The 56,972-nt window shown below is 63.9% G+C and carries 52 protein-coding genes and 1 tRNA gene (1 of these 53 running past the window's edge); 21 read left to right on the forward strand and 32 right to left on the reverse strand.

Annotated elements, in window-relative coordinates; all coding sequences use genetic code 11:
• The first annotated feature begins 66 nt into the window (after positions 1-66).
• Positions 67-576 (forward strand): pantetheine-phosphate adenylyltransferase, encoded by a 510-nt coding sequence (coaD, locus tag CI15_RS07980; protein ID WP_062125937.1) that lies wholly within the window; start codon positions 67-69, stop codon positions 574-576.
• A gap of 217 nt (positions 577-793) precedes the next feature.
• Here coaD and CI15_RS07985 read toward each other — a convergent pair whose 3' ends face one another.
• On the reverse strand, positions 794-1,141 hold the full coding sequence (locus CI15_RS07985; protein WP_062125939.1) for a hypothetical protein: 348 nt from the start codon (positions 1,139-1,141) through the stop codon (positions 794-796).
• A 1,179-nt stretch (positions 1,142-2,320) separates the two neighbouring features.
• Between CI15_RS07985 and CI15_RS07990 the strand changes: the two genes are divergently transcribed.
• Entirely contained in the window at positions 2,321-2,944 is a 624-nt protein-coding gene (locus tag CI15_RS07990; protein ID WP_062125942.1) for a hypothetical protein, read from the forward strand.
• Between the two features lie 113 nt (positions 2,945-3,057).
• Complete coding sequence (locus tag CI15_RS07995) at positions 3,058-3,315, forward strand: YfhL family 4Fe-4S dicluster ferredoxin (RefSeq protein ID WP_062125945.1); 258 nt, start codon at positions 3,058-3,060, stop codon at positions 3,313-3,315.
• A 76-nt stretch (positions 3,316-3,391) separates the two neighbouring features.
• Here CI15_RS07995 and hisC read toward each other — a convergent pair whose 3' ends face one another.
• The 8 genes from hisC to CI15_RS08035 form a co-directional block, all read right to left on the reverse strand.
• Complete coding sequence (gene hisC / locus CI15_RS08000; protein ID WP_062125948.1) at positions 3,392-4,471, reverse strand: histidinol-phosphate transaminase; 1,080 nt, start codon at positions 4,469-4,471, stop codon at positions 3,392-3,394.
• 50 nt (positions 4,472-4,521) lie between these two features.
• A complete protein-coding gene (pth, locus tag CI15_RS08005; RefSeq protein ID WP_062125952.1) occupies positions 4,522-5,127 on the reverse strand; it encodes an aminoacyl-tRNA hydrolase in 606 nt (201 codons plus the stop codon).
• A 150-nt stretch (positions 5,128-5,277) separates the two neighbouring features.
• The gene (locus CI15_RS08010) at positions 5,278-5,895 is read right to left on the reverse strand and encodes a 50S ribosomal protein L25/general stress protein Ctc (RefSeq protein ID WP_062125955.1); all 618 of its coding nucleotides are present in this window, start codon (positions 5,893-5,895) and stop codon (positions 5,278-5,280) included.
• A 163-nt stretch (positions 5,896-6,058) separates the two neighbouring features.
• Positions 6,059-7,015, reverse strand: coding sequence for a ribose-phosphate pyrophosphokinase (locus CI15_RS08015; RefSeq protein ID WP_062125957.1), 957 nt, complete (start codon positions 7,013-7,015; stop codon positions 6,059-6,061).
• A 63-nt stretch (positions 7,016-7,078) separates the two neighbouring features.
• Positions 7,079-7,155: transfer RNA gene (locus CI15_RS08020), tRNA-Gln, on the reverse strand.
• 52 nt (positions 7,156-7,207) lie between these two features.
• Positions 7,208-8,089, reverse strand: coding sequence for a 4-(cytidine 5'-diphospho)-2-C-methyl-D-erythritol kinase (gene ispE, locus CI15_RS08025; RefSeq protein ID WP_062125960.1), 882 nt, complete (start codon positions 8,087-8,089; stop codon positions 7,208-7,210).
• An 89-nt stretch (positions 8,090-8,178) separates the two neighbouring features.
• On the reverse strand, positions 8,179-8,811 hold the full coding sequence (gene lolB, locus CI15_RS08030; protein ID WP_062125963.1) for a lipoprotein insertase outer membrane protein LolB: 633 nt from the start codon (positions 8,809-8,811) through the stop codon (positions 8,179-8,181).
• Complete coding sequence (locus CI15_RS08035) at positions 8,811-10,652, reverse strand: tetratricopeptide repeat protein (protein WP_062125966.1); 1,842 nt, start codon at positions 10,650-10,652, stop codon at positions 8,811-8,813. The genes lolB and CI15_RS08035 overlap by 1 nt, the downstream gene beginning before the upstream one ends.
• Positions 10,653-10,739: 87 nt before the next feature.
• Between CI15_RS08035 and mutM the strand changes: the two genes are divergently transcribed.
• Together mutM and mutY are read left to right on the forward strand one after the other, a co-directional pair.
• Positions 10,740-11,570, forward strand: coding sequence for a bifunctional DNA-formamidopyrimidine glycosylase/DNA-(apurinic or apyrimidinic site) lyase (mutM, locus tag CI15_RS08040; protein WP_062125969.1), 831 nt, complete (start codon positions 10,740-10,742; stop codon positions 11,568-11,570).
• Between the two features lie 7 nt (positions 11,571-11,577).
• On the forward strand, positions 11,578-12,711 hold the full coding sequence (gene mutY / locus CI15_RS08045) for an A/G-specific adenine glycosylase (RefSeq protein ID WP_174543207.1): 1,134 nt from the start codon (positions 11,578-11,580) through the stop codon (positions 12,709-12,711).
• Between the two features lie 60 nt (positions 12,712-12,771).
• On the opposite strand, the gene CI15_RS08050 is transcribed toward mutY, so the two are convergent.
• The 11 genes from CI15_RS08050 to kdsD form a co-directional block, all read right to left on the reverse strand.
• Positions 12,772-13,407 carry an LON peptidase substrate-binding domain-containing protein gene (locus CI15_RS08050; protein ID WP_062125975.1) on the reverse strand — a complete coding sequence of 212 codons (636 nt, stop codon included), beginning with the start codon at positions 13,405-13,407 and terminating at the stop codon, positions 12,772-12,774.
• A gap of 39 nt (positions 13,408-13,446) precedes the next feature.
• Positions 13,447-14,340, reverse strand: coding sequence for an RNase adapter RapZ (gene rapZ, locus CI15_RS08055; RefSeq protein ID WP_062126188.1), 894 nt, complete (start codon positions 14,338-14,340; stop codon positions 13,447-13,449).
• A gap of 97 nt (positions 14,341-14,437) precedes the next feature.
• Positions 14,438-15,406 carry an HPr(Ser) kinase/phosphatase gene (hprK, locus tag CI15_RS08060; protein WP_008921706.1) on the reverse strand — a complete coding sequence of 323 codons (969 nt, stop codon included), beginning with the start codon at positions 15,404-15,406 and terminating at the stop codon, positions 14,438-14,440.
• An 80-nt stretch (positions 15,407-15,486) separates the two neighbouring features.
• Positions 15,487-16,002, reverse strand: a complete 516-nt coding sequence (locus CI15_RS08065; protein ID WP_075643673.1) for a PTS sugar transporter subunit IIA — start codon at positions 16,000-16,002, stop codon at positions 15,487-15,489.
• Between the two features lie 341 nt (positions 16,003-16,343).
• Positions 16,344-16,700, reverse strand: coding sequence for a ribosome hibernation-promoting factor, HPF/YfiA family (gene hpf, locus CI15_RS08070; RefSeq protein ID WP_027199628.1), 357 nt, complete (start codon positions 16,698-16,700; stop codon positions 16,344-16,346).
• Between the two features lie 170 nt (positions 16,701-16,870).
• Positions 16,871-18,388, reverse strand: a complete 1,518-nt coding sequence (locus CI15_RS08075; RefSeq protein WP_062125978.1) for an RNA polymerase factor sigma-54 — start codon at positions 18,386-18,388, stop codon at positions 16,871-16,873.
• A gap of 190 nt (positions 18,389-18,578) precedes the next feature.
• Positions 18,579-19,355, reverse strand: coding sequence for an LPS export ABC transporter ATP-binding protein (lptB, locus tag CI15_RS08080; RefSeq protein ID WP_153041085.1), 777 nt, complete (start codon positions 19,353-19,355; stop codon positions 18,579-18,581).
• A gap of 17 nt (positions 19,356-19,372) precedes the next feature.
• Positions 19,373-20,044, reverse strand: a complete 672-nt coding sequence (lptA, locus tag CI15_RS08085) for a lipopolysaccharide transport periplasmic protein LptA (RefSeq protein WP_062125984.1) — start codon at positions 20,042-20,044, stop codon at positions 19,373-19,375.
• Between the two features lie 39 nt (positions 20,045-20,083).
• On the reverse strand, positions 20,084-20,671 hold the full coding sequence (gene lptC / locus CI15_RS08090) for an LPS export ABC transporter periplasmic protein LptC (RefSeq protein ID WP_062125987.1): 588 nt from the start codon (positions 20,669-20,671) through the stop codon (positions 20,084-20,086).
• On the reverse strand, positions 20,668-21,228 hold the full coding sequence (locus CI15_RS08095) for a KdsC family phosphatase (protein ID WP_062125990.1): 561 nt from the start codon (positions 21,226-21,228) through the stop codon (positions 20,668-20,670). The genes lptC and CI15_RS08095 overlap by 4 nt, the downstream gene beginning before the upstream one ends.
• The gene (gene kdsD / locus CI15_RS08100; RefSeq protein ID WP_062125993.1) at positions 21,228-22,211 is read right to left on the reverse strand and encodes an arabinose 5-phosphate isomerase KdsD; all 984 of its coding nucleotides are present in this window, start codon (positions 22,209-22,211) and stop codon (positions 21,228-21,230) included. The genes CI15_RS08095 and kdsD overlap by 1 nt, the downstream gene beginning before the upstream one ends.
• A gap of 204 nt (positions 22,212-22,415) precedes the next feature.
• On the opposite strand from kdsD, the gene CI15_RS08105 reads away from it, so the two are divergent.
• The 5 genes from CI15_RS08105 (at position 22,416) to purU (ending at position 27,571) form a co-directional block, all read left to right on the forward strand.
• Positions 22,416-24,413, forward strand: coding sequence for a monovalent cation:proton antiporter family protein (locus tag CI15_RS08105; protein WP_062126191.1), 1,998 nt, complete (start codon positions 22,416-22,418; stop codon positions 24,411-24,413).
• A gap of 81 nt (positions 24,414-24,494) precedes the next feature.
• Positions 24,495-25,061 (forward strand): adenine phosphoribosyltransferase, encoded by a 567-nt coding sequence (locus tag CI15_RS08110; RefSeq protein WP_062125996.1) that lies wholly within the window; start codon positions 24,495-24,497, stop codon positions 25,059-25,061.
• 59 nt (positions 25,062-25,120) lie between these two features.
• Entirely contained in the window at positions 25,121-25,735 is a 615-nt protein-coding gene (locus tag CI15_RS08115; RefSeq protein ID WP_062126194.1) for a LysE family translocator, read from the forward strand.
• Positions 25,736-25,763: 28 nt separating this feature from the next.
• The gene (locus CI15_RS08120) at positions 25,764-26,630 is read left to right on the forward strand and encodes an NUDIX hydrolase (protein ID WP_062125999.1); all 867 of its coding nucleotides are present in this window, start codon (positions 25,764-25,766) and stop codon (positions 26,628-26,630) included.
• A 71-nt stretch (positions 26,631-26,701) separates the two neighbouring features.
• Positions 26,702-27,571, forward strand: a complete 870-nt coding sequence (purU, locus tag CI15_RS08125) for a formyltetrahydrofolate deformylase (RefSeq protein WP_062126002.1) — start codon at positions 26,702-26,704, stop codon at positions 27,569-27,571.
• Positions 27,572-27,630: 59 nt separating this feature from the next.
• Here purU and CI15_RS08130 read toward each other — a convergent pair whose 3' ends face one another.
• The 3 genes from CI15_RS08130 to uvrA form a co-directional block, all read right to left on the reverse strand.
• Positions 27,631-28,857 carry a PepSY-associated TM helix domain-containing protein gene (locus CI15_RS08130; protein WP_062126005.1) on the reverse strand — a complete coding sequence of 409 codons (1,227 nt, stop codon included), beginning with the start codon at positions 28,855-28,857 and terminating at the stop codon, positions 27,631-27,633.
• A gap of 296 nt (positions 28,858-29,153) precedes the next feature.
• On the reverse strand, positions 29,154-30,239 hold the full coding sequence (locus CI15_RS08135) for an AI-2E family transporter (RefSeq protein ID WP_062126008.1): 1,086 nt from the start codon (positions 30,237-30,239) through the stop codon (positions 29,154-29,156).
• 34 nt (positions 30,240-30,273) lie between these two features.
• Positions 30,274-33,147, reverse strand: a complete 2,874-nt coding sequence (gene uvrA / locus CI15_RS08140; RefSeq protein ID WP_062126012.1) for an excinuclease ABC subunit UvrA — start codon at positions 33,145-33,147, stop codon at positions 30,274-30,276.
• A 277-nt stretch (positions 33,148-33,424) separates the two neighbouring features.
• Between uvrA and CI15_RS08145 the strand changes: the two genes are divergently transcribed.
• Positions 33,425-34,612: an MFS transporter gene (locus CI15_RS08145; RefSeq protein WP_075643674.1), complete on the forward strand. Its 1,188-nt coding sequence runs from the start codon at positions 33,425-33,427 to the stop codon at positions 34,610-34,612.
• A 146-nt stretch (positions 34,613-34,758) separates the two neighbouring features.
• Positions 34,759-35,301: a single-stranded DNA-binding protein gene (locus CI15_RS08150; protein ID WP_062126017.1), complete on the forward strand. Its 543-nt coding sequence runs from the start codon at positions 34,759-34,761 to the stop codon at positions 35,299-35,301.
• A gap of 140 nt (positions 35,302-35,441) precedes the next feature.
• On the opposite strand, the gene CI15_RS08155 is transcribed toward CI15_RS08150, so the two are convergent.
• The gene (locus CI15_RS08155; protein ID WP_062126021.1) at positions 35,442-36,242 is read right to left on the reverse strand and encodes a bestrophin-like domain; all 801 of its coding nucleotides are present in this window, start codon (positions 36,240-36,242) and stop codon (positions 35,442-35,444) included.
• A 261-nt stretch (positions 36,243-36,503) separates the two neighbouring features.
• Here CI15_RS08155 and CI15_RS08160 point away from each other — a divergent pair, with 261 nt between their 5' ends.
• The gene (locus CI15_RS08160; RefSeq protein ID WP_062126024.1) at positions 36,504-38,135 is read left to right on the forward strand and encodes a methyl-accepting chemotaxis protein; all 1,632 of its coding nucleotides are present in this window, start codon (positions 36,504-36,506) and stop codon (positions 38,133-38,135) included.
• Positions 38,136-38,161: 26 nt separating this feature from the next.
• Here CI15_RS08160 and CI15_RS08165 read toward each other — a convergent pair whose 3' ends face one another.
• The 7 genes from CI15_RS08165 to CI15_RS08190 all read right to left on the reverse strand — a co-directional run bounded on the left by CI15_RS08165 (position 38,162) and on the right by CI15_RS08190 (position 44,850).
• Entirely contained in the window at positions 38,162-38,968 is an 807-nt protein-coding gene (locus tag CI15_RS08165) for a c-type cytochrome (protein ID WP_062126026.1), read from the reverse strand.
• Complete coding sequence (locus CI15_RS08170; RefSeq protein ID WP_062126029.1) at positions 38,965-40,590, reverse strand: b(o/a)3-type cytochrome-c oxidase subunit 1; 1,626 nt, start codon at positions 40,588-40,590, stop codon at positions 38,965-38,967. Before CI15_RS08170 ends, CI15_RS08165 begins: the two co-directional genes overlap by 4 nt.
• Positions 40,577-41,149, reverse strand: coding sequence for a cupredoxin domain-containing protein (locus CI15_RS08175; RefSeq protein ID WP_062126032.1), 573 nt, complete (start codon positions 41,147-41,149; stop codon positions 40,577-40,579). The genes CI15_RS08170 and CI15_RS08175 overlap by 14 nt, the downstream gene beginning before the upstream one ends.
• A 2-nt stretch (positions 41,150-41,151) precedes the next feature.
• Positions 41,152-41,328: a hypothetical protein gene (locus CI15_RS37245; RefSeq protein ID WP_162842042.1), complete on the reverse strand. Its 177-nt coding sequence runs from the start codon at positions 41,326-41,328 to the stop codon at positions 41,152-41,154.
• 38 nt (positions 41,329-41,366) lie between these two features.
• Entirely contained in the window at positions 41,367-42,689 is a 1,323-nt protein-coding gene (locus CI15_RS08180) for a c-type cytochrome (protein ID WP_062126035.1), read from the reverse strand.
• Positions 42,686-43,411, reverse strand: coding sequence for a c-type cytochrome (locus tag CI15_RS08185; RefSeq protein ID WP_062126038.1), 726 nt, complete (start codon positions 43,409-43,411; stop codon positions 42,686-42,688). Before CI15_RS08185 ends, CI15_RS08180 begins: the two co-directional genes overlap by 4 nt.
• A gap of 545 nt (positions 43,412-43,956) precedes the next feature.
• Entirely contained in the window at positions 43,957-44,850 is an 894-nt protein-coding gene (locus CI15_RS08190; RefSeq protein WP_062126041.1) for a LysR family transcriptional regulator, read from the reverse strand.
• Between the two features lie 95 nt (positions 44,851-44,945).
• On the opposite strand from CI15_RS08190, the gene CI15_RS08195 reads away from it, so the two are divergent.
• The 8 genes from CI15_RS08195 (at position 44,946) to CI15_RS08230 (ending at position 56,291) form a co-directional block, all read left to right on the forward strand.
• Positions 44,946-46,304, forward strand: coding sequence for an MFS transporter (locus tag CI15_RS08195; protein ID WP_062126044.1), 1,359 nt, complete (start codon positions 44,946-44,948; stop codon positions 46,302-46,304).
• A 209-nt stretch (positions 46,305-46,513) separates the two neighbouring features.
• Positions 46,514-47,182: a response regulator gene (locus CI15_RS08200; RefSeq protein ID WP_062126046.1), complete on the forward strand. Its 669-nt coding sequence runs from the start codon at positions 46,514-46,516 to the stop codon at positions 47,180-47,182.
• 116 nt (positions 47,183-47,298) lie between these two features.
• Complete coding sequence (locus CI15_RS08205; RefSeq protein WP_062126049.1) at positions 47,299-47,979, forward strand: response regulator; 681 nt, start codon at positions 47,299-47,301, stop codon at positions 47,977-47,979.
• Between the two features lie 117 nt (positions 47,980-48,096).
• Positions 48,097-48,741 carry a response regulator gene (locus tag CI15_RS08210; protein WP_062126051.1) on the forward strand — a complete coding sequence of 215 codons (645 nt, stop codon included), beginning with the start codon at positions 48,097-48,099 and terminating at the stop codon, positions 48,739-48,741.
• A gap of 211 nt (positions 48,742-48,952) precedes the next feature.
• Positions 48,953-49,699: an aquaporin Z gene (gene aqpZ, locus CI15_RS08215; protein WP_062126054.1), complete on the forward strand. Its 747-nt coding sequence runs from the start codon at positions 48,953-48,955 to the stop codon at positions 49,697-49,699.
• 56 nt (positions 49,700-49,755) lie between these two features.
• Complete coding sequence (locus tag CI15_RS08220; protein WP_241495812.1) at positions 49,756-54,336, forward strand: ATP-binding protein; 4,581 nt, start codon at positions 49,756-49,758, stop codon at positions 54,334-54,336.
• Between the two features lie 419 nt (positions 54,337-54,755).
• Positions 54,756-55,190 (forward strand): CHRD domain-containing protein, encoded by a 435-nt coding sequence (locus CI15_RS08225; RefSeq protein WP_062126199.1) that lies wholly within the window; start codon positions 54,756-54,758, stop codon positions 55,188-55,190.
• A gap of 132 nt (positions 55,191-55,322) precedes the next feature.
• On the forward strand, positions 55,323-56,291 hold the full coding sequence (locus tag CI15_RS08230) for an alpha/beta hydrolase (protein ID WP_062126057.1): 969 nt from the start codon (positions 55,323-55,325) through the stop codon (positions 56,289-56,291).
• Here the strand turns inward: CI15_RS08230 and CI15_RS08235 are convergent.
• Positions 56,258-56,972: the 3' portion of an EcsC family protein gene (locus CI15_RS08235; protein ID WP_062126059.1), read on the reverse strand. 125 nt of this gene lie beyond the right edge of the window; 715 of the gene's 840 nt are visible here — the last part of the coding sequence; its start codon lies off the right edge, out of view; it ends in the stop codon at positions 56,258-56,260. The genes CI15_RS08230 and CI15_RS08235 overlap by 34 nt on opposite strands.

Genomic DNA, 56,972 nt, shown 5'->3' on the forward strand with positions numbered 1-56,972 from the left:
TCCGGTGTCGATTGCGTCGCGTGGACGCTTTGATGTGCGCTTTTGTCTGAAGAGAGGAGAAGTCTCATGGTAGTCGCCGTGTACCCGGGCACGTTCGACCCGCTGACGCGCGGTCACGAAGACCTCGTTCGGCGCGCGTCGAGCATTTTCGACACGCTGGTGGTCGGTGTGGCCGACAGCCGCGCCAAGAAGCCATTTTTCACGCTCCAGGAGCGCCTCGCGATTGCGCATGAGGTGCTCGGCCACTACCCGAATGTTCAGGTGATGAGCTTCAAGGGGCTCCTCAAGGACTTCGTGCGGACCAACAACGCGCGGGTGATCGTCAGGGGCCTGCGCGCGGTGTCGGACTTCGAGTATGAGTTTCAGATGGCGGGCATGAACCGCTATCTGCTGCCCGACGTCGAGACGATGTTCATGACGCCGTCCGATCAGTATCAGTTCATCTCGGGCACGATCGTGCGCGAGATCGCGCAACTGGGCGGCGACGTCAGCAAGTTCGTATTCCCGTCGGTCGAAAAATGGCTGAAGGAGAAGGTCGCGTCGCTGGATCCGCAGGACGGCGCTCAGGGGACCTGAGCCTGAAACGCGCGAACGGCCGGTTTTGACGCATCAGAACCGGCCGCGTCGGGCAGCCGGCGGGATCGTACGACCTCGGTGACTTGCAACGAGTGTATCGGTTGGTCTGCGTCAATCAAGCGGCGCAATCTTCGGTCAACGAGAATGTGCGACGCGGCGAATGAGAGGCTTTTTCGAGCCAGCCAGCCGGTGCAGGCTCAATCGACGCAGAGTAATGTCAACTTCCCTTCGCCGCCTTGGCGAACGCCTCGGCAAGTTTGTCGAAGTGTCGGAGGGCGGCAGGCGTGAGTTCGACCTGTTTGCGACGAGCGTCCTCGGTGTCGTTGAGCAGAAGCCAACCCTTCTCGCGCATTGAAGTGATGCGGGCGTGCAAGGTCGCCGGCGACCCGAGCTCACTTTGGGCCATCATGTCTCGAACCGAGAGCCGTTCGTTTTTTTGCCGCATGCGAGCAACGAACTCCAGGATTTTTTCTTCGAGAGGATCGAGCGCGGGAAGTGAGGGGAGGCCTCGCAGTGCTTCGGTCAGTTGAAGAAATCGAAGATAGATATCAGCAGGGCGGGCCATGACCATCGCTCCAACGAGAACACCGCTCACCTGAGCGTGGAAAGCGGACTGTGATACTACCCAGCGACAATGGGTTATCTCTATTTTATCTTCACGTCTGGATTACGGTTGCATTTCCTCCAGGTCGCGGGCACGGCCATCGCGTTCGTGTTGTCGCTCCGGATCAATCAGGAAGTCTTCACGCACGCCGAGTTCGTCCGACGTGTGAACGGGTCTCGCCGCTCTCCGGTTTTCTGCTTGAGGTTGGGCGTGGGCCCTTGCTGCCCACGCCCACCATTTCTCTCAGGTTCTGGCTGTTACAAAAACTATAACGATAAGGCTGCAAATTGGCAAGTACTGCGCTTGAATAGCGTCACTATGGAATCCGTATGATAGGGCGATCGTCGGTCGGTATGCGGAGGCGGTAGCGCGCCACGTGCTCGTAGAGGATCGGCCAGTCGACCGCGAGTACCGGAATCGTTGGATCTCTGCGGTACCAGTACGCGACAAAGCGTGCCCATCCGCCGAGGAATATCCCTTTGCCGGAACTCAGCAGACAAGGGGGACGAGCGACGGGCGGAACCAACACCCGCGGCATTTCCGCCGCGAGAACTTCAAGCGCGTCCGTAGAGCCGCGTGACGCTGTCAGGGTGTCGTCGGTATTGGATAGGTATCGACGCACTTCTTCCGCTACACGCGTGCAACGAAGTTCTAGGTAAGAGGCGCGAACTTCATCGAGTACTGAACGGGGCACGGATGAATAATCGGGCCCACCTAATCTTTCTAACGCAGTACGCCTCACGAAATCAGGAAGCGCCCCCAACGTTGTCTCGCTGCCTAGCAATGCATCCCGAAAGTACGGATAGCACGCGAGCCACGGAGCAGACGCGGGTTCTGCCGGCCGACATGCTGATGCCCATCGATTCGTCCGGACAGTGCGTTCCATTCCAGCCTGTTCTCTCGAGTCAATCGCTATAAAAAATATATCGATATCGACGTGGCTCCGCCTTCTTGTCGAGGCCGACATAAAGCTATACGTGGATTGTCGGTCGCGTCGCGCAGAACTTTAGGATGCCGGTGGAACTATTTGCGTTAGCGCGGTCACGGTTTTGAGCGAAAGCCAGTCGCTTGTGCTCGCGGAACGGCATACGGTCACGCTATGATCCATTCGACAAAAGCAACAGAGGATGGCTTACCGCAATGTCTAGCTTACGTTTGCATGTCTGGTCGATCACCGGAACCCTGATCGCGTTTTTGGTGTCGCTGTGGATCAATCAGGAGGTGTTTGCGTACACGTCGTTCGTGCGGGGCGTCAACTGGATTTACCTGCCGTCTGGTGTTCGGCTTCTCGGTACGTTGCTGCTCGGGTTCGATGGTGCAATCGGCCTGCTGCTTGCCGGCCTGATTACCGACTTTCTTTACTGGTTTCCGCATGACCCGGTGCGTGCAATCGCAGGCGCTTTCCTTGGGTCTCTTGCACCGTATCTGGTCTACCGGCTTGCGCTCGAGTACTACGATCTGCGTGCATCACTGTCGAACCTGACGCCGAAACGGCTTCTTGTCCTGGCTGTCGCCTATTCGATCGCCAATCCGCTGTTTCATCACGTGTGGTTCGCGCTGACCGGTGCGACGAAGAACTGGTTCGATAGCTTCTTCACCATGTTCGTGGGCGATTTGACCGGCGCGCTGATCATGCTGTATGCGATGAAGGGGATCCTCGCGTTGTTGCCGAAACAGCCGGGCAAGTCCCGCCTTTCGAATCGCATGTTTAGCATTCAGGCGGCGTTGGACAGTGCCTACACCAACCAATTGGCGAAGGGATGACGATCGAGCGTGGAGGAGCGTCGGCACTGCGCATCCTCGGGCAAGTTCGCACGAGCGTGCGGGGAGCCGAAAAGCTATAATGTGTTGTTTTGTTTAGGAAAGTTGGTGGCAGCATGGCCCTGATGATTACCGACGAGTGCATCAATTGCGACGTCTGCGAGCCCGAGTGCCCGAACGACGCAATTTCGATGGGCACGGAGATCTATGTGATCGACCCGAAGAAGTGCACCGAGTGCGTCGGTCATTTCGACGAGCCGCAGTGCATTCAGGTGTGTCCGGTGGAGTGCATCCCGCGTGACCCGAACCACCTCGAAACGCCCGAAGGATTGATGGCGAAATATCACGCGTTGCAGGCCGCCAAGGGCGCCTGAATTCGCGGGTGGCGCGTAAAAGAAAACGGCGAAGGCTTGCGGGCCTTCGCCGTTTTTTCTTGCGGTGGCGCTTCGGTTAACCGACGTACGCGCTGAAAATGCCGCGCAGCGCGCTGAGCAAGATTTCGCATTCGGCGTCGGTGCCGATCGAGATCCGCAAATGCTGGTCGATACGCGGCGCGTTGAAATGACGCACGAAAATCTCCTTCTCTCGCAGCCGCGACGCGAGTGTCGCCGCGTCGTACCCTTCATGTCGCGCGAACAGCAGATTCGCGGCCGACGGCACCACGTCGAAGCCGAGCGCGGTCAATTCCGCCGCGAGCCGCTCGCGGCTCGCGATCACCTTCGCGCAGCATTCGCGAAACCACGCGTCGTCTTCATAGGCGGCGGTGGCCGCGGCTTGCGCGAGGCGGTCGAGCGGGTACGAATTGAAGCTGTCCTTCACACGATTGAGTGCATCGATCAGCGCAGGATCGCCGAACGCAAAGCCCACGCGCATGCCGGCGAGTGAACGCGACTTCGACACGGTCTGCACGACGAGCAGATTCGGATAGCGGCCGATCAGCGCGATCGCCGACTCGGCACCGAAATCGACATACGCTTCGTCGATCACCACGACGGAATCAGGCTGACTCGCGACGAGGCGTTCGATCTCCGCGAGCGGCAGCGGCCGACCGGTCGGCGCGTTCGGATTCGGAAACAGGATGCCGCCGTTGGGCACCGTGTAGTCGTCGACGTTGATCGCGAAGCTTTCGTCGAGCGGAATGGTCCGGTAGTCGACCTCGAAGAGCTTCGCGTAGGTCGGATAGAAGCTGTACGTGATGTCCGGGAACAGCAGCGGCTTGTCGTGCTTGAGCAAAGCCTGGAACGTCAGCGCGAGCACTTCGTCCGAGCCGTTGCCCGCGAACACCTGCTCGGCGCGGATACCGTGATACGCCGCGACCGTTTCGCGCAGCTTGCGCGCGCTTGGATCGGGATAACGGCGCAGTGCATCGGCCGTTTCGCCGAGCTCGCGGCGGATCGCGTCGAGCACGCGCGGCGACGGCGGGTACGGATTCTCGTTGGTGTTCAGCTTCACCGGATGCGCGAGCGCGGGCTGCTCGCCGGGCACATACGGCGTCAGACGGTGAACGATATCGCTCCAGTAGCGGCTCAAGCGATTCTCCTCGCGAGGTCGGTTGCGGGTGTCGGTGAGTGTGGCGCGCGTCAGCTGTTGTTGCGATGCAGTTGCATCATCGCGCGTTCGAGCTCGCCCTTGATGATTTGCGGCATCACCGCGAGCGCACGCTCGATCGACGCGTCGATGACCTCCTGCTCTTCGCGCCGCGGCGGCTTCAGCACATAGTTCGCGACGTCCGGCTTTGCGCCGGCACGCGCGCTTTCGGGAATCAGATCGCGCGGATGGCCGATGCCGATCCGTAGCCGCCAGTATTGCTGCGACGACAAATGCGCAGTGATGTCCTTCAGCCCATTATGCCCGCCGCTGCCGCCGCCGAGTTTCAGCTTGACGCTGCCGGGCGGCATGTCGAGTTCGTCGTGCGCAACGAGAATCTCGTCGGGCAGGATCTTGAAGAACTGGGCAACCGCGACGACCGATTGTCCCGAGCGGTTCATATAGGTCTGCGGCTCGAGCAGATGCACTTCTTCGCCGTGCAGCCGCGCCTTCGCGTAAAAGCCGTGGAAGCGCCGCTCGTCGCGCAGCGTCGTGCCAGCCTCTCGCGCGAGTTGATCGACCAGCCAGAAGCCGGCGTTGTGACGCGTCGCGGTGTATTCGGCGCCCGGATTGCCGAGCCCGACGATCAGCTTGATCATGATTGCGTGAGTCCACCAGGTCCGGAGGTGAAACGCAGCCGGACTAAAAAAAGCCGAAAAAAAACCCGCCAGGGCGAACCTCGGCGGGTCACATCGACCGTTTCATCGGAAACGGATCGAGAGGATTGCTTGCTTCGAACCGGAAGGCTCTTAGGCAGCCGGCGTTTCGCCGCCTTCAGCAGCAGCAGCGTCTTCAGCAACTGCGCCAGCCGGGATCGTTGCAGCAGCGACCACCGGGTTTTCCGCGTCGACGTGAGCGACGAGCGCGACACCTGCCGGCAGCGGGATGTCCTTCGCGTGAACCGATTGACCTGCTTCGATCTTCGCGAGGTCGACTTCGATGAACTCCGGCAGTGCCGACGGCAGGCACTCGATTTCGAGCTCATTGATGACGTGCGAGATCACCGCGCTCGACAGCTTCACTGCCGGGTTGGATTCCTGGTTCATGAAGTGCAGCGGCACCTTGGTGTGCAGCTTCTTCTTTGCGTCGACGCGCTGGAAGTCCACGTGCAGCACGATCTGACGGAACGGGTGATATTGCACGTCGCGCAGCAGAACCTGTTGCGACTTGCCTGCCACTTCCAGGTCGAGGATCGACGAGTGGAACACTTCTTTCTTCAGCGCGTGCCACAGGGCGTTGTGATCGAGTTCGATCAGTTGCGTGTCAGCATCCGCGCCATAAACGATACCCGGGGTCTTGCCCGAGTTACGCAGGCGGCGGCTCGCACCCGTACCTTGCTGTGAACGCTCGAAAGCGACTACTTTCATGTTGAATCTCCAATGCACTGCCCGCGACCAGGCAGTAAAAACAGGGCCTCGAAGCCGTAATGGCTGAGGCCCGGGATAGCGGCACGAACCTTCGTTCGTTCATGCCGATTGTGCAAAAACGCCGCGTGTCGCATCAAGCGCTACGCGGCGTCTTCGCAAATGCTTAGCTTTCAGCGAATAGCGACATCACCGAATCGCCGCGGCGGATGCGCGAGAACGTTTCGGCGAGCAGGCCAGCGCTGGTCAGCGAGCGGATCTTCGCACACGAACGGGCTTCTTCGCCGAGCGGGATCGTGTCAGTGACCACGAGTTCGTCGAGCGCGGAAGCGGCGATACGCTCGCCGGCGCCGCCCGACAGAACCGGGTGAGTGGCGTACGCGAACACCTGTTTCGCGCCGCGTTCCTTCAGAACCTGCGCGGCCTTGCACAGCGTGCCTGCCGTGTCGACCATGTCGTCCATGATCACGCAGGTGCGACCTTCAACTTCACCGATGATGTTCATCACTTCGGCGACGTTCGCCTTCGGGCGACGCTTGTCGATGATCGCGAGATCGCAATTGAGCTGCTTGGCCAATGCACGGGCGCGCACCACGCCGCCGACGTCCGGCGAAACGACAAGCAGGTTCTCGTAGTTCTGCTTGCGCAGATCGCCGAGCAACACGGGCGTTGCGTAGATGTTGTCGACCGGGATGTCGAAGAAGCCTTGAATCTGGTCGGCGTGCAGATCCATCGTGATGATCCGCTCGACGCCGGCGATTTCCAGCATGTTCGCCACGACCTTCGCCGAGATGGCGACCCGCGCCGAACGCGGGCGACGATCCTGACGGGCATAGCCGAAATAGGGGATGGCTGCGGTGATCCGGCCTGCGGATGCGCGCTTGAGCGCATCGACCATGATCATCAGTTCCATCAGATTGTCGTTCGTCGGTGCACACGTGGATTGCAGGACGAAGACATCCTTGCCGCGCACGTTTTCCTGAATCTCGACCTGGATTTCACCGTCCGAGAAACGGCTAACCATTGCTTTGCCGAGGGGAATACCGAGATTTTTGACGACTTCCTGAGCAAGCGCGGGATTTGCGTTGCCAGTAAATACCATCAGGCCGTCATGGCTGCTCATCGTGCACCTACTTCAGGCTGGGGCGGGAGAGAAATTTGAACTACAGCGAACTACGAGAATTTTTGGCAGGGGAGAAAGGATTCGAACCTTTGCATGCCGGAATCAAAATCCGGTGCCTTAACCAGCTTGGCGACTCCCCTACACTAACTTTGAGCTCCGCCGAACGTGGAGTTTCGTTCGACGATGCAAAACTTATGACGCGAAAGCAAAGAGTGGATGCTGATCCAGGCCCGCTGCTACTGCGCTGTTCCATTCGCTCGGCAGTTTGGCTTGCGCCGCTTCTGCTTCAGCTTTGCTACGGAACGCTGCAAAAACACTGGCACCCGATCCGGACATCCGCGCTGGCGCGACGTTTTCAAACCACCGCAACACTTGCGCTACTTCCGCGTACTTTCCTACGACAACCTGCTGCATGTCATTCCGGCCGAAACTTTCTGGCCATTCAGTGTTGCAGCTGTGTTCTGCAGGAAAGTCCGTAATTATGAGGGGCTTTGTATCTCTTGTCAACGCTTTTTCGGAAAAAATCGCTGCAGTTGGAACCTGCACCCTCGGCGTCACTACCAGGAAGTAACGCGGCGGCAATTGTACAACGTATAAAGCCTCTCCGACACCCTCTGCGAACGCATTTTTTCCAAAGACAAAGAAAGGCACGTCCGCACCGAGCTTCAACGCAAGATCCTGCAACTCTTGACGCGGCAGGTTGAGCTTCCATAGGCGATTGAGTGCGAGCAGCGTCGTCGCGGCGTCGGAGCTGCCGCCGCCGAGGCCGGCGCCCATCGGCAGGCGCTTGTCGATTTCGATATCGACGCCTTCGCGCGAGCCCGTATGGGCCTTCAGCAGCGTCGCGGCACGTACGGTCAGGTCGTGCTCGGGCGGCACGTTGGCGATTTCCGTGCGGCGCGTGATGAGACCGTCGGCGCGTCGCGTGAAGTGCAGCGTGTCGCCCCAATCGAGCAACTGGAAGACCGTTTGCAGCGTGTGATAACCATCCGGCCGACGGCCGGTGATGTGCAGGAAGAGATTGAGTTTCGCTGGCGCGAGGCAGTCGCGCAGCGAATCGGTTGTTTCGATCATGAGTAAAGGCTACATGCGCCACCGTGGCGCCAAACGGGTAGCAAGTTTAGGTGAGCGGATGCCGGGGCAGAAGCCCCAGCAAGGACGACTCACTGATCCAGGACGAGCTTGATGTCGAGCGGCGGCTCCGAGCGGCTCAGATTGAGCCGCTTGACGCCCGTGGCTGGCGCATCGGCATACGCGAGATAGTCGATCGTCCAGCCGTCCTGGGTGATCTGCTTCAGGTGCGAAGGCTGGTCCGGATCCTTCTCGGTCGTGGCACGCGACGTCGGCGCCGGCGACGGCTGCAACCAGTAGCGCAGCCCCTCGACCGGCAGCGCGAAGCCAAGCGCGTTCTGCATCAGCGTCGACACGTTATCGGCGGTGAGCGGCGGGCGATTCGGCAACTCGAGCGTGGCCGAGGCTGGTGACGAAGTCACGATGGCCAACGTCTGGCCGAGCGGATTGCGCAATTGCAGCGTGACGGTATCGCCTCTTTCCTGCCACGAGAAATTGCCGTAGGCGTTGCGCTGCTGACCGTTCTGGTCGTTGTACTGGACCGCGAAGCGGCCTTGATACGAGCGGCTCGTCTGCGCGGTGAGTTCGGTCGCGGCGTTCGACGTGGACGGCCCCTGAGGTTTCACCGAAGCACAGCCCGCCAGTGCGACAACCGCTGCCGCTGCGAAACCAAGCGCCATGCTGCGCGGCGCGCTGGGAAAAGAAATCAAACGGGAAAGACGCATCAAAGATCGTTTACCTGAAGACGTTGCAGCGTTTTGACGAGAGTCTCGTTGTCGGGTTCGAGCTTGCGCGCCTCGCGGAAGGCGGCGCGAGCCTGATCCTGCTCGCCTGCCTTCCACAGCACTTCGCCGAGATGCGCGCCGATCTCGGCGTTCGGCTGGAGGCTGTACGCCTTGCGCAGCAGCTTGATCGCATCGGCCGTATCGCCCATGCGGTACTTGACCCAGCCCACGCTATCCATGATGAACGCATCGTTCGGTGCAAGCGCCGATGCCTTCTCGACCAGCTTGTCCGCCTCCGGCAGGCGCTGGTTGCGATCGGCGAGCGAGTAGCCGAGCGCGTTGTACGCTTGTGGATTGTCCGGCTGGGTCTGGATCAACTTGCGCAGTTGCGCTTCCATGACGTCGAAATGGCCGGTTTTCTCGGCGGCCATCGCATAGTCGTACGTGAGATCGGGATCGTCAGGGAAGTTCGCCGTGGCTTGTTGCAGGCGCTCTTCCGCTTCGGAATAGCGTTTCGCGTCGAACAGGATCGCCGCGTCGGTGCGCGCAATCAGCGCCACGTCACGTGGATCGGAGGTCTGCAGATTGGCGAGCAACTGGCGTGCCGCGTCGGTCTTGCCCTGTTTCGCGAGCAGTTGCGCCCGTGTGATCTGCGCGGCCATGTATTGCTGGCTCGCCGGCGAGATCTTGTTCAGCCAGTCGCTCGCGGCCGCTTCATTCTTCTGTTCGAGCGAAAGCTGCGCGAGATAGATGTAGGCCTGACCCGCATCGGCGCCCGGCGTCTTCTCGGCTTGCTGCGCGTACTGCGTCAGATACGTTTGCGCTTCGGCGAAATTCTTCTGCTGGATCTTGATCAGCGCGAGCGCCATCAACGGCGTCAGGTCGTTCGCGTTGGCCTTACGCATGATCTCGAACTGCTTTTGCGCGTCGTCGAGACGGTCGCTCGCAAGATACATCTGCGCGAGCGCGAGCCGCGCGTCATGCGATTTCGGATTCTGCTGCACGTACTTTTCGAGCGACGCAATGCCTTCCTTGCGCTCCTCGGGGCCCATCTGCGACAGCATCAGCGCGGCCGGCAGATAGTCGGGTTTGATCGTGAGCGCCTGTTCGAGCGACTTGCGCGCACCCGGGGCGTCGTCGGCCAGCATCTGCTGGCGCGCGACGGCCAGCAGCGCTTCCGGCCGATTCATGTCGTTCTTCAGCAGATCCTGCAAGACGTGCAGGCCACCGACACGGTTCGGTCCGCGCGACAGCAGCAACTGCAGCGCGAGGATCGCGCTGCCGCGACTTTCTTCAGGCACCTTCGCGAGTTCTTGCGACAGGATCGGTGCCGCGTCGTCGGGCTTGCCCGACAGCACGAGCAGCGACGCGTCGATCTGCGCGGCACGTTCCGAACTGGGCGCGTACTGTTGCCACAGCTGCGCGGCGGCCAGTGCGTCCGACGGGCTCTGAGCGGCCAGCGCGATTTCGGTGGCGCGTTGCGCCATGCGCGGGTCGTGCGTGTCGCGTGTGAGCGCGAGGTAGGTCTGATAGGCCGGTGCCGGCTGGTCGCGCTGCAGCGCGATTTCGGCGGCCAGCACCTGGAAGACGATCTGGCTCGACAGCGGTACGCCGGGCAGCGACTTTTCGTCTTCGGCTGATGCCGGACCGAGCGGGTCGGGCATCGTGACCGACGTGTCGTCGGAATCCGGCGACGGGTCCTGCGCATGCGCGGGCATGGCGGCCAGCGCCCACAATGCGAGCGCGGCAGCGCCGAGCAGCCGGCGAGCGGACCCGGTGAGCGGCACGTTGGACACGCGCGCGCGGCGCTTTGAAAGCAGCTTCACGAAGGACACGTTCATGGAAATCCGTTCAATGTTTCGGTCGATTGTAACGCGCTCGCTACAATACGCGCACAACCACTCACGCAAGTAGCAGACCAATCAGCCATGCCAGAGTTGCCAGAAGTCGAGGTTACCCGACGAGGGATCGAACCGTATGTGTGCGGGCGCAAGGTTGAGCGTGTCGAAGTGCGGACGGCCGCGCTGCGCTGGCCGATTCCGGCGGACCTTGCGAAAACCTTGCGCGGTCACGTGGTACGCAAGGTCGAGCGGCGCGGCAAGTATCTGCTGTTCGAAATCGACGCGGGGTGGTTCATCGTGCACCTCGGCATGACGGGAACACTGCGCGTGCTGCGTCATGTGCCGCATCCGCCGGTCGCGGCGAAGCACGATCACGTCGACTGGATCTTCGACGACTTCATCCTGCGCTATCGCGACCCGCGGCGCTTCGGCGCGGTGCTGTGGCACCCGCGCGAAGCGGGCGACATTCTCGACCATCCGCTGCTTGCGAGCCTTGGCGTCGAGCCTTTCTCCCCGGCGTTTTCCGGCGCGCTGATGCATCGGTTGACGCGTGGGCGCAAGGTGTCGGTGAAGCAGGCGCTGCTGGCGGGAGACATCGTCGTCGGCGTGGGGAATATCTACGCGTCGGAGAGTCTCTTTCGCGCGGGCATCCGGCCGACCACCGCGGCGGGTCGCGTGTCGCTCGTGCGTTATGAACTGTTGGCCGATGCCGTGCGCTTAACGCTCGCCGCCGCGATCGACAAGGGCGGCAGCACGTTGCGCGATTTCGTCGGCAGCGACGGCGAAAGCGGCTATTTCCAGCTCGACTACTTCGTCTATGATCGCGCGGGCCTGCCATGCCGCGTGTGTGGAACGCCAATCAAACAGATCGTGCAGGGACAACGCTCCACGTACTTCTGCCCCACCTGCCAGCGCTAGATTCTCGATGCCTTCCCGCCTGACTCCAACGACCCGCGCGCGCGCCAGCGCGTCCGACGCCACGCCCGCATTTGCGCCGATGCCCGATTTCTCCGCGCGCCTGATCGCGTGGCAGCGCCAGCATGGCCGCCACGATCTGCCGTGGCAGAACACACGCGATCCGTATCGCATCTGGCTGTCCGAAATCATGCTGCAGCAGACCCAGGTGTCGACGGTGATTCCGTACTACGCGAAGTTTCTCGCGCGCTTTCCGGATGTCGCCGCGCTCGCCGCCGCGCCGTCCGATGATGTGATGGCGCTGTGGGCCGGCCTCGGCTATTACACGCGGGCGCGCAATCTGCATCGCTGCGCGCAGGTCGTCGTCGAGCGGCATGGCGGGGCGTTTCCGGCGTCGGTCGATGAACTCGCCGAGTTGCCCGGGATCGGCCGCTCGACCGCCGCGGCGATCGCATCGTTCGCGTTCGGCGCGCGCGCGACGATTCTCGACGGCAATGTGAAGCGCGTGCTTGCGCGCGTCTTCGGCGTGGAAGGTTTTCCGGGCGAGAAGAAAGTCGAGAACGCGATGTGGACGCTCGCGGAATCGCTGCTGCCGTCGAATGCGTCGAACGCGGAGGTCAGCGGGTATACGCAGGGCTTGATGGATCTCGGCGCGACCTTGTGCGTGCGCGGCAAGCCCGATTGCGCGCGCTGCCCGTTTGCGCCCGACTGCGTCGCCAACGTCACCGGACGCCAACGCGAACTGCCGACCGCGCGGCCGAAGAAAGCGGTGCCGACGCGCCGCACTTGGATGCTGGTGCTGCGCGACGGCAATGCGGTGATGCTGGAGCGGCGTCCGCCGTCGGGGATCTGGGGCGGTCTGTGGAGTCTGCCCGAAGCTGCCGACGAGGCATCGCTGGCCGAAAGGGCGCGGGCGTTCGGCAGCGACGGCGAAGTGTCAGCGCTTGCGCCGTTTTCGCATGTGTTCACGCATTTCAAGCTCGATATCGAACCGCGGCTCGCCGCGTTCGATCGCGGTGTCGGCGCATTGGCCGCGCTCAATGATGCCGACACAGCATGGGTCGCGCTCGACGATCTGGATTCGTTCGGCGTGCCGGCGCCAGTGCGCAAGCTGCTCACCAGCCTGCATGGTTCGTTGATCTAACGGGAGGGATCGGCGGCGCTGCGTGCGCAAGGTCTGTTGTGCGTGGCCGCCCTCACGACTTCACAGCAACTGATGCTGCTGCATGTAGTGATGCACGACGTCGATGCGCGCGCCGGCATCGGTCAGTTCCATCAGCTTTTGCCGCGCGCGCAACGCGATCGGGAGCACCTCGGCGAGACGGTTCGACACCCACGATGGATCCTCGAGCCGGAACGGTTCCGCGAACGGCAGGCTGTCCGGATCGCGTTCGCGGATTGTCGCGATGATCCGCTCGAGCACTTCCGCGCACGCGCCGAACTTGGCCAACAGCACGTTGCCTTCGAGCGGCATGTCGTCGGCGAGCGGCTCGGCCATGCCGACCAGCAGGCCGCTCGGTTCGACGCGATGCGACAGCAGACGAAAGCGCTTCGTGCCGCGCGCGCGAATCAGCAGCATGCCGAACGCCTCGACGTCGCACTCGTCGATTTCGGCAAGACAGCCGATCGTTTCAGGTACCGAGGGTTCTTCCTCGCGCGCGACTTCGGCGCCGCTTTTCAGCATGCACACACCGAACGGCGTTTTTTCGCGCAGACAGTCGCGCGCCATGTCGAGGTAGCGCGCTTCGAAGATCTTGAGCGGCAGCAAGCCATCGGGAAACAGCACCGTATGCAGCGGAAACAGCGGCAAATCGGCGTACACAGTAGGCGTAGAGGACATGGCGCAACGCTTCGGGTTAAGGCCGCGCAATGCGGCCGGTTAAGCCACCAGCTTCGATGATTCGCCGACGTCGACCGGCGCATCGCGGTGCCGCACAATCACATTCGCCGATGTAGCGAGACGCGCGGCAAGCGTCTCCGCGATGAATACCGAGCGGTGCTGGCCGCCCGTACAACCGATTGCGACAGTCAGGTAGCTGCGATTGTCGTCGCGGAAATGCGGCAGCCACTTGGACAGATACTTCTCGATGTCGTCGATCATCTCGTGGACGACCGGCTGCGCATCGAGAAAATCCATCACCGGTTTGTCGAGGCCGGTGAGCGGCCTCAATTCATGATCGTAGTATGGGTTCGGCAGCGTGCGTACGTCGAATACGAAATCCGCGTCGAGCGGTATGCCGCGCTTGAAGCCGAACGACTCGAACATCAGCACGAGCCCCGCGTCCTCCTGCTCGATGAAGCGCTTGACCCAGGCGCGCAGCACGTTCGCGCGCAGATTGCTGGTGTCGATCTGATGGCCGAATTCAGCCAGGCCCGCGACCAGTTCGCGCTCGCGCTCGATCGCTTCGGCGAGCGATGTGAGCAGGCCCACGTCCGCGTCGTGCGCGGGCGAGCCGGACAGCGGGTGGCGCCGGCGCGTTTCGGAAAAGCGTTGAATCAGCGACTGCGTACTCGCGCTCAGGAACAACACGCGCACGTCGTGCGAGCGTTTGAGCTCGCGGATCATCGCGGGCATTTCGTCAAGCGACGAACCGGAGCGCGCGTCGATCGCGACCGCGAGACGGTCCTGGCCGTCTTCAGCGAGGTAGGTGGCGAGTTGCTGCAGAAAACGCGGGGGCAGGTTGTCGACGCAGTAATAGCCTACGTCTTCAAGCGCGTTCAGGGCAACCGATTTGCCGGAGCCGGAGATACCGGTGATCAGGATTATGCGCATGGAGTCGTCGAAAGCGTAGATTTCATCATAGCATCTGGTCTCCATGCGCGCGCCCGCGGCCTGCCTTCTGCGGGTGCCTCATGGCGCTGCGGCCAGCTTAAATCAGTTTGCCGGGAAACTGGCTATCGGGATCCTGCATGGCGAGACGTTGCCGATCCATGAAATCGCGCAGCGTGTCGATACCGCGCAACTGCAGAATCGTATTGCGCACGGCCGCTTCGACCAGCACCGCGAGGTTGCGGCCCGCGGCCACCTGGATCGTGACCTTGCTGATCGGCAGGCCGAGCACGTCGACGGTCTGGCTTTCGAGCGGCAGCCGCTGGAATTCGCCGTCGGGGCGCCGCACCAGTTGCACGATCAGCTTCAGCTTCATTTTCCGGCGGACCGCCGTTTCGCCGAAGATGGTCTTGATGTCGAGCAGACCGAGGCCGCGCACTTCGAGCAGGTTCTGCAGCAGCGGCGGGCAGCGGCCTTCGACGAAGTCCGGGCCGAGGCGCACGAAGTCGACCGCGTCGTCGGCGACGAGACCGTGGCCGCGGCTGATCAGCTCGAGGCCGAGTTCGCTCTTGCCCAGACCCGAGTCGCCGGTCAGCAGCACGCCCATGCCGAGGATGTCGAGAAACACGCCGTGCAGCGTCGCGCGCGGCGCGAGAATGCGCGACATGTAAAGACGCAGGCTATCGATCACCGCGGCTGCCGAAGTGGGCGTCGTGAACAGCGGCGTCGAGGAGCGCGTGCAGCGCAGCACCAGCTCCGGCGGCGCCGCGACTCCGCCCGCGACGACGAGAAACGGCGGCTCCAGCGCGATCAGCTCGGCCATGTGGCGCGAGCGGTCTTCGTCGGTCTGACGCTTGTAGTAGTCGATTTCAGCGTCGCCGAGCACCTGGATCCGGTTCGGGTGGATCAGGTTCAGGTGGCCGACGAGGTCGGCGCTCGAGGTGGCATTGGCGACCGATTCCGAAGAAAAGCCGCGCTCCCAGCCTTCATGCCCCGTGAGCCAGCTGAGCTTCAGCATGGCAGCGTTGTCGTCGAAAATGCTTTGGGCGTTGATGCTGGACGTATCCATGAGTCAGTGACTCCAGTGTGAGCCGCTTGCCGGGCCCTATCTGCGTGCGTGCGCGCTTACGGATTACTGCGGCCGTTGCATCAAGGTTGCCACTGAGTGAGCAGGCGATGCAACGATTCGCGGTCTTCTTCCGTGTGCAGCCGCTCGCGGGCGTCGCGATCGGACAGCAACTGCGCGATCTCGGAAAGAATTTCGAGGTGCTGTTGAGTGGCCTGTTCGGGGACGAGCAGGAAGATCAGCAGCGAGACCGGCTGGCCGTCCGGCGCTTCGAAGGGGATGGGTTCGGCGAGTCTGACGAATGCGGCGAGCGGTTGCTTGAGGCCCTTGATCCGCCCATGCGGAATCGCGACGCCTTCGCCGAGCCCGGTCGAGCCGAGTCGTTCTCGCGCAAAAAGATTGTCTGTGACGGTACTGCGGGCGATGCCGTTCTGGTTCTCGAAGATCAGGCCCGCTTGCTCGAACACGCGTTTCTTGCTGGTGACCGATAGTCCGATGACGACGTTCTCGAGGGGAAGAAATTTGGCTAAACGATTCATTTTGGCAGGCGAAAACGTGGCCTGGATTCTCCCCACCGGGGCGGTTGAGTGGCGTTCCATTCGTTCGATGCTGGTGAAGACGGACGGTGAGAGTCGAGCGCAAGAACATGAGACTTCGGTCGACCGTTCTTCATCAGAGCTGGCTTGACCCCGATGGTAACCGGAACATTATAGATCAGGGTGACAGCCGATGGTGCGGCGCGCCATCTATGCATATCAGGTTTTTCACCGGTTGCGGCGCGGCGCATGTCGCGCTGCGCAATCGTCTGCCGGATTGGTTGGAATCGGCCTCGGCGAGGCGGGTCGGCGTTGAGCGGAAAATCTGTGCCGAAACGAAAAACCGCCCGATCGCGGGCGGTTTGACTAGCTCAGGCGAAATGAGGAGTTTCCTCTAATTTCTCCTATTGCGGCGGCACGTCCAGCTGCGGCGCCGGCTGATACTTGATCGCTTCGTGCTGATGGCCTTGCAGACGATCCTTGTGGCGTATCACCTGCCTGTCGAGCTTGTCGATCATCAGATCGATCGCAGCGTACAAATCGCTGTCACAACTCTCGACGAAGATATCCTTACCCTTCAGATGGAGGTTGATTTCCACCTTTTGACGCTTGTCCTTTTCCTTGTGGTTGTCGACCGAGAGGACCACACTGCCGTCGATGACCTGATCGAAATGTCTTAGCACCCTATCCAGTTTGGTGATCACGTATTCGCGCAACGCAGGCGTTACTTCGAGGTGGTGTCCACTGATCTTGAGATTCATAGTGCTTCTCCAAGCTAATGGCCGCTTGGTCCGCACATTGACAAAGGTCCGGTCGATCTGACGGCTTGCCTGTGTCGCCCCCCGGTGACGGACATCTGGCAGGTCGCATCGGCCGACCTGTCCGCCAGGTGCGGAGCGGCCGGTAAATGCCCGCTGCAAAACGCGGCGGGCTACAGAGACTTGCGCAGGTTGACTGCCGGGATTTTGAGCGCCTCACGGTATTTCGCAACGGTACGTCGTGCGACCACGAAGCCCTGTTCCGCCAGCAGTTCGGCTATGCGACTGTCTGAAAGTGGCGATTTCGGGTTTTCCGCTCCTATCAGTTGTTTGATCAGCGCGCGAATGGCCGTGGAGGAGGCCGCGCCGCCGGTGTCCGTCGAAACGTGTGAGCCGAAAAAGAACTTGAATTCCAGCGTCCCGAATGGGGTCAGCATGTATTTACCGGTTGTCACACGCGAGACAGTCGACTCGTGTAGGCCCAGCGTATCAGCTATTTCCCGCAAAACCAAGGGGCGCATGGCAATTTCGCCGTGCACGAAAAAGCTCTTCTGACGCTCGACAATTGCCTGCGCAACCCGCAGGATCGTCTCGAAACGCTGCTGGATATTTTTGATCAGCCAGCGTGCTTCCTGAAGTTGCTGGCGCAACGAACCGCTGCCCGGATCGCCGCGGTTATTGCGCAGAATATTCGCATACAGATGGTTGATACGCAGCTTCGGCACCACCTCGGGATTCAGTTCCGCCTGCCAACCCTGTGCCGTTTTGCGCACCATGATGTCGGGCACCACGTAGTCCGCTTCGGCCTTGCCGTAGGCTGCGCCCGGAAATGGTTCGAGCGAGCGGATCAGCACATGCGCATCGCGCAAATCGTCATCGTTGGCCTTCAGGTGCTTGCGCAGGCGCGTGAAATCGCGCGCGGCGAGCAGCTCCAGGTAATGGCCGACAATGTCTAGCGCAAGCGTGCGCGTGGGCGATGGGTCGAGCCGCAGCAATTGCAGCTTCAGACATTCAGAGGCGGAGCGCCCGCCGACGCCAGGGGGGTCGAAGCTGTGCAGCAGTGCAAGCGCGGCGTTCAGTTCGTCGAGATCGACCTCGAGTTCTTCCGGCAGGTCGGCCAACACTTCTTCTAGCGTGGCGGCGAGATAGCCATCGTCGTCGAGCGATTCGATCAGGAAGGTGATGAGCGCGCGGTCGCGCTGGCTCGCCTGGGTGACGCGTAGTTGCGCCATCAGGTGGTCGCGCAGCGACGTGCTCGATTCGTGGATTTGCAGCGGAGGCAGGTCGTCGTCGTCCGACGCGTTCCCGGAGCGGCCATAGTCGTCGAGGTTCCACTGCGACGAGTCGCCGCCGCCGTCGCCCGCGAGGCCGTTGTATTCGTCGACACTCTGCGGATCGCCGCTTTCGGCGCGCTCGCCGTTGCCCTCCGACGATGCCGAGCCGTTGCTGGACATCGGATCGACCGGCGCGGAGGAGCCCGGTGTCTGGGCAATCACGGAACCGTCGCCCGCCACCCGCAATGGGCTCGCTATCCACTCGTCTTCGTTTTCGAGGAGCGGGTTTTGCGAGATCGCCATGGCGACTTCCTGCTGCAATTCGAGCGTCGACAACTGCAGCAGCCGGATAGACTGTTGCAGTTGCGGCGTCAGCGCAAGATGCTGCGATAGGCGGAGTTGGAGGCTGGCTTTCATGGCAAGTTGAGATTCATTGTAGAGAGTTTGCCACGACCGCGATACCTTGCGGCACACGCAATTTACGGGTATGCGCCAATTGGCGCGCCGCACGGTGCCAGCCTGCGCCGCGGGAAAACGGATGTGCGGGTGCCGAAAAAACGGCGAACCCGGCCGCGCGCGTTCGCGAGGCCGGGTTCGCCGTGTGTGCTTACATGCGGAAGTGCTCGCCGAGATAGACGCGCCGCACGCTCTCGTTTTCGATGATGTCGCTGGGCGCGCCGGCGGCCAGCACGCTACCGTCGCTGATGATGTACGCGTGATCGCAGATGCCGAGCGTCTCGCGCACGTTGTGGTCGGTAATCAGGACGCCGATATTGCGTTGCTTCAAAAACTTGACGATTTTCTGGATTTCCAGCACCGCGATCGGATCGACGCCGGCAAACGGTTCGTCGAGCAGAATGAAGCTCGGGTTGGTTGCCAGCGCGCGTGCAATTTCAACCCGACGACGCTCGCCGCCGGACAGCGACAACGCCGGATTATCACGCAGATGCGCGATCTGGAGTTCGTCGAGCAGCGCTTCGGTGCGTGATGTAATCGCCTCTTTGCTGAGGCGTTTGCCGTTTTCCTCGACCTGCAATTCCAGCACCGCGCGAATGTTTTGCTCGACGGTCAATTTGCGGAACACCGACGCTTCCTGCGGCAGATACGACAGGCCCAGCGATGCGCGCTTATGGATGGGCAGCAGGCTGATCGACTTGCCGTCCAGATCGATCTCACCGGCGTCGAGCGGCACGAGGCCGACGATCATGTAGAACGAGGTGGTCTTGCCCGCGCCGTTCGGACCGAGCAGGCCGACCACTTCGCCGCTCTTCACGTCGAGCGACACGTCCTTGACGACCGTGCGCGAGCCATAGCGCTTCTTCAGATTGCGCACGACCAGCGAGCTGCTGGTGCCGGCCGGCTTGCGATGGGGGAGGGGCGTGATTGTGCTGCTGACGGTGCTCACTGGTTCGGCGCTCCCTGGATCGAGGTGGACGGCGCGAGCGTGGCCGACGCGCCGGTCAGCGGCGCGGCGCCGCCGTTACGCGGCGCCAGCATCGCGCGTACGCGGCCGGTCGGGTTGCCCGGGCCGGCGACGTCCTTGCCCGCCTTCGCGGTATAGAAGTCGTTCTGGCCGTCGTAGGTGATCACGCTGCCGTGCACCTGGTCGAGCAGCGTCGTCAGGCCCTGCAGGCGGCGCACCGTCGCGTTGGTGGTGAGCGTGGTCAGGTCCTGCTTGCCGTCGTAGTCGATACGGATGGCCGTGCCTTCGATGTACTCGTCGAGGCCTTCGCGCTTCTGGCGGAAATACGACAGATTTCCGCCGCTCGAGATGCCGGTCGCGTACTGGTAGCCCTGCGCGTCTTGCGACACCTCGACACGATCGGCCTTGATCAGGATCGTGCCTTTGGTGGCGACCACGTGGCCGGTAAAGATGCTGACCTGCCGCAGGTCGTCGTAAGTCATGTTGTCCGCTTCGATGTTCAGCGGCTTGTCCTTATCGGCGCGGTCCGCGTGCGCGAGCGGCGCGAAGCCGACGAGCGGCAGCGCGACGACGAGCGCGGCGAGTCCGGCGCGGCACGCGGACAGCGCGCGCGAGCGGCCAGTTTCAAAACGGGGGAACGATTCGTTCATGCAGTCACGCCTGGAATGGATTACCCGGTATGCGCTGGGTTAGTGGCCGGAATCGGACGCGGCGATTGCGCCTCTTACATTGCCGAACAGCTGCATAAACCGGGTGACATTGTTGTATTTCATGCCGCTGGCAGTCATCACCGACATGCCGCGCTGAAGTTTAACTGGCTTTTCAGTCTCGATCACATCGTCGTTGACGAGGACCCTGAAATGCTCGGAATCAGCTTGCATCTGCGGATCGCCGCCGCCGGGTGCGCGCAGGATGCGCGCATTCTGGTACAGATTGACGATCGACGCGTCCGCGTTGACCGTGCCGGTGTCGCCGGTCGCGGTAACGATCGGCTTGCCGGGCTGGAACGCACGCATCGCCGGTTTGACGAGGTCGCTCATTTCGTCGTCCTCGTAATGGATCAACGACTGCGCGGTCAGCCGGTACTGCGTCGCGCCCGACTGGTCGAGTTCGGACACCGAAAAGTTATCCGCGAAGTAGTCGGGCGTGTGCTCCTTCGGGCGCACCTCGTCATCGCTCGTGCGCGGCAACGTGGCTTGCAGCAGCCACCACGTGATGCCGGCGAGTGCCGCCATCGCGACGAGCGGGATCAGTGAAGTCAGGCGAAACTGGTTCATCCCACGAGGCCTCGCTGCTCGCCGCTGCACGCCGCCGCAAGCAGTGCTTCATATTTGTGCTGCGCGCGCAGCAGCGTGTCGCACACTTCGCGCGCCGCGCCGTAGCCGCCGCGTGCCTCGCTGACCCAGTGCGCGCGTGCGATCACCTCGGGATGCGAATTGGCCGGCGCGGCCGCGAAGCCGACCCGCAGCATCACCGCGAGATCGACCCAGTCGTCGCCCATATAGCCGCAGTCTTCGGCGGTGAGGCCGGTTTGCTGCAGCAGGTCGGCGAACGCCGCCGGCTTGTCCTGCACGCCCTGGTAGACGTGCGTGATGTTCATTTCTTTTACCCGTGCCGCCACGATGCCGGACTGGCGCCCGGTGATGATCGCCGTTTCGATGCCGGCCTGGCGCAGCAGCTTCATGCCGTGGCCGTCCATCGAGTTGAAGCCCTTCATCGTGTCGCCTTCCGCCGTGAACAGCAGACCGCCGTCGGTCAGCACGCCGTCGACGTCGAAAATCATCAGCTTCACGCGGCTTGCGCGTTCAGTAGCGGTAGGAGGGGCCACGGTCATCAGATCACCTTCTTCGAAAACAGGTCGTGCATGTTGAGCGCGCCGATCAGCGTGCCCGTTTCGTCGACGACCAGCATCTGATTGATGCGATAGCGCTCCATCAGTTCCACGGCTTCGACCGCGAGATGGTCGGGACCGATCGTGCGCGGGCCGGCGGTCATCACCGAGGCGATCGGCAACTGGCGGAAATCGCCGTCGCGTTCGAGCACCCGGCGCAGGTCGCCGTCGGTGAAGATGCCCGTCACACGGCCTTCCTGGTCGACGATCGCGGTCATGCCCATGCGCTTCGCGGTCAACTGGAAAAGGGCGTCGCTGACGGTTGCCTCGGGCCTGACCTGCGGCAACTGGTCGCCGGTGCGCATGACGTCGCGCACGTAGGTGAGCAGGCGTCGGCCGAGCGCGCCGCCCGGATGCGAGCGCGCGAAGTCGTCGCGGCCGAAGCCGCGCGCGTCGAGCACCGCGACCGCGAGCGCGTCGCCGAGCGCGAGCGCGGCGGTGGTGCTGGCGGTGGGGGCGAGATTCATCGGGCAGGCTTCCTTCGCGACGGCGGAATTCAGATGGACGTCCGCGAGCTGCGCGAGGCTGGAGCCCGGACGGCCCGTCATCGCGATCAGCTTCGCGCCGATCCGCTTGATGAGCGGCAGGATCGCCATCAATTCCTCGGTTTCGCCTGAATTGGACAGCGCGAGGAATACGTCGTCGGCGGTGACCATGCCGAGGTCGCCGTGGCTCGCTTCCGCGGGATGCACGAAGAACGCGGGCGTGCCGGTACTGGCCAGCGTGGCCGCGAGTTTGCGGGCCACGTGGCCGGATTTTCCGATGCCGGAGACGACCACGCGCCCACGGCAACCCAGGATGAAATCGACCGCGCCGACGAAACTGTCGTCGAGCTGGTCGCGAAGCGCGCGCACGGCGTCCGCTTCGATGTCGAGCACGTCGCGAGCAAGCGTGAGTGCCCTGTCGCCATTGATTTTCGCTATCATGCGCGGAGTATAGCAAAGGCGCCTGTTCGCCGCGCCGGGCCTGCTGTGCCGAGCCGCTGTCTTCATCGGCTCCCGATAATCTCTTTTGCAGCTGCTTTGCGGTTCTTTAGCAGCTTTTTACCGGCCCGATCAATCATGTCGCACGGCGTTCTCGTGCGCGGTTCCGCTGACGAACGAGGACGCTTCACCCATGCGTTTTTGCCGATGATTTCCCCGCTCGAAATGACACTGTTCCTGCTGCTGGCATCGGTGGCAGGCGTGGTGATCTTTCGCTTCCTTAATCTGCCGCCGATGCTCGGCTACCTGACGGTCGGCATCGTCGTCGGGCCGCACGCGTTCGGACTGATTCCCGATTCGGCGGGCGCGCAGAATCTGGCGGAATTCGGCGTCGTGTTCCTGATGTTCTCGATCGGGCTCGAGTTTTCGCTCGCCAAGCTGCGCACGATGCGCCGGCTCGTGTTCGGACTCGGTCTGCTGCAGGTGATCGGCACGGTCGCGGTGGCCGTGTCGCTCGGCTTCGTGCTCGAGCGTTGGGTGCATATCACGTGGCAGGCGAGCGTTGCGCTGGGCGGCGCGCTGGCGATGTCGTCGACGGCGATCGTCAGCAAGATGCTCGCGGAGCGGCTCGAAATCGAAACCGAGCACGGCCGCAACATTTTCGGCGTGCTGCTGTTTCAGGATCTCGCGGTGGTGCCGCTGCTGATCATCATCTCGGCGCTCGGCGGCCGCTCGGAGAATCTGGTCAGCGCGCTCGGCGTCGCGGCGATCAAGATCGTCGTGGCCCTCGCGCTGCTGCTGATCGTCGGGCAGCGCTTCATGACGCGCTGGTTCAACGTGGTCGCGCGACGCCGCTCGCAGGAGCTGTTCATACTCAATCTGCTGCTGGTGACGCTCGGCGCCGCGTTCATCACCGACAAATTCGGCCTGTCGCTCGCGCTCGGCGCGTTCATCGCCGGCATGCTGATCGCCGAGACGCCGTACCGGCATCAGGTGGAAGAGGACATCAAGCCGTTTCGCGACGTGCTGCTCGGGCTCTTCTTCGTGACCACCGGCATGCTGCTCAATCCGCGTGTGATCTGGGAGCATCCGCTGATCGTGCTGGCGTTTTTCCTCGGCCCGGTGCTGCTGAAGATGGTCATGATTACCGGCCTTGCGCGGCTTTTCGGCGCGACGCCGGGCGTCGCGATGCGCACCGGCATCGGTCTCGCCCAGGCGGGCGAGTTCGGCTTCGTGCTGCTGAACCTGATCCTCGACCGGCATCTGGTCGACGCGACGCTGTTGCAGGCGATTCTCGCCGCGATGCTGCTGTCGATGCTCGCCGCGCCGTTCATGATCCAGAACGCGGACCGCGTCGTGCTGCGGCTGTCGTCGACCGAATGGATGATGCAGTCGTTGCAAATGACGCGCATCGCGACGCAAAGCCTCAAGCAAAGCGGCCACGTGATCATCTGCGGCTACGGCCGTGCCGGGCAGAACCTCGCGCGCATGCTCGAGCATGAAGGGCTCTCGTATGTCGCGCTCGACCTCGATCCCGACCGCGTCGCGGCGGCCGCGGCGGCCGGCGAATCGGTCGTGTTCGGCGACGCGGGGCGGCGCGAGTCGCTGCTCGCCGCGGGCCTGCATCGCGCGGGCGCGATCGCGATCACCTACGCGAACACGCCATCGGCAATGCGGGTCTTGCACAACATTCACGAGATGGAGCCGACGCTGCCGGTGATCGTGCGTACCGTCGATGACGCCGATCTGGAGAAACTGCTCGCCGCCGGCGCGACGGAGGTGATTCCGGAGATCGTCGAGGGCAGCCTGATGCTCGCATCGCACACGCTCGTCGTGATGGGCGTGCCGATGCGGCGCGTGGTGCGGCGCGTCGAGGAGATGCGCGACGAACGCTACGCGCTGCTGCGCGGCTATTTCCACGGCGCCGACGACATCGACGACGACGACGGCCACGAGCAGGTGCGGCTACAATCGGTGCCGGTCGACGAGAGCGCCGATGCGGTGGGCCGCACGCTCGCCGAACTGGGTCTGTTCGAGCTCGGCGTCGAAGTGACCGCGATCCGCCGGCACGGCATCCGCGGAGTCGAGCCGGACCCGTCGACGAAACTGCGCGCGAGCGACATCGTGGTGCTGCGCGGCCTGCCGGAGCAACTGGCGCAAGCCGAGGAGCGGCTGTCGAAGCATCGCCGCGCCGCCGCGGCGTGAACCCGTGAACCGGGCCCGTTCGGTCGGGCGACCCTGATTCAAGCTTTTCACCGGACCCGTCGAGGTCCATCCGGAGACATCATGTCCAACGCGCTCGCGAGCGCGCCGCTCGATGCGGCCGACTACATCAGAAGCCACATTCGCACGGTGCCGGACTGGCCGCAGCCCGGCGTGCAGTTCCGCGACATCACGCCGCTGTTGCAGGAGCCGAAGTCGCTGCGCATTCTGATCGACCTGTTCGTGCAGCGCTATATCGACGCGAAGCTCGACTACATCGCCGGGCTCGATGCGCGCGGCTTCATCTTCGGGCCGATCCTCGCGCACGAGCTGAGCATCGGCTTCATCCCGATTCGCAAGGCGGGCAAGCTGCCGTACAAGCGCATCTCGCAATCGTACGAGCTCGAGTACGGCACCGCGACCGTCGAGATTCACGAGGATGCGTGCGAGCCGGGCGACCGCGTCGTGATCATCGACGATCTGATCGCGACCGGCGGCACGATGATGGCCGGCAAGATGCTGCTCGAGCGGCTCGGCGCGGTCGTCGTGGAAGGCGCGGCGATCGTCGATCTGCCGGAGCTGGGCGGCTCGAAGCTGCTGGGCGAGGGCGGTCTCGCGCTCTACACGGTGACGAGTTTCGACGGTCATTGAGCCGGACGCTTTTTGCGCTGTCCGAGCAGCAAGAGTCGCCCAACCAGAAGGTCACAACAATGCCCAACTTCCTGCTGTTTCTCGCCACCTCGATCGCGATCACCGTGGCGCCCGGCCCGGACAATCTACAGGTACTCGCGCGCGGCATCTCCCAGGGCCGCGCGGCGGGCCTCGTCGCCGCGCTTGGCTTTGCCGCCGGCATCACGTTTCACACGACGCTCGCCGCGCTCGGCGTCGCCGCGCTGCTGCGCTCGTCGCCGCTTGCGTTCGAAGCGATCAAGCTCGCCGGCGCCGCGTATCTGGTGTGGATCGGCATCAAGGCGTTGCGCAGCCAGGGGCTCGCGACCGCGCATGAGCGCGCACCGCAGCCGCTTTCGACGGTGTTTCGCCAGAGCGTGCTCGGCAATCTGATGAACCCGAAGGTCACGCTGTTCTTCGTCGTGTTTCTGCCGCAGTTCGTGCAGCCGCATGGCACGCAAAGCGTGACCGTGCAGATGCTGGAGCTCGGCGTGCTATTCATGTTGCAGACCGTCGTGGTGTTTTCGCTGTTCGGCGTGTGCGCGGGAATCATCGGCGGCTGGCTCAGACGGCGGCCGCGCGTGGGCCTGTGGCTCGATCGCGTGGCCGGTGCGACGTTCATCGCGATCGGGATTCGCGTCGCGTTGCGCGACTGACGCGCCGCCGGACAGTTTGGAGTTTTCGATGACTTTGCCTTGCATCACCGCCGCGCGCCGCTTCGACGTGAACGCGCATCGACCGTTTCTGATCGGCGCCGAACAGGTCGGCTGGATTCGCGAAAGCGACGTGCCGCGGCTCGCGCGTTGGCCCGACGTGTTCGAGATCGCGAACGACAGCGTGGCGCTCGCCACCGCCTTCGATACCGTCGATCTGCGCAGCGCGGCGCTCGCTTCCGTGATCGGCGCGCTCGCCGCCGATGGCTGCATCCCCGGCTGGCGCGACGAAACCTACGCGATCCGCAACGCGTTCGACGCACCGCCGCTCGCGTATATCGAGCGTGCGGCGTCGCGCTTCTTCGGCACGATGACCTACGCGGTGCATCTGAACGGCGTCGTAGAATACGCGGAGGGTGGCGCACCCTTTGGCGGGCCCCCGCAATTGTGGATCGCGCGCCGCAGCGACACGAAGGCGACCGACCCCGGCATGCTCGACAATGTCGTCGCGGGCGGGATCGGCTGGGGCTTCGGCATCGCCGAGACGATCGTCAAGGAGTGCTGGGAAGAAGCGGGTATTCCGGCCGAGATTGCGTCGCGTGCCGTGGCGGGCCGCACCGCGCACGTGCTGCAATCGCTGCCGGAAGGCACTCAGGCCGAGCAGATTTTCATCTACGACCTCGCGTTGCCCGCCGACTTCGCGCCGCGCAACCAGGACGGCGAAGTGGGCGAACACCGGCTCGCGCGCATCGACGAAGTCGCGCGCTGGATCGAGGAGGGCGCGCTGACCGTCGATGCCAGTCTCGCGACGCTCGATTGCCTGCTGCGCCGCCGCTGGATCGACGAGGACGCGTGCGAAGGCATCACCGCGCTGTTCGTGCCGCCGCCGCTTGGCTAGCCTGGACTCGCCTCGCGCCGCCAGTACGCACTGAAACAAACCACGCATTGAAGAAGGGAGTCACCGAGGTCATGTCGACCGATCACAGCTTTATCCTCAAACTGTCGTGCGCCGACCGGCCCGGCATCGTTCACGCCGTGTCCGGTTTTCTGTTCGAGCGTGGCAGCAATATTCTCGACTCCGCGCAGTTCGGCGACAGCCGTACCGGCGAGTTCTTCATGCGCGTGCATTTTCAGCAGGTGGGGGGCGACCCGGGGCTCGACGCGCTGCGCGTGTCGTTCAAGACGCTCGCCGAACAGTTCGGCATGAGCTGGGAGTTGCACGACGCGAACGTGAAGCCGCGCGTCGTGATCATGGTGTCGAAGATCGGTCACTGCCTGAACGATCTGCTGTTCCGCTACCGCACCGGTCAGCTCAACATCGAGATCCCGGCGATCATCTCGAACCACAAGGAGTTCTACCAGCTCGCCGCGAGCTACGACATCCCGTTCCACCACTTCCCGCTGCTCGGCGCCACGCCGGACGCGAAAGCCGCGCAGGAAGCGCGTGTGCTCGAAGTGATCAACGAGCATCAGGCCGACCTGGTGGTGCTCGCGCGCTACATGCAGATCCTGTCGCCGACGCTGTGCGAGGCGCTGGCCGGCCGTGCGATCAACATCCATCACTCATTCCTGCCGAGCTTCAAGGGTGCGAAACCGTACTACCAGGCGTTCGACCGAGGCGTGAAGCTGATTGGTGCGACCGCTCACTACGTGACGACCGATCTCGACGAAGGTCCGATCATCGAGCAGGAAGTCGAGCGGGTGGACCACAGCATGGCGCCGGATCAACTGACGGCGATCGGTCGCGACGTCGAGTGCGTGACGCTCGCGCGCGCGGTGAAGTGGCACGTCGAGCATCGCGTCGTGCTGAACGGCAGCAAGACGGTGGTGTTCCGCTAAAGTTTGCGCCGGTCAAAACTGCGCCGGTCGAGGCCGGCGCAGTCGTTGCCCCGATTTCGTTATGAGCGCGCCGCCGCGCCGCCCGTGCCTCTCGCGAGATTCGCGTTTTGCGCGGAGCGACGGCGGGCGTTCAGCTTCTTCAGCCAGATCAGCAGGCCCGTGATGCTCAGCACGGCCACCGCAACCCCCACCGCGCTGATCAGAATCCGCCCGCCAAGACCGAGGATGCGCCCCGAGTGCAGCGGAAATTGCACCTGCAGGAAGATGTCGCCGGCCGTGCCCTTGCCGGGAATCTGCGTGGAGAGCCGCTTGCCGGTGGCGGCGTCCCAATACATCCACGGATTGCCGAGGCCGCTGTCGCCGTGATCGTTGCCGGGCGTGTAGAAGCCGACGCCGTACGCGTGCATGAATCCGGCGTAGTAGAGACCGCCCGGTGGCGCGACGACATGCATCTCCTTGCGAGCCTGTTCGGCCAGTTCGACGATACGCTCGCGGCTCAGCACCTGATCGCCCGGTTGCGGCGCGCGCAGGATTTCGGGGTTGTTGAACGGATCGGGCGTCAGCGCCGACAGCCGCGAGACGATCGGCCGCACCACCTGCGACGACAGGTTCATCGAGACCGACGTCAGCGCGACGATCGCGAGCAGGCCCCAGATCCATACCCCGCCCGAGCGGTGCAGATCGAACGTCAGCGCGTAACCGCCGCGTTTCAGGCGGAACGCGAATGACTTGCGCCACGCCTTCAGGCTCGGAAACGACAGGCACAGCGCGATCACGCTATCGAACAGCCACACGATGCCGACGATCCCCATCAGCCACGTTCCGATGTCGACGCCGCCGGTGAACGGCAGTTGCAGCGTGTAGTGCAGCTTGTAGATGAACGGAATCAGGTTGAGCCGCGCGAGCGATACGGCGCCCCATTCGCGGCGCCCCTGGATCTCGCCGGTGACGGGATCGACGGCGATCTGGTTGAAGTCGAGCGGGTAGGGCTGTTTCGTCGCTGGATCGGTGCGCGGCAGCACCATCATCTGCAGCGTGTGGCCCGGTTCGACCGCGAGCGGCAGATAGGTCACCTGCAGACGCGGGTCGGCGGTTTCGACGCGGCGCGCCAGTTCGAGGCTCGATAGCGTCTGGCCAGCCGTGTGGGCCTGGTAGAACGACGGGTTCAGCGCGGCATCGAGTTCGTGGTCCCACGCGATGATCGCGCCGGTGAGGCCCGCGACGAACAGAAACAGCGCGGTCGCGACGCCAAACCAGCGGTGCAGGCGAACAAGCTGGCGTCTCATGCGAGAGCCGGCAACGAGTAGCAGGGACCCAGGCGGAAACGCGAGCGGGAAAAAATCAGGTGAAACGTCACGATGCGGACTGACTGTAAATAGGAATTGTTCGCATCTTAGGGGTTGGCGCGATCTGCTGCAAGTTTTCTGTCAGCAAGAGCCGGCGATGCAGCGTCGCGAGAAGTACAAAAAAAGCGGCACCGAAGTGCCGCTTCCGCTTTCGTGGCCGCAATGGCCTGCCGGAGTTTTGAGTGCTCGAGCTGCGTGTTAGTGAGTGCTGACTTTGGCTGTTCAGCCGCGCCCGCTTACACCAATCGCAAATAAATCAGCTCGCGTTTGACATATGCATAGAAGATTGGCGCCGCGATGACCCCGGCGATGCCGAACGCCGCCTCCATCACCAGCATCGCGATCAGTAGCTCCCAGGCGCGCGCCTCGATCTGGCCACCGACGATCCGCGCATTCAGGAAGTACTCGAGCTTATGAATCAGGATCAGGAACACGAGCGACATGACCGCCGCCGGAAAACTCACCGACAGGGCGACCGCGACGATGATCGTGTTCGAGATCAGATTGCCGATCACCGGCAGCAGTCCCACGATGAACGTGACGAGCACCAGCGTTTTCGACAGCGGCAGCCGGTCGTGGAAGACCGGCAGGATCACGAGCAGGAAGATCGCCGTGAATACCGCGTTGAGCGCGGAAATCTTCACCTGCGCGAACACGATGCGGCGGAACGCATCGGCAAAGCGCGTGACGCGCGTGACGAACGCGGTGGACAGCGGCAGCCGCTGGATATGCTTCTGTGCGCCGACCGCGATGATCGCGCCGATGATCATGCCGATCAGGACGTGCGTGAACGCGCGCGCGACGGTCGTGCCGCTTTGCTGCAGCATGTTCGCGTGCGTGTGCATCAATTCCGTGGCTCTCGTCTTCATCTGCTCGGTGTCGACCGGCAGATAGTTCGCGACGAATTGCGGAATCCTGCCGCGCGCCTGGTCGATCAGCTGCATCGCCTGATCGAGCAGCGCCTGCACGCTCGGCACGTCGTTCTCGAAATGCGAGATGATGCCAAGCGTGAGACCCGTCAGCGCGCCGACGATCACCGTCGACAGGATCACCACCGCGAGCCAGCGCGCGCGCTTGCTCGACATGTGACGCTCGATGCGCGGCGCGATCAGATGCACGAGTTGAAACACCAGCAGCCCGGCGAGCAGCGCGCCGAGCAGTTTCAGTTCGATGACCGCCCACATGCCGAACAGCATCACCAGATAGCTGCCGATCTCGACCGCCGACAGCTTCGGCAGACTCATGTCGCTGGTCAGCCTGACCGGGCGCGGGCGCAGGTCCTGCACCCGATCTTCTTCGCGCGCCTGATTACGCTTGGTCATGGCTTATTCGGTCTCCAACCTCGGTAGTGCAGCGTTACTTTGCGCTGGCGGCGCGCTTGAGCAGCGGCGCCAGGTATTTGCCGGTAAAACTTGCTTTCGACTTCGCAACCTGCTCGGGCGTGCCCTGCGCGATGATCTGCCCGCCGCCGGCGCCGCCTTCGGGACCGAGATCGATGACCCAGTCCGCAGTTTTGATTACATCGAGATTATGTTCGATGATCACGACGGTATTACCCTGGTCGCGTAACCGGTGTATGACTTCCAGCAATAGCGCGATATCGTGAAAGTGCAGGCCGGTGGTCGGTTCGTCAAGGATGTATAGCGTGCGACCGGTATCACGCTTGCTCAGTTCCAGCGAGAGTTTCACGCGCTGTGCCTCGCCGCCCGACAGCGTGGTGGCCGACTGACCGAGTCGAATATAGCCGAGACCCACGTCCAGCAAGGTTTTCAGCTTGCGCGCGACGACCGGTACGGCCTTGAAGAACTCGTACGCGTGTTCGACCGTCATGTCGAGCACTTCGCTGATGTTGCTCCCTTTGTACTGGATGTCGAGCGTTTCGCGGTTGTAGCGCTTGCCGTGGCAGACGTCGCACGGCACGTACACGTCGGGCAGGAAGTGCATCTCGACCTTCAGCACGCCGTCGCCCTGGCACGATTCGCAGCGGCCGCCCTTCACGTTGAACGAGAAGCGGCCCGGATCGTAGCCGCGCTCCTTGGCGGCCGGCACGCCCGCGAACAGCTCGCGGATCGGCGTGAACAGGCCCGTGTAGGTCGCCGGATTCGAGCGCGGCGTGCGGCCGATCGGCGACTGGTCGACGTTGATCACCTTGTCGAAATGCTCGAGGCCCTCGATCGACTCGTACGGTGCCGGCTCCGTGGCCGAACCGTACAGATGATGCGCGACCGCGTGATACAGCGTGTCGTTGATCAGCGTCGACTTGCCCGAGCCGGACACGCCGGTCACGCAGGTCAGGAGACCCACCGGTAGATCGAGCGTGACGTGGTGAAGGTTGTTGCCGTGCGCCTCGACGATGCGCAGGTGCCGCTCGTCGGGCTCTTTGCGCTCGTCGGGGTATTCGATCGTGAGCGCGCCCGACATGTACTGGCCGGTCAGCGACGCCGCGTTCTTCTGCACCTCTTTCGGCGTGCCCTCGGCGATGATCATGCCGCCGTGCTCGCCCGCGCCCGGCCCCATATCGACCACGTAGTCGGCCATGCGGATCATGTCCTCGTCGTGCTCGACGACGATCACCGAGTTGCCGAGGTCGCGCAGATGCTTGAGCGTCGAGATCAGCCGGTCGTTGTCGCGCTGATGCAGGCCGATCGACGGTTCGTCGAGCACGTACATCACGCCGGTCAGGCCCGAGCCGATCTGGGAGGCGAGGCGAATGCGCTGCGCCTCGCCGCCCGACAGCGTTTCCGCGCTGCGTTCTAGCGACAGGTAATCGAGCCCGACGTTATTGAGGAACATCAGACGCGCGACGATTTCCTTCACGACCTTGTCGGCGATCTCGCGTTTCGAGCCTTCGAGGCGCAGGGTCTGGAAGTAGCCGAGCGCATCGCGCAACGGCCAGCCGCTGATTTCGAAGATGCCGCGCGCGTCGCTGTCCGCGCCGATGCGCACGAAACGCGCCTCGCGACGCAGACGCGTACCCGCGCACGCCGGGCACGCCTGGTTGTTCTGGTACTTGGCGAGCTCTTCGCGCACCGCGGACGAATCGGTCTCGCGGTAGCGCCGCTCCAGATTCGGGATGATCCCTTCGAACACGTGCTCGCGCACCGACGTGCGGCCGCGCTCGTTGATGTACGAGAACGGAATTTCCTGCTTGCCCGAACCGTACAGCAGGATCTTGCGGACTTTCTCCGGCAGGTCTTCGAACGCGGTGTCGATGTCGAAGTCGTAGAACGCCGCGAGGCTCTGCAGCATCTGGAAGTAGAACTGGTTGCGCCGGTCCCAGCCCTTCACCGCGCCCGCGGCGAGCGACAGCGACGGATGCGCGACGACCCGCTTCGGATCGAAGAACGTGATCTGGCCGAGACCGTCGCATTCGGGGCACGCACCCATCGGGTTGTTGAACGAGAACAGGCGCGGTTCGAGTTCCGGCAGCGAATACGAGCAGATCGGGCAGGCGAACTTCGAGCTGAACAGGTGCTCCTTGTCCGTATCCATTTCGAGCGCGATCGCGCGGCCGTCGGCGAGACGCAGCGCCGTTTCGAACGATTCGGCGAGGCGCTGCTTCATGTCCGGGCGCACGCGCAGACGGTCGATCACGACGTCGATCGTGTGCTTGTCGTTTTTCTTCAGCTTCGGCAGCGATTCGACTTCGTAGATTTTCGCGGTGCCTTCGTTGGCGGTGCCACCGCCCGAGCGCACGCGAAAGCGCACGAAACCTTGCGCCTGCATGTCGTCAAACAGATCCGTGTGCTCGCCCTTGCGATCGGAGACGACGGGCGCGAGGATCATCAGGCGCGTTTCTTCGGGCAGTGCGAGCGCCGCGTCGACCATCTGCGAGACGCTCTGCGCTTCGAGCGGAATCTCGTGATCGGGGCAGTAGGGTGTGCCGACGCGCGCGAACAGCAGACGCAGATAATCGTGGATTTCGGTGACGGTGCCGACCGTCGAGCGCGGATTGTGCGAAGTCGCCTTCTGTTCGATCGAAATGGCCGGCGACAACCCTTCGATGAGGTCGACGTCCGGCTTTTCCATCAGTTGCAGGAACTGCCGCGCGTAGGCGGAGAGACTTTCGACGTAGCGCCGCTGACCTTCCGCATAGAGCGTATCGAACGCCAGCGACGATTTGCCGGAGCCGGAAAGCCCCGTGATAACGACGAGCTTGTGACGCGGTAAGTCGAGATTGACGTTCTTCAGGTTGTGGGTGCGAGCCCCACGAATACGGATTTGTTCCACGGATTTATTCCATGAACTGCGGAAAGGGAGACAGGCCAAACCTGCTACTATAACGACTTTTCCAGACCGCCGTTACGGCTTCCTGACAGCGGGAACGAGGCGCGAGGGCAGGTTCGGGGTGAGCCGCAAAGCGGCGCTGCACGGCGCTTTCGCGCTGCGGGAAAAAGGCGTAACTGGGGCCGTTTTCCACGAGTACAAGATGCCGCCCGCCTCACCGTGCCGGCGGCCAAAGCTGTCCCCACGGGCTTGCCGCCCGGTTCATTCAAACAACGCTTCGATGTCCAATCCGTCCGCCATCTCCACACGCATGAGCGCGCCCGAACTGCGCGCGACCGTGTCGCTTGCCGCGATCTTCGCGCTGCGCATGCTGGGTCTCTTCATGATCATGCCGGTCTTCTCGATCTACGCGAAGACCATCCCCGGCGGCGAAAACGTGCTGCTCGTCGGTGTCGCGCTCGGCGCGTACGGCGTCACGCAGTCGATGCTGTACATCTTCTATGGCTGGATTTCCGACAAGGTCGGCCGCAAGCCGGTGATCGCAACGGGCCTGCTGATCTTCGCGATCGGCAGCTTCGTCGCGGCGGGCGCGCACGACATGACCTGGATCATCGTCGGCCGTGTGATTCAGGGGATGGGCGCGGTGTCGTCGGCGGTGATCGCGTTTATCGCCGATCTGACCTCGGAGGAACATCGCACCAAGGCGATGGCGATGGTTGGCGCCAGCATCGGCGTGTCGTTCGCGGTGGCGATCGTCGGCGCACCGATCGTGTTCCACTGGCTCGGCATGAGCGGGCTCTTCACGCTGGTCGGCGTGTTCGCGATTCTCGCGATCGGCGTCGTGCTATGGATCGTGCCCGATGCGCCGAAGCCGGTGCACGTGCGCGCGCCGTTCGCCGAAGTGCTGCACAACGTCGAGCTGCTGCGTTTGAATTTCGGCGTGCTCGTGCTGCACGCGACGCAAACCGCGCTGTTCCTCGTCGTGCCGCGCATTCTCGAAGCGGGCGGGCTGCCGGTCGCTTCGCACTGGAAGGTGTATCTGCCGGTCATGGGGCTGTCGTTCGTGATGATGGTGCCGGCGATCATCGCCGCCGAAAAGCGCGGCAAAATGAAGATCGTGCTGCTGTCGGCGATCGCCCTTATCCTGATCGGCCAGTTGTTATTGGGCGTGGCTCCGCATACGATTCTGAGTGTGGCGGCGATCCTGTTCGTGTACTTTCTCGGCTTCAATATTCTCGAGGCCTCGCAGCCTTCGCTGGTGTCGAAACTGGCGCCCGGCACCCGCAAGGGAGCGGCGGCCGGCGTGTACAACACCACGCAGTCGATCGGTCTGGCGCTGGGCGGGATGGTCGGCGGCTGGCTGCTGAAGGTGAACGGCCAGAGCGCGGTCTTCTTCGCCTGCTCTGGGCTGGTATTTTGCTGGCTTATAATCGCCGCGAAGATGAAACAGCCGCCGCGTAAGGCATGACGCAGCGTACTCGGGACCCCTCCCGAATCATCCAGAACTTACCCGGCGGCGCGCAGAGGCGCTCTTCTGGTCTCGGGCCTGCCGGCCATGAGACGCGAACCGCGTAGTGCCGCGCCGCCTGCAACAGGAATCAACAGGAGAAACACATGGCATCCGTGAACAAGGTCATTCTGGTCGGCAACCTCGGAGCCGATCCGGAGGTCCGCTATCTTCCTAGCGGCGACGCAGTGGCGAACATCCGCCTTGCGACGACGGACCGCTACAAGGACAAGGCGTCGGGCGAGATGAAGGAAGCCACCGAGTGGCACCGCGTCGCATTTTTCGGCCGCCTCGCGGAAATCGTGGCGGAATATCTGAAGAAGGGCTCGTCGGTGTACCTCGAAGGGCGCATCCGCACGCGCAAGTGGCAGGCGCAGGACGGCACGGAACGTTACTCGACGGAGATCGTCGCGGAACAGATGCAGATGCTCGGCGGCCGTGGTGGCGCGTCGATGGGCGGCGGCGATGAAGGCGGCTATAGCCGTGGCGAGCCGTCGGAGCGTAGCGGCGGCGGTGGTGGCGGTCGCGCGATGTCGTCGGGCGGCGGCGCCTCACGTGGCGGCAGCGGCGGCGGCGGTGGCGGCGCGAGCCGTCCGAGCGCGCCGGCGGGCGGTGGCTTCGATGAAATGGATGACGACATTCCGTTCTAATCCTTCCAGCTCGATGCAGACCCGACCAGCTTTCCGCTGATCGACACATCAAGAAAGGCCCGCTTTCCCTCAGGAACGCGGGCCTTTCTGTTTCCAGAGACTTTTCTCACGTCACGCGCGCGGAGCGTTCCTCCGAAAACTCACCGGCTCAAATGCTCCAAGGTATCGCGCAACGGCATACTCGAAATCACGATCGGCCCGGTAAACGGCGTATCCAGATCGACGATCACATAAATCGCCGAAGCAATCGACACGGCCCCCAGCGATATCGTCACCAGCGCCAACGCGTTGCGCGGCGCGATCAAGCCGAAGCTCAGAAAAATCACGCCTAGCCAGAACGTCAGCGTCTTGAAGAACGGCTGCGAAATCGAGCTGTGCGCTTCCTCGATGATTTTCCAGCGCGCATCGATGACGCGCCGGTACTGCGTCAACGCATCCTCCAGCGCGCGTTGCTGCAGCGAATCCTGGGTGCGCAGTTGCCGCAATTGCTGCCCGACCGTGGCCAGCATGTCGCCGAGCCGCACGCTTTCGAGTTGCTGCGAATTGTCCGGCGGGCCGAGGTCGCGCGGATACTCGCCGCTCGGCGCCGGCTCCTGCGGCCACGTCGACGCGATCGCCGCCGCCGTGTACTGGCGCAACAGATGCCGCGCGTCGTCCGCCGCGCTGCCAAGCTCGCGCAGCGTCGTGTCGAATTCGATCAACTCGGCCGCGTAGGTGCGCATATCGTTCGAGGCCGTATCGAAGCTCGCTTTCGCCGACGCCGTCATCAAACCGAGCACCAGCGCGGCGAACGTCACCAGCATGCCGATCACGAGTTGCACGAGCTGCACGGTCTCGTGCGCTTTGTGCTCCTCCGGCAACAGCGGCCGCACCCCGACGCCGAGGCCGGTAGCGATCAGCAGCAGCACGAACACGAGTACGGCCGAACCGATTTCCGACATAGACGCGCTCCGGGCGGCAAGAGGCTTCGACAGAAGGGCTTCAGCAAGCGGGCTTCGAAACTTTACTGATGTAACGCAAGCGGCCCGAGCGATCAACCATAAAGTTTTCGAACGATACGCCGTTGTACTCAATGTGCTGTTTGCTTAATTTTCAGTCGAGTTGCGGACCGGGCCGAACGGCGTGGGCGCAGCATGCGTGGCCGTGCAGATATCGTGAACGATACGCAAACATCGGCCGGGCAGCCCAAGGAGACCAGTCCGATGTTGAAAAATCTGTCGATTCGCACCAGCCTCACCCTGATGATCGCGTTCTTCGGCGTCGTGCTGCTGCTCGGCGCGGCCGCGGGATTGTTGTCGCTGCGCGCGTCGAACGCATCGCTGCAGCAGATGTACACGGTCGACACGCCCGCCGTCGCCGACCTCGAAGGCAGCTCCGGCCAGTTGCTGCGCCTGCGTCTGGCGCTCGCGACCTACGCGTCGCTCGTCGCGCTGAACGATCAGGACGGCGCGAACGCCGTGCTCCAGCGCTTCGATCAGTACCGCAAAGCGTCCGACGAACGACTCGCCCACTATGTGAGCAACGCGAGCACCGATGCCGATGAGCAGCGTCTGATCGCCGACATGCAGCACAAGCGCGACACCTTCCTGCACGACGGCGTCGACCCGGCGCTTGCCGCGCTGAAGTCGGGCGACACCAACGCATTCCAGCAATTGCAGGCGCACAGGCTGCCGTCGCTGTACAGCGCGTACGAGAAGGCCATGCTCGCACTCGAGCAGTTGCAGCTCGATCACGGCGCTCAGCGCTACAAGGATGCGCAAAACCTGTTCTACGCGATCAGCACGGCGGTGGCGATCGGCATCGCGCTGTCGCTGCTCGGCGGCTTGCTCGCCCGCCTGGTGCTCGTGCGCGCGATCGTCAGTCCCGTCGACGCGACGATCGCACAGTTCCAGCGCATTGCCAACGGCGACCTGAGCGGCCGCATCGAGGTGCGCAGCGGCAATGAAATGGGCCGTCTCGCGGCCGCGCTGCGCAAGATGCAGGAGTCGCTGATCGGGACCGTGACCGCGGTTCGTCAAGGCACCGAATCGATCGATACCGGCGTCAGCGAGATCGCGGCCGGCAACGCCGATCTGTCGCAGCGCACCGAGGAGCAGGCCGCGGCGCTCGAGGAAACGGCCGCCAGCATCGAAGAGCTGACCTCGACGGTCAAGCAGACGGCCGACAACGCGAAGCAGGCGAGCTCGCTCGCGCAGGGCGCGTCGACCTTGGCCGCGCAGGGCGGCGAGCTGACCGAGCAGGTGGTCGGCACGATGCACGGCATCGTCGATGACTCGCGGCGGATTGCCGATATCGTCGGCGTGATCGAGGGCATCGCGTTCCAGACCAACATCCTCGCGCTGAATGCCGCAGTCGAGGCGGCGCGCGCGGGCGAGCAGGGACGCGGCTTCGCGGTCGTCGCGAGCGAAGTGCGCTCGCTCGCGCAGCGCAGCGCGGCGGCGGCCAAGGAGATCAAGGGCTTGATCGACGCGTCGACCGCTCGTGTGGAGCAGGGCTCGCAGCTCGTCGAACGCTCGGGCACGACGATGAATGACATCGTCGGCGCGATCGCGCGCGTCAGTTCGATCATGGGCGAAATCGCGGCGGCGGCGCTCGAACAGAGCACCGGCATCGATCAGGTCAATCGCGCGGTCGGTCAGATGGACGAGGTCACGCAGCAGAATGCGGCGCTCGTCGAGCAGGCGGCCGCGGCGGCGGGTTCGCTGGAAGATCAGGCGCGGCGCCTGTCGGCGGCGGTGGCGGTGTTCCGGACCGGCAGCGAGTCGCGCAGCGGCGCTGCGGCGTCCGGCACGAAGCTGGCCGGTGTGGCCGGCGCAAGCCCGTTATTAGCGTGAGCAGGCCTTAGCCCCTCATCGCCCCACTACTGAATCGCCGCGTAATACTTCGCCACGGCGTCGATTTCTTCGGGCGTCATCTGTCGCGCGACATTGCGCATCTGTTCGTTGATGTCGTTGCGCCGCGCGCCCGAAGCGAACGCATGCAACTGCGCGGCCAGATAGGCGGCCGACTGTCCGCCGAGCCACGGCGCCGCACCCTTGCGATCGAGCTGGCCATGACACGCCGCGCACGGCGCGATATTGCGTTGCGGATCGCCCTGCATCACGAGCCTGACCGCAATCGGATCCGGGCCTTCGCCGGCCCGGGTTTTCTCGGCCGCCGGCGCGAGCGGGAGCGACGCATAGTAGGCCGCCAGATCGTGCAGATCCTGGTCGCTGCGTCCCGCGATGATCGGTTGCATCACCGCGCTGGGCCGCTGGCCGCTCTGGAAGTCGCGCAACTCCTTGTAGATCACGTCGGCGTACTGCCCGGCGAGGGCGGGCGCAGTGACCTGCACGGTGCCGACCACGCCGTGGCACATCGAGCAGTGTGCCGTCGCGAGCGACGCACCGCGGCCGATCGCATCCGCCAACGGGTGATTCGTGCCCGAAGGCGGCAACACCACGACGTCGCTCGGCACCTGGCTCTTCTCGTTGCCGCTGTACCAGCTCGCCGGCACGCCGGCGGCGCCGCAGATTCTGGCCCACAGGCTCAGGTTGCCGAACGCGCTGCTCGCGGCGGGTAGCCACACGAAGCCGATCAGGATCGCGACGACCGCGATCGCGAGCGTGCCGCCGACGCTCCACGCGAACCACGGATTGCGCAAGGTGAACAGGCGTTCTTCGTTCATCGCGGTGCTCCGATGACGACCGCCGGCACCGAAGTCTGCGGCAGTCTGAGCAACTGGACGATCGGCACGCTGTAGTTGACGACCGTGAGCCCGATCATCAGCGCGACCCACAAGCCGAAGCTGTTGAGCGCGACGGGCACGCGCTCGACCGGATGCGCCGCGCTCGCGAACAGGAACGTCTGCGGCTCTTCGAGCGGTCCGAATTGCGATTTCGCGAGGATATAGACGAACAGCAGACCGGACACCAGCAGCATCAATCCACCGATCGCCGACACACCGACCCAGAAGCCCTGGCCCTGCATGCCCGCCATCGCGTAGTCGTAATAGGCCATGCGGCGCGGCGCGCCGAGCAGGCCGACCCAATGCCACGGTATCGTGACCACCATCATGCCGATGAACCACAGCCACAATTGCGTGCGCACCAGTTTCGCCGACACGATCGCGCGGCCGGTCAGTTGCGGCCACAGTTCGTACGCGATCGCGAAGTACATGATGACGATCGCGCCACCGAAAATCAGGTGAAAGTGGCCGGTCACCCACTGCGTGTTGTGCACGGTCGAGTTCAGCTGATAGCTCATGTTGATGAGGCCGCCCGCGCCGCCGAAGCCGAGCATCACGAACGAGAACGCGAGCACCAGCATCATCGGATTGCTCCACGGCAGCGCGGTGAGCCAGCCGAGCGCGCCCTTGCCGCCGCGCAGCCGTCCGGCGATTTCCACCGACGCGCAGATCGTGAACACGGTCAGCAGCGTCGGCACCGACACCATGCCGGTGAACACCGCGTGCACGAACTTGAAGCCCGCGCCGACCTGCGGATCGACGAACAGGTGATGGATGCCGATCGGCATCGCGAACACGAGAAACAGGATGAACGACACGCGCGCCATCGAATCGCTGTAGAGCCGTCCGCCGATCGCGCGTGGCACCAGCGTGTAGTACGCGATGTACGCCGGAATCAGCCAGAAGTAGACGATCGCGTGCAGCGTCCACGAGAACAGCACGCGCGCGAGACCGGCGTCGATCGTGTGGGCGAGGCCGAGCGCGACGGGCAGAATCTGGAACAGGATCTCGAGCGCCGCGCCGATCGCGGTCCATGCCCACAGGTACGCGCCCGCGACGTTCGCGAACATCGCGAGCGGCACCGGCTTGCCCAGATTGGCGCGCTTCCAGATGCGCAGGTTCACGTGCATCAGCGCGACCCAGATCCACGAGCCGACCACCACGAGCACGACGCCGAGGTAGTAGAACGGACTGCCGATCATCGGCGGGTAAAACGTGAAGAGCACCGTGGCCCGGCCGAGCGCGACCGGCACCATCGCCATCACCGCGCCGACCACCAGCACGATGAGCGCGGCCCACGCCCATTTGAGGCCGACGAGGCGCTGCGCGAGCGCGAGCTCGACGATCGCGTAGCCGAAGCCCATCGCGACCAGCGTCGGCAACACATAGGCCATCACGGTGCCGTGCGCGGTCACCGATCGATAGTACAGCTCAGGATCGCCGATCCACGGCATCAGGGGACTGCGCACCAGCATCTGCCAGGCGCCGAGGCACAACGCAATCGCGAACGCGATGAAGGCGAGCCAGAAATGCGCGAGTACGAGTCGCTTAGCGTGGAACACAGCTCAGTCTCCGTGATTGTCGGGCCTGTTCGAAGAAGGTGGCTTTGTCGATCACCTTCACGTGCGCCCACATGGTCTGATGGCCGAAGCCGCAGAATTCGTGGCACGGCATCGTGTGGTCGGCGGGATGGTCGAACTCGGTGTTCAGCGTCGCGACGTAGCCGGGCACGACCATCGTGTTGATGTTGGTGTCGGTGACGAGCAGGCCGTGCACGACGTCGGCGCTGGTGGTGCGGATCGTGATCGGCGTATCGGCGGGCACCAGCAGACATTGCGGCGTGAACGAGTACTGCTGCGCGATGAAGCGCACGATCACCGAGCCGTCCGGCTGCACCGCGCTGCCGAGATTGTCCTCGGCGAATTCGCCGGAAAGCTGCAGGCGGGAGGGATCGATGGTCTCGACGCGCGACGGCGGCATCCAGGCCCAATGCACGCCCTGGTACACGATCGCGGCGAGCATTATCACGATCAGCGCGACGGCGAAGACAGCCCAGCGCCGCTCGGCGCGCAACGCGACCTCGTGGCCGCTACCGGGTTGATGAGAAGAGTCGGTCGACATGGTCAGTGGATGATGCCGCGCGGCAGAAACGCGAAAAAGTAGAAGGCGACCCAGATCGCCATCACGATCACGGTGGCGATGCCGGCCAGTGCGATCGCGCCGCTCGGACCGGCCGCGACGACGCGTTCGACTTCCTCGTCGCTCGGCGGGGCAACGCTGTGCGGGTCGTGCGCTTTCATCTGGATGGTTCTCCTATGCGGCGCTTCGGTGCGGCATCTCAATGCAGCGGCGCCTTGCGCAGCTCGTTGACCTGGTGGGGCGTCACCGGCAGGCCATGATTACCCCAGGCGGTGCGGATGAACGTGACGACCGCGGCCGCCTCGGTGTCGTTCAGCTCCTGGCCGAACGGCGGCATGCCGAACGGCTGCGGATTGCGGATCGTGCCTGGAGGAAAACCGCCGTTCAGCACGATGCGGATCGGATTGACGGCCGAGTCCATTTCGATCGACTGGTTGCCCGCGAGCGGCGGGTAGTGCGGCAGTTGCCCCTCGCCATTCGCGCCGTGGCAGATCGCGCATTTGTCCGCGTAGATCTGCTTGCCGAGCGCGAACACCTTCGGGTCCGGCGTCGCGCTCGGGCCGGTCTTGCGGCCTTGAACGTCGGGCAGCGACTTCAGATAGACGCCGATCGCGCGGATGTCCTCGTCGGTCATGTATTGAAGGCTGTGGTAAGTGACCTCGGCCATCGGACCGTAGACGGCGCCGCGTTTGGAGATGCCCGCCTGCAGCAGATCGACGATGTCCTCGATGCTCCAGTCGCCGAGGCCGCCGTCCTTGTCCGAGGTCAGCGAGGGCGCGTACCAGTTCTGCACCGGAATCAGGCCGCCCGCGAACTGCTCGCGCGGCGACGAGCCGCCCAGCATGTTGATGCGTGTGTGGCACATCGTGCAGTGCCCGAGCCCTTCGACCAGATAAGCGCCGCGATTCCATTCGACCGATTTGGTCGGATCGGGCTGGAACTCGCCCTCGCGGAAATACAGCGTGCGCCAGCCGTACAGCAGATCGCGCTGATTGAACGGGAAGCGCAGCGTGTGCGGGCGGTTCGGCTGCCGCACCGGCTCGACCGTCTTCAGGAACGCGAAGATCGCGTTCGAATCCTCGCGCGTGACCTTCGTGTACTGGGCGATCGGCATGGCGGGGTAGATCAGCGAGCCGTCCGGCTTTTTGCCGGTGCGCATCATGTTGAAGAACGCTTCCTCGCTCCAGGTACCGATGCCGTACTGCGGGTCCGGCGTGATGTTCGGCGAGTACAGCGTGCCGAACGGCGTTTCCATCGCGAGGCCGCCGGCGAACATCCTGCCGCGCGGCGCGGTGTGACATGCGATGCAGTCGCCCGCGCGCGCCAGGTATTCGCCGCGTTTGACGATGTCGGGGCGCGTGTCGGCGCTGGCAGCCGTCTGCGCGCCCTCGGTGGTGGCGGCACGCGCCGTCGTGGCGAGCGGGGTATGGACCAGCAACGCCAGCGCGAGGCTGCCGATCGCAAGGACGCTGGCCATGCTTGCCGGGCGCAGCCAACCGGGCGGGCGAAGTGTCGGCTTCATTGCGGTTGGCTCCCGCAAGCGAGGGGCAGCCGCTCGGCGGATGCCGGTGCGGGCGTGGGGTCGGCGGGGCGCGGCTGGCGCGCGAGCCAGTTCGATACCGCGGAGATGTCGCTGTCGTTCAGCTTGAGCGCGATCGTGCGCATGCAGTCCGGTGCCAACGCATGGCGGGTGCCCGAGCGCCAGGTGCCCATCTGTCCGGCGATATAGCTCGCGTGCAAGCCGAGCAGGCCCGGAATACCGGGCTGCGTGCCGGTCATGCGCGCGCCGTGACAGGCGATGCAAGCCGGTATGCCGCGCGCCGGGTCGCCATGTTTCACGAGCTTTTCGCCGGCGGCGAGCAGCTTCGGTGCCACGCTGGCGTGGTCGGATTCGGGATAGGGCGGCTGCAGGGCCGCGAAATACTCGCTGATCTGATGCAGATAGTCGTCGGGCAGGAACGCGAGCAGATAGCCCATCGGCGGATAGGTGCGGCCGCCGTCGCGAAACGCGATCAGCTGATTGAACAGGTACTCGGCCGGTTTGCCGGCGATGCGCGGAAAGTAGTCGTTGTTGCGCCCTTGGCCCTGCACGCCGTGACACGCCGTACACGCGCGCATGCGCTGGTCCATCGACGCAGGCATCGCGCCAGAGGCGTCGGTGGCCGCGAACGCCGCGCCGCTCCATAGCGCGTGAAGCGCATACAGCACGAACAGAACCGAAGTGCCGATAGTTTTGCGATACACACCGGGCCTCGTTTGGAAACGTTCTTATCGCTCGATTTATATATCCTGGGCGCGTGTGCGGATTGCCGTATGAATCCGGAAACGACGCATCTCGGGACTGCCTGTTTTTTATTTGACTTGCTATTGACCGCTAATCGGAACGGGCTTGATCGGGACCGCGAAGTACAGATGCGCAATGATGATGCAATTGTCTGGCCAAATCTTTGATCTGTGACAATGATCCGCGCTGGATGCGCCTGGGACGGCGACTTTCGGGCTGCAATGAGCGACGCGTGAGGCGTTTAAAAGTGCGCGGTAGCGTGTAGCAGCGTGCAGCAATTTATCGGACCCGTCAATAGAGAATAGAAAGGAAAACGGGCGTTCGGATAATTGCGGATCGGCATCGAGGGAGGCCTCGGTGCTTAGGGTTTTACCGCAGCGCGGGATATCGAGCGCAATGCTTCACGGCAATGTGATTTTCTGATGTCGATCGATAAATTTTTGCTTTGAATTTCATTTGCGTCTCATTCGCGCGGCTTCACGTTTTGTGCAAGCGCCGGCACGGGTCATGCGAAGAGCCGCACGAGCGCATTGCGCGCATTGCTGACCAGTTCGCTTTCGCCCGGACGTCGCGGCAGCAAATGAAACTCGAGGGCGGGCAACGACGGCAAGCCGATGTTCGCGGCACACGCCACCACGCCGCCGCCGAGCGACGACTCGTTCAGACAGGAAATGCCGAGCCCCGCCTTCAACGCAAGCTGCAGACCCGCGACACCCGACGCCGAATGCGACACCACGTAGGACACCTTGTGTTCGTCGAGCAGCTTGACGACGAAGCGCTGCAACTGACACGTCGTGGGCAGCAGCACCAGTTGAAATGGCGCGGCGGGGTGAGTTGCGGCATCGGCGCCGCTGACCCACAACAGTTTTTCGCGCCGCACGACTACGCTTGCGGCCCCCGCGCCCCCGCCCGCGCCGCGCGAGCGTGGCTGGCCGGTGACGAGCCGCGCCGACAAACCGATGTCGAACGACGCGTGATCGTCCGCGCCGCTATCGATCACCGTGCTCGGTAGCACCGTCACATGCAGCTTCAGCCGCGGATGCTGCTCCGAGAATGTCTTCAGGATGCGCGCGATGTCGTGCGGCCGGTAGTAGTCGGTGATCGCGATGCGTAGCTCGCCGTCGAGCGAGCGGCCTTGCAGGTCGTCGAACGCCGCTTCGCTCATCGCGAGGATGCGGCGCGCGTGCTCGAGCAGACGCTCGCCCGCGGGCGTCGCGCTCACTCCCTGCCGGCCGCGCACGAAGAGCGGCTGGCCGGCGCGCTCCTCGAGCTTCTTCAACTGCTCGCTGACCGACGACTGCGATAGGAACACACGTTCGGCACCCGCCGACACGCTGCCCGATTCGGCGACACAGACGAAGGTCCGCAACTGCGCCAGGTCGAAACCACGTTGGCTCATGATTCGGTTTTTCCGATAACTGCGATCTAAAATTCCGGCTTTTCCGATGGAATGCCCAGCCGTAGGATACCCCCGAATCAGTTGCGGAGGGTGTGATGGAAAACGGATCTTTAGCAGCGTCGCGCGGCACCGCCGAACGTGGCGCGAAGCATCGCTGGAAAGTGCTGGGCGTAGGTTTTGCCGCGAACGCGAGTTTTTCGGCGGCATTTTCGGGTATCCCGACGACCGCGGTGTTTCTGCGCTCGGACTACCACCTCGGCAATCACGGACTCGGCCTCGTGCTCGGCATGCTCGGGCTCGGCATCGCAGTCAGCGAGTTGCCGTGGGGGCTGTTGACCGACCGCTGGGGCGATCGGCGCGTGCTGTTGCTCGGGCTGCTATCGACCGCGGCCGCGCTCGCCGGCCTCTCGCTGTTCGTGTCGCCGGGCGGCGCGCAGGTGCCCGGCATCGTGCCGCTCGCGCTCGGGCTGTTGCTGGTCGGACTGTTGGGCGGCAGCGTCAACGGGTCGAGCGGCCGAGCGGTGATGGCCTGGTTTCGCGAAGGCGAGCGTGGCCTCGCGATGAGCATCCGCCAAACCGCGGTGCCCGCGGGCGGCGGCCTCGGCGCACTGGTGCTGCCGGTGCTCGCGTCACGGTTGGGCTTTGCGAGCGCCTATGCAGTGTTGGCGTTGGCGTGCGCGATCACCGCGTGGTTCGCGTGGCGCTGGTTGCACGAGCCTTCGCACGCTGACGATGCGGTGCCGGTCAACGGTGCGCGCTTGGCTGCGACGGCCCGTGCGGCGACGGGCGGCGTGCAAAGCGCAAATATCCCCACCGCGAGCGCGCCGCCGCCAGCGGTTTCGCCATTGCGCGACATCGCGATCTGGCGTGTCGCTCTCGGCGCGGGCGCGTTGTGCGTGCCGCAGATCGCCGTGATCACGTTCGGCACGGTGTTCCTGCACGACTTCGGCCGTGCCGGCGTGTTCGCGATCAGCGCGACGATGGCCGCGGTGCAGACCGGCGCCGCGATCGCGCGGGTCTGGAGCGGCGCGTGGACCGACCGGCGCGGCAATCGTCGCGCGTATATGCGGGCATGCAGTCTGTTGACCGCCGTGCTGTTCGTGCTGCTCGCGCTTGCGACCGGGCTCGTCGGCGTGCATCGCGCCGGAGCGGTCGCGCTGTTCGCACCGATGATCGTGCTCGGCGGCGTCAGCGCGTCGGCGTGGCACGGCGTCGCGTTCACCGAACTCGCGACGCTCGCCGGTACGCGCCGCGCGGGCACCGCGCTCGCGATGGGCAACACCTGCGTGTTCCTCACGCTATTCGTGACACCGCTCGCGATTCCGGCGCTGCTGTCGTTGGGGGCATGGCCGCTGGTGTGGGCCGTGGCGAGCGCCTGTGCGTTGCTCGCGTTGCCGGTGTTTCCTCGGGCGGCGCTCACACGCGCGATGCGCGCGGGCGGCGCGACCGTGTGATGCCGGCTGACACACGAAGGGCGCAGCGCGCCGATCCGCGCGTTGCGTTCTTGGCTCGATATTGATTCGATTCGAATTGCAGTCCGCATATCGTTTGGTAGAACTACGATTTGTCACGATTCTTAAGCCGGACTAGGAAGGCTCCGATTGCCGTGACCTGGTGAGGGTGATGAGATGGCCCTTCTGGCTGATGAAGAGCGAGACCCATCGTGGCGAATCTGCGGATCATTCTGGCGGACGATCATCCATTCGTTCTGCTTGGCCTGAAGTCGACACTCGAGAGATACGAGGGTCTGTCTGTCGTCGGTCAGGCGCTCACACCCACCGCCTTGATCGCGCTGCTGCAACGCACGCGGTGCGATGTCCTCGCTGTCGACCTATCCATGCCGGAACTAGCCGGCGACATCGGCGACGGACTCGGCCTGATCCGGCGCATTCGCGGCGAGTGGCCGTCATTGCGGGTCGTCGTCGTGACCGCGCAGACCAATGCCGCGATGTTGCGCGTGATTGCCGCCGACGGTTCCATCAGCCTGCTCGGCAAAGCCGATTCGCTCGAAGAACTGCCAAGTGCCATCTGCGACAGCGCGCGCGGCGCGCGCTACCTCGGCCGCTCAGTCTCTGAAACGCTTGCGCGGTCGCAACAGGACGATGGCCGGGTCGTGTCGGCTCCGCTGTTGTCGAAGCGGCAGACCGACATCCTGCGCAGGCTGGTAAGCGGGGAGTCGATCGCCCAGATCGCGGCAGCGCTCGGCTGCCATCGCCGCACGGTGAGCCGGCAAAAACGCGAAGCGATGGCACGGCTTGGGGTCACCGACGACCCCGCGCTCTTTTCCAGTGTGCGTGCCTGCGGCAAGGTCCTGCTCGAACCCGAAAACTAAGCAATGGACAAACGTCATTCGGTCCATTTCAGAGCGATCTTAAGTTTGTCAAAACAGAAATGCTCGACCATTGCGAGAGCGTCGGGAAATGACAGTATCTCGAGGAGCGCCGGACGATGAACCTCATGGCTGCATCAGGCACGCCTGTTCGAACAATCATCGCGGATGATCATCCGCTGGTTCTGCTAGCTATAGAAAATCTGATTGGCAACTATCCCAACCTGAAGGTGGTTGGCCGCGCGGCGGATGTCGGCGAACTGTTCATCGAAGTCGACCGCAGTCCCTGCGATCTCGTGCTGATGGACCTTTGTATGCCAGGAGGGCACAACAACAACGGGTGTGACGTCGTCAGGCAGTTCAAGGCGCGTTATCCGAACGTTGCGCTCGTCATTTTGACAATGGAAACGGAGGCCGCGACGCTGCGCAAGGTGATATCGCTCGGCGTGGATGGACTGCTGAGCAAGCGCGATCGCATCGACCTGATTCACGTTGCCGTGGTCATGGCGCTGGCGCGCGAGCGTTATGTCGGTCCGGCGGTGCGCGCCATGCTGACCGACGTCACGCTCACGCAACGTCTGGACTTCGTGCGCACCGCCCTGTCTCGCCGCGAGTTCGAGGTATTCACGCAGTACGCATCGGGTCTCGGCGTCACGGAAATCGCCACGCGGCTGGGGCGTAGTGTGAAGACGATCAGCGCGCAAAAGTGCATGGCCATGCGCAAGCTGTCATTGAACAGCGACGCCGAATTGTTTCGTTTCGCCGTCGAGTATGGAGTAGTTCCTGACAGGCTTGGTTAGCATCGCTAGACCGGCGGCATCATGCTGCGCATCCGCGCGGCGAATATATCGGCATAACCGGGGGAACACGTTTCGTGCGGGATGCCGATCGACCACATAAGAAAGCCACGGAAAAGAATGACAGACAAGATTCACGTCGTCGTGGCGGACGATCACGACTGCGTTCGTGCGGGCGTCCGATCCCTGCTGCGCGACAAGCCGAATATCGAAATCGTCGGGGAAGCGGCTGACACAGAGGGCCTCGCCAGGCTGCTCGATGCGTGCGCGTGCGACGTCGTCGTGGCGGATCTTGGTATGCCGGGACCCGACGGAGACAGTAGCGCGGTGCCGCTATTGCGTCGTTTATTACGGCGCACGCTGCATCCGCACGTGGTCGTGCTGACCCTGGTCGAGCGCGCGCACGTGTTGTCGGGCTTGCGCAATATCGGTGTGACGGGAATCGTCGACAAGCGTGACGCGATTGGTGCATTGCTTGACGCAATCGAAGCCGTAGCCGCCGGGCGCATTTATCTCTCGGAGCAGGTTCAGGCGGCGCTCGCGACTGTGGAAAATGCGTCGCCACGGCGCGGCGGAGCGATGAGCGCGCGCGAGTGGGAGGTGTTTCAGCTATATGTGCGAGGCCTCGCGGTGCACGAGATCGCGACTCGTCTGCAACGCAGCGACAAGACCATCAGCACACAGAAACGCAGTGCGATGCGCAAGCTCGGACTGGATACCGAGGCCGATCTGATCGACTACGCCACTCAGATTGGGCTGCTATGAGGCGCTGCGATGGTCAACGTTCTCGGTTTAGATCGTTTCGAAGTGGTCAGTATCAGAATTTTCCGATTGGCCTGACCTGGCGGGCACCCAACAATTCGGCCTCGCGATTTGTCGTTGCGTGCCTCGCGCCGCAACTTTCGCTGCATCCGGTGCAGACGTCTTCGAGCGATCGTTCGATGTCTATGCCTCGCACTTGACCGATGGGATGGAGATGGTGGCATTAGGTAAGCGATTGTGGAGTGAGGGCGTGGGTACGGCCTGGCTCGTATTTGCCGGCTGCGGCAGCAGGGTGCTCGATACCACGGGCGTGCTGCGGGCCAGCAGTGCGCTGGAGATGTCGTTGGCGTTCGGTCTCGCGCTCGCTATCGGCAGCTATGCCTTCGGCAAGATTTCCGGCGCGCATTTCAACCCAGCGGTCACCGTCGGCCTCACGGTCGCGCAGCGCTTTCCGGTGCGTGACCTGTTGCCCTATATCGCCGCGCAACTCGCAGGCGCAATCGTCGCCGCGGCGCTTCTCGCCTACCTTGCCAGTTGCCGTCCGGGTTTTGAACTCGCCGCGAGCGAGTTCGCAGCGAACGGCTTCGGCGCGCATTCGCCCGCCGACTACCCCATGCACGCGGCGCTCGCCGTGGAGTTCGTCCTGTCGTTCGTGTTCGTCGGGGTTTGCCTGCTGGTCGTCGTTCGGAAAGAGACGGCACCGGTTGCGCCGCTTATCACCGGCGCGTGTCTGACGCTCATCTATCTGGTGTCGATTCCGGTCACCAATGGATCGATCAATCCCGCTCGTTCGACCGCACAGGCGCTATTCGTCGGCAATTGGGCGCTGGACCAGTTGTGGCTGTTCTGGGCCGCGCCATTGGCCGGCGCGATCGCGGCTGGCATGCTGTTTTCGTTTCTGGACGTTCGAGCCGACGTGTCCAAGGTGTCGCTGGCGGACGGGCAGAATGCCGTTTTGTGACCTGGGGCCGCGACGCATCGCTCGTGGTCTATGCGGGTTCTCAGCGTGAGAGATCGATGACGTTCGGGCCGCAGCGTTTGTCGCGGTGTCGTTGGCCGCGCTCGCTTTGGCGCTTGCCTCGCTACTCGCTGCGCCAGTTAATAGTGGGCTGGCTTGCGCTAGGTCTGCTCGCCGTCACGCACGAGATATGCGTGGCCGCACCTGCCGGCGCCGCACCGGACGCGCCCACCATTTCCTCCGCCTCCGAAGTCTCCACAGTTCGAGCCGGCTCGTCCGCGCACTTACCTGCTGCATTTCCCGCTGCATTTCCCGCCAGATTGACCGTCGGCATACTCGAAGGCGGATGGCCACCGTTCGACATCCCGCAGGACGGCCGGCTCGCCGGCGTGAGTGGCGACTTGTTGCGCGCTCTCGTGGGACAGAATGTCGTCATCGAGACGAAGACCTATCCGGACATGGCCCAACTGCTCGAAGCGGCTTGCGCCGGCCAGGTCGACCTGCTGACCAGTTTGGCGCGCACGCCGAAGCGCGAACGTTGCCTCAGCTTCACGGTTCCCTACTTCCACTCCTTCGCTTCGGCCGTCGTGCGTCGCGACGACACCCGGTATGTGAACGCCGCCCGGCTTGCCGGCGCGCGTATCGCGATCGAGCGTGGTTTTGCGCGTGAACGTCTGTTGCGCGATGGTCTTCCGCGCGCGCGCATCGTCTCGTTCGCGAGCACGCACGAAGCGTTGAATGCGGTGCTACATGGCGATGCCGACCTCTACTTCGGCTTCACGCCGGTCGTGCAATACGAACTGGCCACCGAGGCATATCGCGGCTTGCGCGTCGCGTTCGAGCAAGGCGGCAAGGCGCTCGACCTGCGCTTTGCCGTCTCGCCTCGCCAGACTGCGTTGCGCGATCAACTGAACCGCGCGCTCGCGTCGCTGAACCCCGGCGAGACCGCGGCGATACGCGCGCGCTGGCTATCCGGCAACTTCCATGCGGCGCCCGCGCCGGATACGCGAGGCTTCACGCTGACACAAGAAGAAAAGAACTGGCTGCGGTCATTGCCGCCGTTGCAGATCGGCTTCGACGACGACTGGGCGCCGTTCAGCTACGTCGACGCCGCCGGTCGTCCCGTCGGTCTCACCACCGATTACCTCGCGTACCTGAGCAGCACGCTCGGCGTCGTGTTCAAGCGCGCGCGCATGGCAGACTGGGCCGCCACTGTCGAAGCGTTCCAGCGCGGCGACCTCGCGATGTTGTCCACGGCGTCGAGTCGTGGTCCGCTTCTCGAAGGCGCCGAGCATAGCAGCGAGTACGAGAGCCATCCGCTGGTGATCGTCGGACGCAACGGCGAGCCACCCCCATGCGCGTTCGACGATTTCACGTCGTGCCGCGTCGTGATGACGCCGCATGTCGCGGGTTCGCTGCCACCGGAGTTCGAAGCGGTGCCGCTCGATCAGATCGTCGTTGCGGCGAGTCTCGGCGATGCGCTGCTCAAGGTCGCGAGCGGCGAGGCCGACGTGCTGCTCGGCAACGCGGCTGCGATCAACGCGCAACTGCGGCAGCGGTACGCCGGCATGCTCAGGGTGCTCGGAACGCTCGGCGAACCCGACGCGTTGCGTTTTGCCGTGCGCGAGGATCTCAGTCCGCTCGTCGAGCTGATCGATCGTGCGTTGCAGGCCATGCCGGCAGCCGAAAAGCAGCGTATCCGCCGCAAGTGGGCGAGCCTGGCCGCGCCGAACGAGGCGATGTGGAGCGTGAGCGCGGTGCGGCTGCTGCCGGTGCTGATCGGCATCGGCGTCGTGCTGCTGGTCACGCTGCGCGCGTACGTGCTGCTGCAGCGCGAAGTCCGGCTGCGCAAGCAGACCGAGCGCGAGCTTGCGCTGCAACTGAACTTCCAGCAAACGATGATGAAAACGGTGCCGTATCCGCTCGTCGCGAAAGGCCTGGACGGACGGTACATCGCGATCAACGAAGCCTATGAGAAAGCGTGCGGGCTCGACCGGGAGGCGATCCTCGGGCGCACGACGGCCGAAGTCGGCACATGGGGCGACGTGAACAGCCGCAAGCTCGACGACATGACGCGCGAGATTTTGCAGGGTGGCAACATCGCGAAAGTCGAACTGCAGTTCGAGGACGACGCGGACGAGTTGCGACACGGGCTTTTCTGGACCAGCGTTTGCAAGGACAGCGACGGGCAGCCGGCATACGTGCTGGGTACGATGGTCGACATCACCGATATCCGGCGCGCCGAAATGCGCGCTCGCGAAACCGAGCGGCGTCTGTTCGACGTCACGCGTTCGTTGCCGGCCGTTGTTTTCCAGATGCGGCGCTCGCCGGGCGGCGCGTATTCGTTCCCGTACATCGGCGGCGACACGCGGCATCTGCTCGGCGACGGCAACGCGTCGGCTCGGCGCGAGCGGGTCGATTTCCAGCGCGTGTCGGAGCTGGATCGACCGCTCGTGCTCGCCGAACTCGAGCGGTCCGCGAACTGTGGCACGCCGGCGCATATGGAATTCCGCGTCGAAAGCGCGGGACAGCTGAAGTGGGTGCGGGCCGAGTTGGTGCCGCGCAATGAAGCCGATGGCAGCGTCGTGTGGAGCGGCTATTGGGTCGATGCGAGCGTCGAGCGCGCGCGTTCGGAGGAACTCGCGCGGGCCCGCGATGTGGCCGAGGCGGCCTCGCGCGCGAAGGACAGCTTCTTCGCGATGATGAGCCACGAAATCCGCACGCCGATGAACGGCGTGCTGGGTCTCGTCGAAGTACTCGAGCGCACGCCGCTCAGCACTGACCAAAGCGAAATGCTCGGCATGATCAACGAATCGGCGGGCGCGCTGCTGCAGATTCTCGATGACCTGCTCGACTATTCGAAGATCGAGGCGGGAGGGCTCACGCTCGAAGCCGAGCCGGTCGATCTGCGTGAGCTCGTCGACAACGCGGTCGGTCTGCTCGCGGGGCGCGCCCACGAAAAAGGGCTGAGAGTGCGCGTCGACATCGCGGCCGGCGTCGCCGCGACGCTGCGCGGCGACAGCGTGCGTCTGCGGCAAATCCTGTTCAACCTGCTCGGCAATGCGATCAAGTTCACGCCGAAAGGTGAGGTGGGCGTGAGCGTAGCAGTCGTCGAAGATCGCGCGGATGGGCAGACCTTGGACCTGACCGTGCGGGACACCGGTATCGGCATCGCACCGGACGTGCAGTCCGGCCTGTTCGAGCCGTTTGTGCAGGCGGAATCGTCCACCTCGCGGCGCTTTGGCGGCACGGGCCTTGGGCTCACGATCTGTCGCAAGCTGATCGACCTGATGCACGGCACGCTCACGCTGCGCAGCGAACCCGGCCGCGGCACGAACATAGTCGTACGGCTGACGATGCCGGTTGTCGGGCGGCGCTATTCGGTCAATGGTCTGCGCGGCAAATCCGCCGTGGTGATCACACGTGATCCGCGCATCGGCCGGGCCCTCGCGCACTTCGGCGAGGCGCTCGGGCTCGAACTGTGCTGTCTCGCGCCTGACGCGGCGACGCAGGGCAAAAGTGCCGCGCTGAGCCGCGCCGACCTGCTGTTCGTCGGCGAGGACGTCACGTTGCCCGAGCAGATCGGCGCCCATACGCGCCTCGTCACGCTGACCGAAAAATCGAAGCCGACCGGGTACCGCATCCTCGACGACAAGGTGCGCGTGAGCATCAATCCGATTTCGTGGCGGGGCCTCGGTGCCGCATGCGCGGCCGCGATGACGGGACTGCCGTCGATGGCTCAGATAGCACCGCGCGCCGCAGGCGTGCCGTTCACGACCGAAAGCGTCGCGGCGCCCCCGGATCGTGAACGCGCGATCGCGAACGGGCGGCTGATTCTGGTGGCCGAGGACCATCCGGTCAATCAGGAGCTGATCCGCCATCAACTCGCGCTGCTGGGTTTCGCGTGCGACGTCGCGAATGACGGCGCCGAGGCGCTCGCCGCGCTGGAACGCACGAACTACGGTTGCCTGATCACGGACTGTTACATGCCGAACCTGTCCGGCTACGAACTGACCCGCCGTATTCGCGAGGCGGAGGCGCGGCGCGGCGACGCGCTGCGTCTGCCGATACTTGGTATCACGGCCAATACCGCGCCCGACGATCTGAGCCGGTGCCGCGAGGCCGGCATGGACGACAGTCTGATCAAGCCGACCCGTCTCGCCACGTTGCGCGACCGTCTGAGCCGTTGGTTCGACCCCGACAGCGTGCAGCACGCCGCGCCGGCGGAAACGTCCGGCCGCTCGCCAGCGGCGCCGCCCGGTGAGCCGGTGGCCACGCGGCGCGTCGGTACTGAATCGTTCGTGCCCATCGAACTCGCGCACATGACGCAGCTATGGGGGAGCGAGTCGACGGTCAAGGCGCTACTCGACGCGTTCGTCTCGTCGGTCCGCGACGACATCCAAGCGCTTGCGCCGTTGCTCGAACGCGCGGATGCCGGGCGGGTAGGCGAGTGGCTGCATCGGGTGATCGGGGCAGCGAACGTGCTGAAGTATCCCCCGCTCATGCAGACGCTCGAAGCCTATCGCCGCGATATTGCCGGGAAGTCGCCCGAGCACTTGCGCGTAGAAGGGCATGCGCTGATCCGTCAGTGCGAGGCGATCCTCGACGGCATCGAACAGCAGGCCGCGCTGCTCACCTAGCGGTGCGGCCTGCCGTGGCCCTGCGCAAAAACCAGGCGATTCAAACGGTCTGGGAACAATCGGGACGAAAAAAAACGCGGCCGAAGCCGCGTTAAAGATTTGGAGACGTCCTTCGATGAAGGAGTCACTTCTCGCAAAAAGAAGCATACCAGGAACGGCATCATTTATTCATTACAAATCGCGCAATTAACTTTTTGATGAAATCGATTAAAGCTTTCCGCAGAATGGTTTTGCGCTTCTATTTAAGGCATATCTGACGAACACCTGTGCGCATTGCGCACTCGCCATTTGTGCTTTGTCTTTGGATCACGGTTCGATCCGAGTTAAACCGGCGCTGCATGATTTGCACTAGTATGTGGAAGCTCCGCGCGGCCGACGGTGAAACCGCCGCGCTCGCGCGTCAATGTCCGGAGAAGACCATGATTTCGCTGCGAAAATTGAATCTGGCCGTGGTGCTGTGGGCGCTTGCGGCGGGCGCCGCATTCGCGGATACGGTGGCGCTGAAAGCAGATCTCGAACCGTCGAGCGAAGTGCCGCCGCGCGTGAGTCACGGGCACGGCATGCTGAATGCGACGTTCGACACATCCACCCAATCGCTGCAGTGGACGATCACCTACGAGGACTTGAGCGGTCCGGCTACCGCCGCGCATTTCCACGGTCCCGCGCCGGTCGGCCAGAACGCGAAGGTCCAGGTGCCGATCGAGAAGAATGCGCTCGCGAGTCCGATCAAAGGCACGGCGAAGCTGACGGAGCAGCAGGTCACGGATCTGATGGCGGGGCAGTGGTACTTCAACGTTCATACCGCGCAGAATCCGACGGGCGAGATTCGCGGGCAGGTGTTGCCGGCAAATTAAAATCGACATTCGCGGTGGCCGGGCGCGCATGCCGCGACCCGCAATCTTCGTCACGCATCTAGAAGCCGTCGCCCACCGGCGCGGCCGCCAACCCACGTACGATGACGGGATTCAACGAAGGAGCCTGTCCCGATGAGCTGGCAAAGCGCGCTCGCGTGCTGGTATTTGCGTAGGCAGTTCCGGCCCGAAACCCTCAAACCGACTATCAACGTCGAACGGGCGCGCGCCTTGACCTCGAAGCGCGTCTGGGCGCCGCGCGTGCCACGCGGCTGGCATCTGCGCGAAACGTACGGCGCGGGCGATGCGCCGCTCGTCGGTGAATGGCTGGAGCGCGTGGAAGGCGGCACGGCCGGCGGCGCGGAGCCCACGGTGCTGTATTGCCACGGCGGCGGCTATTACTTCTGCTCGCCGCGCACGCATCGGTCGCTGACGTTCCCGCTTGCAACGCGCGCCGGCGCGCGTCTGTTCTCCCTCGACTACCGCCTCGCGCCCGAGCATCGCTTCCCGGCCGCGCTCGACGACGCCACCGCCGCCTATCGCCAGTTGCTTGCAATGGGCATCGCGCCAGGCTCGATCGTGATCGCCGGCGACTCGGCCGGCGGCGGTCTCGCGCTCGCGACGCTGGTCGCGCTGCGCGACGCCGGCGCGCCGATGCCGGCGGGCGGCCTGCTGTTCTCGCCGTGGACCGATCTCGCGACGACCGGCGCGAGCCTGCGCACCAACGACAGCGTCGATCCGATGTTCTGCGGCGCCTCGATCGAGCGCGCGGCCAAGGTCTATCTCGGCGACGCGCCGGCCACGCATCCGTACGCCTCGCCGGTCTACGCGGACCTGCGCGGTCTGCCGCCGCTGTTCGTGCAGGCGGGCAGCACCGAGGTGCTGCTCGACGACGCGCGCCGCGTCGCCGACAACGCGCACGCGGCGGGTGTCGATTGCGAATGCGAGGTGTGGAAGAACGTACCGCACGTGTGGCCGATGTTCGCGCCGTTCATGCCGGAGGCCAATCGCGCGCTCGAGCGCGCGGCCGCCTTCGTGCGACGTGCGACGAGCCGCGCCGCTAATGAGGCTCAAGTGTCGAGCGTGACGTCGAGCGTCCGGTAGACGGCTTCGATCGTCGGCTGACCGTATTGGCGTTCGAGCCGCCGCACGGTGAAGTGTCCGTGCGCGACCTGCTGAAAGTGGTCCATAAACACGGTGTTGACCATCGCGCCGAGCACCGCGCCGATCGCTGGAATCGATTTGGCCGCGATCTGCTCGCTGACCTGCACCGAAAAGCGCGCGGCGATCGCATTGAGCAGCCGCAGCAGCGCAGCCGATCCGTGCGTCGTAAAGCCCTTGCTGGCCACTTCGGACGACGCCTTCGAGACCGCCTGGGCGAGCGCGCCGCGCATGAAGAAGTAGCCGAGGTCGGCGTCGTCGTCCTCGCTCGACGTGCCGCCCATGCCGAGCACGGTCAGGCATTGCAACTGCGTTTCGACCGAGCTCAGGTCCTCGCCCTCGCTGCGCGCGATGTCGCAGATCGAGCGGAACATCAGTGTGGTCGTGACCGGCAGCTCGACCGGCAGCGCGACGAGGCCGAACGCGCCGCCGGCCGCGCCGGTCGTCGCGACGGCGAACTTGTGCAGCAGGTTGTTCGGTTTGTCGGGTGCGAGCAGCTTCGCGTCGTCGCGTCGGCCGAGCGTGCGCAGCGCGATCGACAGGCATTTGCGCAACGCGGCCTGCGTCGCATCGGATACTTTTTCGTTGGCGAACGCCGGGATGCGCGACAGCAGCTTCTCGATC

This window comes from Paraburkholderia monticola (assembly GCF_001580545.1).
GTDB lineage: Bacteria > Pseudomonadota > Gammaproteobacteria > Burkholderiales > Burkholderiaceae > Paraburkholderia > Paraburkholderia monticola.

Coding starts and splice junctions, on each gene's coding strand:
- CI15_RS08175 (WP_062126032.1), bottom strand. CDS start 41,149: ATGTCGACCGACTCTTCTCATCAACCCGGTAGCGGCCACGAGGTCGCG.
- CI15_RS08205 (WP_062126049.1), top strand. CDS start 47,299: ATGAACCTCATGGCTGCATCAGGCACGCCTGTTCGAACAATCATCGCG.
- CI15_RS37245 (WP_162842042.1), bottom strand. CDS start 41,328: ATGAAAGCGCACGACCCGCACAGCGTTGCCCCGCCGAGCGACGAGGAA.
- CI15_RS08105 (WP_062126191.1), top strand. CDS start 22,416: ATGATTTCCCCGCTCGAAATGACACTGTTCCTGCTGCTGGCATCGGTG.
- CI15_RS08095 (WP_062125990.1), bottom strand. CDS start 21,228: ATGACCGTGGCCCCTCCTACCGCTACTGAACGCGCAAGCCGCGTGAAG.
- CI15_RS08145 (WP_075643674.1), top strand. CDS start 33,425: ATGTCCAATCCGTCCGCCATCTCCACACGCATGAGCGCGCCCGAACTG.
- CI15_RS08075 (WP_062125978.1), bottom strand. CDS start 18,388: ATGAAAGCCAGCCTCCAACTCCGCCTATCGCAGCATCTTGCGCTGACG.
- CI15_RS08160 (WP_062126024.1), top strand. CDS start 36,504: ATGTTGAAAAATCTGTCGATTCGCACCAGCCTCACCCTGATGATCGCG.
- CI15_RS08190 (WP_062126041.1), bottom strand. CDS start 44,850: ATGAGCCAACGTGGTTTCGACCTGGCGCAGTTGCGGACCTTCGTCTGT.
- CI15_RS07990 (WP_062125942.1), top strand. CDS start 2,321: ATGTCTAGCTTACGTTTGCATGTCTGGTCGATCACCGGAACCCTGATC.
- CI15_RS08150 (WP_062126017.1), top strand. CDS start 34,759: ATGGCATCCGTGAACAAGGTCATTCTGGTCGGCAACCTCGGAGCCGAT.
- CI15_RS08165 (WP_062126026.1), bottom strand. CDS start 38,968: ATGAACGAAGAACGCCTGTTCACCTTGCGCAATCCGTGGTTCGCGTGG.
- CI15_RS08065 (WP_075643673.1), bottom strand. CDS start 16,002: ATGGAACGCCACTCAACCGCCCCGGTGGGGAGAATCCAGGCCACGTTT.
- CI15_RS08110 (WP_062125996.1), top strand. CDS start 24,495: ATGTCCAACGCGCTCGCGAGCGCGCCGCTCGATGCGGCCGACTACATC.
- CI15_RS08050 (WP_062125975.1), bottom strand. CDS start 13,407: ATGTCCTCTACGCCTACTGTGTACGCCGATTTGCCGCTGTTTCCGCTG.
- CI15_RS08220 (WP_241495812.1), top strand. CDS start 49,756: ATGACGTTCGGGCCGCAGCGTTTGTCGCGGTGTCGTTGGCCGCGCTCG.
- ispE (WP_062125960.1), bottom strand. CDS start 8,089: ATGATCGAAACAACCGATTCGCTGCGCGACTGCCTCGCGCCAGCGAAA.
- CI15_RS08135 (WP_062126008.1), bottom strand. CDS start 30,239: ATGACCAAGCGTAATCAGGCGCGCGAAGAAGATCGGGTGCAGGACCTG.
- purU (WP_062126002.1), top strand. CDS start 26,702: ATGTCGACCGATCACAGCTTTATCCTCAAACTGTCGTGCGCCGACCGG.
- CI15_RS07995 (WP_062125945.1), top strand. CDS start 3,058: ATGGCCCTGATGATTACCGACGAGTGCATCAATTGCGACGTCTGCGAG.
- CI15_RS08120 (WP_062125999.1), top strand. CDS start 25,764: ATGACTTTGCCTTGCATCACCGCCGCGCGCCGCTTCGACGTGAACGCG.
- pth (WP_062125952.1), bottom strand. CDS start 5,127: ATGATCAAGCTGATCGTCGGGCTCGGCAATCCGGGCGCCGAATACACC.
- CI15_RS07985 (WP_062125939.1), bottom strand. CDS start 1,141: ATGGCCCGCCCTGCTGATATCTATCTTCGATTTCTTCAACTGACCGAA.
- hprK (WP_008921706.1), bottom strand. CDS start 15,406: ATGGATACGTCCAGCATCAACGCCCAAAGCATTTTCGACGACAACGCT.
- kdsD (WP_062125993.1), bottom strand. CDS start 22,211: ATGATAGCGAAAATCAATGGCGACAGGGCACTCACGCTTGCTCGCGAC.
- CI15_RS08015 (WP_062125957.1), bottom strand. CDS start 7,015: ATGAGCAGCCATGACGGCCTGATGGTATTTACTGGCAACGCAAATCCC.
- lptA (WP_062125984.1), bottom strand. CDS start 20,044: ATGAACGAATCGTTCCCCCGTTTTGAAACTGGCCGCTCGCGCGCGCTG.
- CI15_RS08230 (WP_062126057.1), top strand. CDS start 55,323: ATGAGCTGGCAAAGCGCGCTCGCGTGCTGGTATTTGCGTAGGCAGTTC.
- mutM (WP_062125969.1), top strand. CDS start 10,740: ATGCCAGAGTTGCCAGAAGTCGAGGTTACCCGACGAGGGATCGAACCG.
- lolB (WP_062125963.1), bottom strand. CDS start 8,811: ATGCGTCTTTCCCGTTTGATTTCTTTTCCCAGCGCGCCGCGCAGCATG.
- aqpZ (WP_062126054.1), top strand. CDS start 48,953: ATGGTGGCATTAGGTAAGCGATTGTGGAGTGAGGGCGTGGGTACGGCC.
- CI15_RS08130 (WP_062126005.1), bottom strand. CDS start 28,857: ATGAGACGCCAGCTTGTTCGCCTGCACCGCTGGTTTGGCGTCGCGACC.
- hpf (WP_027199628.1), bottom strand. CDS start 16,700: ATGAATCTCAAGATCAGTGGACACCACCTCGAAGTAACGCCTGCGTTG.
- CI15_RS08210 (WP_062126051.1), top strand. CDS start 48,097: ATGACAGACAAGATTCACGTCGTCGTGGCGGACGATCACGACTGCGTT.
- CI15_RS08155 (WP_062126021.1), bottom strand. CDS start 36,242: ATGTCGGAAATCGGTTCGGCCGTACTCGTGTTCGTGCTGCTGCTGATC.
- coaD (WP_062125937.1), top strand. CDS start 67: ATGGTAGTCGCCGTGTACCCGGGCACGTTCGACCCGCTGACGCGCGGT.
- CI15_RS08010 (WP_062125955.1), bottom strand. CDS start 5,895: ATGAAAGTAGTCGCTTTCGAGCGTTCACAGCAAGGTACGGGTGCGAGC.
- rapZ (WP_062126188.1), bottom strand. CDS start 14,340: ATGCGCATAATCCTGATCACCGGTATCTCCGGCTCCGGCAAATCGGTT.
- CI15_RS08195 (WP_062126044.1), top strand. CDS start 44,946: ATGGAAAACGGATCTTTAGCAGCGTCGCGCGGCACCGCCGAACGTGGC.
- mutY (WP_174543207.1), top strand. CDS start 11,578: ATGCCTTCCCGCCTGACTCCAACGACCCGCGCGCGCGCCAGCGCGTCC.
- CI15_RS08225 (WP_062126199.1), top strand. CDS start 54,756: ATGATTTCGCTGCGAAAATTGAATCTGGCCGTGGTGCTGTGGGCGCTT.
- CI15_RS08115 (WP_062126194.1), top strand. CDS start 25,121: ATGCCCAACTTCCTGCTGTTTCTCGCCACCTCGATCGCGATCACCGTG.
- lptC (WP_062125987.1), bottom strand. CDS start 20,671: ATGAACCAGTTTCGCCTGACTTCACTGATCCCGCTCGTCGCGATGGCG.
- CI15_RS08180 (WP_062126035.1), bottom strand. CDS start 42,689: ATGAAGCCGACACTTCGCCCGCCCGGTTGGCTGCGCCCGGCAAGCATG.
- CI15_RS08035 (WP_062125966.1), bottom strand. CDS start 10,652: ATGAACGTGTCCTTCGTGAAGCTGCTTTCAAAGCGCCGCGCGCGCGTG.